We start from the raw sequence: 57671 nt of genomic DNA on the forward strand, positions 1-57671 counted from the left end.
GCAGGGACGTTCTACCCCGGCTACAATTGTAATGATAAGACCATATGAAATAAGGTCAACCAGTAATTTCTGGTTAACCTTATAATACGAACGGGCAGGTTAGTTTAACAATCAAATAGGGATATTGGTAACAAATAAGCAAAGGGGGCACAAACATGAAAAATATTTTTAATCAATCACACGCAGAGGAAATTTTAATCCATTGACAATTTAAGTCCAAATTCAAAACCGCTATGGGGTAAAATGGATGTTGCCAAAATGCTGGCACATTGTTCATCCTTTCAAGACATTGCAATGGGAAACACTTTTCCTTCGAGAGGTTGGTTAGGAATACTAATTGGGAAGTTTGTGAAACCAATTTTTTATAATGACAAGCCTTTAGCCCACAATATGTCAACAATCCCTTCCATTTTGATAGTAGATGAAAAAGAATTTGTAACTGAAAAGGAAAAACTAAAACGAAAAATTATCACATTTCAAAATGATGGCCCTCAAAAGTGTACAAATCATCCGCATCCTTTTTTCGGTAAACTTACTTCCGAGCAATGGGGAAAAGGAATTTATAAGCACCTTGACCATCACTTAAAACAGTTTGGTGTTTAGTAAATACAGGTGAAGTCTTTTCATTAACGGGTGCGTTAGTTAAACATGATCAACTGCTTCTTGTACTAACGGGGCAGGTTTATTCAATAAGGAGCAATTGGATGGAGGTGTATTTTGGATAGATTCTTATTTGTTTTTGGGCTTTTAATTTTTGTTATTTGCCTTATTTTCTTCGTAAAGAATTTTATTGGTGATTATGATGAAATGGTGCTAATGTGGACATTGCTTGGTATGCTCAATGCCAGTATTGCGATGGGTGTTTCCGAGATAATAGGCGTAATGAAAGGTAAGAAATAAAAATGTCTATCGATGGTGTACTTCTTAGAATAGAAAAAGTAGATTATAAGTTTAACAACAATGTCATTATTGAATGTTTCAAATACCGTTCGGCTAAAAGGGGTAGTTGGGGTAGAGTTTAGAGTCCATTATAAAGATAATAAATGGAAAGCCAAAAAAGTAAAAGAGACCTGGATGGGTTAATTGTTGTTGCTCTCTTACATTTGTCGGGAACTGCCGGGCACCTAAATCATTATTTGAAACTTTATACTGCGTTCAATCGTATGAAACACAACTGAATTTTTTATGTGAAGAGAAAATAAAACAATCAAAAAGTTGTTTGGTTTGGTTTATACAGTTAGTTGCATGGAAGGGGGCAGAGTCAGTGGGTAATCCATTTAAAGTAATGTTATGGAGTTATTTGATGGTACTATTCACGGCAGTGGTCGCAGTTTTTGCTCCAACATATGATTCTTTGTACACCATGTGGACTATTGCTATCTTCGTCATATTGCTGATTATGCCGATTGTTATGGTCATACGGTTTTCGAGTAATAAGAAGAAAGCGTATGGGTTGACAATGATTTATCAATGGTACGCCTCCTTCCTTTTATTTACTTTCCCATTGCTGAAAGTGTTTAAAGAAGAGGTCTTTTATCAACTGCTATTAGTATGTTTATTTTTAAGTATGTACTTTTTAGCGAGATTGGATCAGCGAACAGAAGTGCCAATTGTCTTCCCAGATAAAGATAGAGATATTGCTAAAGTAAAAACATGGATTGCATATATGTACTATGTAATTCCAGTTTTAATTACATTTCTCGGGGTCGGTGGAGACCACATAAGAATACGGATACTTTTTGAGATATATGGAGATGAAGTTATGATGCCATATTTTTCAATCCTTATCTATCTATTATCATGCTGGCTTTTATTCTTTTTTAGTTCCATGGCTTATAAATCCCATGTCTTAGAGAGATATTTAGAGAAGTAGATTACAAGTGTTGGATTTTAAAGCACTAGATATGATTCATGGGAAAGCTACATTGTACTACTCCACCTTAATTTTTCACAGAATTTGAAGATGGAGATTCCTACTAACACCAGCGTAACCGCCAGTTATTGAAAAGGCTCTACCCGTAGTACCTACGGTGAGAGCAAAATATCTTGCACGTTGGACTCACCACACACCCTACTCTGCTTGATTTTCAATACTTCGGTACGTGTGAGGCGATTCTTGCTTGGATATTTTAGGTGACAAAACATTTCTTGCCACAACCTCATATATCCAGTTTTCAAAGAGCTATATAAACAGGAATATCATACCACACAAACATATGTTTCACTATACAAAAAGGCGATTCATATCCATCCTACTCTTTTGGCTATGATCTTCCTATTCGTTGAGGATGGTGTCTTCTCGTCTAATAATGATAAAGTCAAAAAGCTTGAGTTCCCTCAAGCTTTTTTATGTGTTATTTGTCATATTAATTGTTTGGTAATTCATATATTTATTCACCTGTGATTATTGGATATTCTCCGTTATTTGAATTACTTACCTTAATTAACGGGGATTCTATTATTTGAGACTAAGACTGCTTCAACAATTGGTACAATTGCAAGCAATTAATAGTTTTAAGAGTCTAACCCTATTCTTCCACAGACACCGGAACAAACTCAAAATTAGTCACATCCACCAACCCTAAGTCCGTTATTTTCAATGTAGGAATCACGGCTAAAGACATAAAACCTAATGTCATAATTGGATCGACATCTTCGGCTACCCCAAGTACTTCACGAGCTACTTTGTTTACTTTACTTTGCTCGACAACGACTTCCTCTCCCGAAAGATTACTCATCAGTCCGGCAACTGGAAGTGCCATACTACCGATAACCTTACCACCTTCAACCAAGACCACACCACCATCTTGTTTTTTCAAAGTCTCAATCGCCACTGCCATATCGTCATCATTTGTTCCAGTCACAATTAAGTTATGCGAATCATGTGCAATGGAAATACCAATCGCACCTTTTTGAATGCCATAGTCTTTCAACAACCCAACAAATACATTTCCAGTATTGTGATGTCTTTCTACAACAGCAATTTTAGCAACCGGTTTTTCAGGATTATACACAAACTCTCCTGCTTCATCCAGTTCCACTTCAACAATCGCTTCATTGGTCAATGCTTCTGTTTGAATAACCCCAATTGCCCTTGCTCTATTCGAATTCAATTTCAAACGAAGCTTTTCTTTAGAAAAGTTGCCAATATGCACACTGGATTGGACAACTGAGATATCCGCCTTGGTATATGGTGCCACATACTTTCCTTGGTCGGCCACAAGTTTTCCATCAATATACGTCTGTTCCACTACCAAGTTTTCAAGATCACTGAAAACAACTAAATCTGCTTTTAATCCTGGTGCCACTGCTCCACGGTCATGCAACTGACAGCACTCTGCCGTATTAATAGTGGCCATCTGGATTGCTAGAATCGGGTCTATGTTTTCCTCTACACAAATACGAATCGAATTATCTAGATGTCCCTTCTCCAAAATCGTTTTAGCCTGTACATCATCCCCACATAAGACACAACGACGTGCATTTTGAGGAGTCACACCTTCCAACAACGTCCGCAGGTTTTGTGTAACCGATCCTTCCCGTAAGAAAACATACATTCCTCGAGAAATACGTGCCTGTAATTCTTCCATCGTGGAACATTCATGGTCATTCTCAATACCCGCAGCAATGTAGGCATTGAGCTCCTTACCACCTACCATTGGGCTATGTCCATCAATTCGTTTATTTAACTTTCTAGCAACTAGTATTTTATCTAGTACACTATCTTTCGCTTGTATCACACTAGGAAAGTCCATGAATTCAGCCAGTCCCGCTACTTTCCCTTCTTCCAAAGGTGCAACCATATCGGATGCTGTTATTACCGCCCCAGCATTTTCCATATTAGTAGCTGGAACACAAGAAGGCATCATATATTGGATATCTAACGCGATATTTTTAGCCGCTTCAATCATATAATCCAATCCTTTCAGCCCTGCTACATTAACGATTTCATGAGGATCTGCCATGACTGTCGTTGTCCCGTGTGGTACGAGTAAACGCCCAAACTCTTCTGGCGTCACATAGGAAGATTCCACATGGATATGTGGATCAATAAAGCCAGGTGCAATATACTTTCCGTTTAAATCAACGATTTCTTTCCCCTCATACGTTTCACCAATACCCGCAATTTTGCCATCGATAATTGCCACATCACCATGAAGGATACTCCCTTGATAGACATCCACAATCTTCCCATTCTTTAAAACTAGATCCGCGGGTTTACGACCTGCCGCTACGTTAATTAGTTGTGTTAATTTATTTTTTTCCATTTTGTCTAACCCCCATCTCAGAATTCATTCACTCGGTTGTCCATTTCGCAAAAAAACAAAAAAGCCCGAAGAACTGCTACACTCTTCTATCTACGAGTGAGCAAAATCCTTCGAGCTACATGCCGAATAAGATTGTAATAGAATAATAGAATTCTATTACAATGTATTGCTACCCATAGTCAGTTCATTTACGGTGAACCGGTAGAAACTCGCAAGCCATATTCTTGCTATTATATGAGTGAATGGTATTTTATTAATTTTCCTAATTATAGCACTCCATCATGGTAATTCAATAGGAAAAGGTTATATCGAAAATGTACCACTGAACCTGTCCCCATAGCTTACTTCCGTTTCCAAAGTATGAGCATCATCATGGTAATAAGGGTAAAGGCAATAAGTGCTAAGAAAGGAATAGTAACAAAACCGAACCAGTTAATATATTGCCCTGAGCATGGGACACCATTTGTACACATGCTGAATTCTTGTAAAGTAGGCGTCTTTTGCAATGCATAATGATAACCAGAAATTATCATACCGATTATCGACATTGGCAGTACATACTTATAGATTTCTCTATCATTCTTGTAAACAGCAATGCCTAGAAAAATAGTGAGAGGATACATTACTATCCGTTGATACCAACAGAGTGTACAAGGGATAAGCCCCATCTGCTCACTAAAAAACAAACTACCTCCCATGGCGATTATGGATGTAATCCATGCTAGTGCAAGTGGCTTATTCATCACTCACACTAGCCTCTTCCACCATGTTCAGTAAATCTTCTGTGCTCTTACCATCAAATAATTTTCCATCAATAAAGATTGATGGTGTTGATTGGACACCGAGGCTATTTGCCGTGGACATATCTTTCTTTAAAGCTGCATCTCCTTTACCTTCCGAATAAGCACGCATAACTTGTTCCGTTTGTTCAGGACTTGCAATCTCAGCTAAAACAGCTTCTAATACTTCATCAGTGAAAATATTCGTATTTCCTGATTCTGATGTTTGATTTGCAAATAATAAATGATGGAAATCCCAGAACACATCATTACCGAGTTCTTGATAAACCGTTTCAGCAAATTGTGCGGCTGTTGTGGAATCTGGGCTAATAAATGAATAATTCATAAAGTAGAATTTTGCTTTCCCAGTCTCCACTAATTCCTCATTAATAATAGGTAAAATACTGTCATTGAATGCTTGACAGTGTGGACACTTATAGTCTCCAAACTCAATAATTTCAACTGGTGCTGACTCTTCCCCTAAATACGGTTGCCCTTCATAATCAATAACAACGGACTCTTGTTGAGCATCTTTTAGTACAATAATCCCTATGATAATTACAGCCAATATACCAATAAACAAAACTAGTTTCTTTGACAAAATAAACGCTCCTCATTCAAAACTACATAGTGTAGTGTGATAATGTAAAAAAATTACGCAAGCGCGTAAATAAATAGTCCACAGATTAGACTAAAAATGGATAACGATAGGATTACAATTCTTATTGGAATTTGCAAACGAACACCCTTTATTGGATTTAGGATATATTCAATCCGATAATTTACGGATGTATCTGCAAAAGACACGTAGGTAAAAGGCATTTTTTCCTGCTTACCTATTTTCAACATTTTCAAAAGTGCGCTGCCTAAATTCACAGATGTTTCCTGTTGTTTAATTGCAAATTCATCTGCCAATACTTCTTGAATAACGCTATATTTATGATGAAACCACTTCTGAATCGGAATATACCATATAATGGATGAGCTAAGGGATAACAAAAACACTTTAAATGGATCCCGATTAGCTTTATGATACTTTTCATGAGAAAGTACTGCTATTAATTCGTCATCCGTTAAGAGATTTATTAAACCTGTTGTGAAGATAATTTTAGGACATACAAACCCCATAGTAATCGCAAATGGGGTAGGATGTGAAATTACGATAATTTCTTCCTTCTCGCTTCCGAATACCTGATTCATTTCTATTGTAAGTTGTTTTTCTTTGTAAAAATAAAATCGCCTTTTCATTTTGATCGTTTGCATCCAATGCGATCCAATTTTCCATACCATACATAACAGCGTATAGATGACAAGTCCATCAAGAACGTATTCAAGAGATGATAATCCCAATTCTTTTAACCAACTATGACATACGGTAACAAGGTTAAATTTCACATTCCATCCTGCAAAAATGGAAATAACGTATAATCCCATTTGAAACAAAATGGTACCTGAAATGGCAAGTGACAAGATAAATAGTAGAGATGATTGACGTTTGGACATAGGTTACATACCCTTTTTCAATTCTTTAATTTTTTGTTCGAGTTTAGCAACAAGTTCATCATCCGCTTCTTCCAATGCATTCAGCATATGGCTTACGACAACATTACCGAATTCATCCATGAGTTCGGTTGTCATTTCTTTGGATTGTGTATTCAAGAACTCAGCCCTTGATTGAACTGGCTTATACAAGAACGATCTTCCTTCTGAACTCTTTTGAAGAATCCCCTTCTCTACTAATCGATTCATGACAGTCATAACCGTATTAAAGCTTGTCAATTTCTCCCGTTCAAGAATCTGTTGGACATCCTTAATGGTCTTTTCATTCTCATCATTCCATAAGATATCCATAATCTTTGCCTCAAGCGGCCCAAAAAAGCGATTCAATCCACTTTCATTGATTTTAAACTTTCGAATCTTCACAAGCTATTCACCTCACACTACCCATTGTAGTGTGAAGTTATTATGGCGTCAAGAATTATTGACAATTTTAATAGGATTCCGGGACAGGAAAACTGTCCCTCTGTCCCCTTTTTGTCTTCTTGGGTTTCTTTATAGCTAAAATTTGATATGATAATAGAAGAATTTCATTCGGAGGAGAGCATAGATGGCACGGTTAAATGAAGAACAATTAAAAGATATACGTGAAGAACGTAAAATACAAATCATGACGGGCGCACTGAAAGTTTTTGCTAATAATGGTATTAAACAAACCAAGATTAGTATGATTGCAAAAGAAGCTGGAGTTAGCCACGGTTTAGTTTACCACTACTTTGACTCCAAAGAAGCTGTTCTTTATGATACGTTGTTATGGGCCATGGAAGTAGCAACCATTGAACAAACCTTACAAGAGTTAAACCAAACAGAATTATCTCCATTAGAACAAATTAAATTCTTTTTGACCTTCGCACTCAAGGAAGGCAATAGTGATATATTCAGAGTCGTTCAGCATATCATGAAAGCAGATGATATCCCCCAAGATATCATAGACTTAGTTGAACAATCAGGAAATGTTTATATCCAATTTATGTTTCCTCTATTTGTGAAGGGACAAGAATTAGGAGAAATCATTCCAGGAGACACACAGGAATTGGTAGAAATTTTCCTTAATGTGCTATCGGGAATAATAGCTGATGACAACTCATGGTGGCAAGAAAACATAGAACGGAAAATAGATATCTTGATGAGAATGGTTGCGGTCCGATAAATTCTTTATTAAATTTTTCATTGACAATATCAAAATTAACCTATATTCTAATATTGACTGAACGAGTCAATCAATTAATGGTGGGAGGAACAAAACATGGAACAACCCATTATTTCCGTACAAAACATGAATAAAACGTATGGAAAAAAGAATGTCCTAAATGGGCTTTCCTTTGACATCAATCGTGGTACTATATTTGCCCTATTAGGTGAAAATGGTGCCGGAAAAACAACAACAGTTCGAATTTTATCTACGTTAATTAAAGCGGACAGAGGGACTGCTACAATCGCTGGACATGATCTATATAGGGATGCAAATAAAGTCAGAAGTGTCATCAGTTTGACTGGTCAACATGCTTCCGTTGATGAACTGTTAACGGGAAAAGAAAATTTAATCTTGATGGGAAAACTCCAACACCTCAATCGAAAAGCGGTTATCGCAAGAGCTAATAGCCTACTGGAACAATTTGATTTGCTAGAAGCCGCAAATAAGCCCGTGAAAACATATTCAGGCGGGATGCGACGGAGACTAGATATTGCTATCAGCCTTTTAGGTACTCCGGAAATAATCTTCCTGGATGAACCAACAACAGGCCTTGACCCTAGGAGTCGAATGAACATGTGGAAATTAATATCCGAACTGGCAAAAAGCGGTGTAACCATCTTTTTAACAACGCAATATTTAGATGAAGCAGACCAACTTGCGGATAAGCTGGCTATTATTCACCAGGGGAGAATAATTGAAGAAGGAACTGCAGAAGAATTAAAAAGCTTGGTTGGAGAGGAAAAAATAGAGCTAACCTTTCATGATCAGATTTCATTAGATAAGGCTCAAGATTTGTTGAATGGTCAAATAAACAAACAAAATCTAAGTATTTCCTTATCAACAGATGGTACAGCAAGTAGTTTACGTAACGTACTAAACAAATTACACAGTAATCATATGGAACCACTCTCTATAAATTTCCGTAAACCAACCTTAGATGATGTATTTTTACAACTTACAAAGAGAGATAGGGAAGGAGTTCTACAACATGACTAATACAAAGTGGTATTGGGCTATTTCCGACGGATGGAACATGTCGGGTCGTAGCTTAAGGCATCTATTTAGAAATCCTGAGACAATATTCTTAAGTGTTGGTTTACCCATCACCTTAATGCTGTTATTTGTCTATGTATTTGGCGGTGCTATTCAAACAGGCACAGCATACATTAATTACGTTGTACCTGGTGTAATCATTACATGTGTAGGATACGGAAGTTCCATAACGGCTATCAGTGTTACTCAAGATATGGTTGGAGGATTATTTGATCGATTACGTAGTATGCCTGTTCACCCTGCCTCCCTCCTAGTAGGTCATGTCAGCGGAAGTTTCATTCGGAATATAATGGCAACTTCTTTGGTTATACTTGTAGCAATCTTAATTGGTTTCAGACCAAACGCTAGTCTCATGGAATGGCTTCAAGTGATAGGTGTACTAAGTCTATTTCTCTTTGCCATCAGTTGGTTAGCAGTTATTTTTGGGTTACTTGCAAATTCAGTCGAGATAGCCAGTTCGTTCACATTCCTAATCATGTTCTCGCCCTACATCAGTAGTGCTTTTGTTCCCACAGACACAATGCCAACATGGCTGCAATGGTTTGCGGAATATCAACCAATGACACCATTAATTGAGACAATGCGCGGGCTATTAATCGGGACACCTATCAATCAATATGGTTGGTTAACGGTTGTATGGTTTGGTGGATTATTAGTCATATCGCTTTTCATAGCAATTCATCTTTTTAATCGTAAGAGAAGTCAGTAGTAGGATACCTGGTTACCTGTACAGACGAGAGTGACAATAGGGATTAATGAATAAAAGGAACGTATTAACCAATTAGGGGTTAACACGTTCCTTTAATAATGAGACCTTGATTAGACATTTTCCTAGAAAAGTTTATCCTTCCTTGTCATCTAACATCCTTTCACTAATCCTCCGCTTCCGATACAGCATTCTCCCAGCTTCCGCAATATCCTTCACAGCAGAACGATTAATAATCGCACCAAATACTAGTCCAGCAATTGGAATCATTTGAAATAACTTCTTCCAGCCAAATTGATCGCGGAAGGTAAAGAAAACTTCTCTCCAACCCTGAAGCTCAGACATGACCAATCGTTTCGTGTCCTCTTCTGGGTTATCCAATTTGGCTAACGTACCCAATATTGCCTGTTTGCCAACATAATCCGAGGAGACGAATTGCAAGACCTTTACAATATATAAACGTTCTTTTTGATCGCAGGGGTCATAACCATAGCAAATGGCGATATCCTGTAAGGTTTTAAGTAGTAATCCTAACAGGAAGGGAATATCAATCGCCAGGGTAAAGATCCCACCAATTCCCGTACTAGCTCCCTGTGCAGAGGCTATGTTCTTTCTATTTTTCGTTAGATTTTCCGCTGTGTTATCCATTTCTACGATAGGTAATTGACTCACATCTTCCAATGTTTCAATGTTTTTACCCGGATAGTATTCGGTTACTTTGGAGGCAGAGCTTAAATATCTTCCTCCTGTTTGGATGTAGTTACCTGTTTCATCCAGCATCTCACCAATCTTATCTTGAATAAATGCCGGGGTGAATTTATCGAGTATTTTAAAAGGTAGTCGACCAAGCCTTTCCCAAAACCATAGATCACTTTGGTCCTTTTCCCATTTTTGGATAGTCGCTATTTCTTGCTCTAGCCATTCTTTGGACTCTGTCATGAAAATTGCACCTTTAATATACTCTTACACGGCGTCATAATTTTAAATTAACTAAAATGATACTAGAAGTTGGTGATTGATGTTAAGTATTTACTCTATTAACTTATTATAGAAGTTCATGCTTTCCGACATACTTATAACATCTTGTAGTAGTTTTATTAAAAGCGAGAAGTTACAGGCACTCATAATTCGATATGTAGAAGGTTAAGAACATGTTTGTTTAGCAAAAAGAACCCCTTCTGAAGAAACATTTAAAAATGAATTCTTTATTGGCGTATCCTCTACTCTACAGTTTGAAATCATTAATTTAATCATTACTGACTAACGACCAATCTTTAACAACTCTAATCTAAAATTCTCCTCTATCTCTGCTAGCTTTCTTAATTCCTTCGATAAACCTAACCAATCATTATTTACTGACATAGAATGACAAACACCAAGTACCTTTGCCTGATTAGTCTTCAACGTTGATAAATTAGTATGTCTATCTTTAAAAAATATTGCATAATCGTTGGCTCTTCTTGCACCTAATTGGAAAAGGAAAAATGTTGTATGTCCTATTATTTCAGCTGTAATAGGGCCATTTTGTAATTGATTTGCATAATAACAAATTGCCTCCCTTCCGGTTAAACCTATATCTGCTTCTTCGATTTCTAAATAAGTTCTTTGAAAATAATTGATAGCTCTCTCGTATACTTCATTTTTGTCTAGTGGGACAACCTTTTTTGGTGAAGACCAATATTTATAGTACCCTTTCCTATATGGAATATTTTCTGCCATCCAAGCTTTTCTGAACTGGTCCAATGCTAATGGAACATAAGGAATGCCAGCTGGATCATGCACATAAATATTTTCATTATCCATTTGGTAACCTAACACGTAATGGTCAGCACCATTTAAATTTTTATGATTTGGGTGATATGTTAGCTCACCCATGTCCAAAGGGCCTAGAATGACAGGATTTTGTTTCATTTGCTTTTTTAAAAACGTACATGGGTCATCTAAGTAACTAGCTTGCTGATGTTCTTCTGCAGCAAATCCCAGGATGTTTAAAGCATAATTGATACCGTCATCGGGATCTCTCATACTAAAAAATAGGGTTTTTTCATTTTCTAACATGGCACCTAACCCAACTCCCGTTAATACTTCTACAAGTTGAGGAGACACATTTTCTCCTATAGATGAAAGAAACATTGTAGTTGAATTTGAATAACAGTAATGTCCATTACCTATATACATTAACATCACCCCCATAAAGATGAATCAACTATATATTTTTGAAAATTGAAAATCAACCTTAAACATGCACCCATAACCGCATTAATGGCTCTATTCCTCAGGAACACTTCAATTGATATACCAACATAACCAAATAAAAAGCCACAAACCCATAGCACGGTTCGTGGCCTTTCTCTATAATCCTGAAATTCTACTTTCCTTTCTTCTTACTATAAACAACCTTCACTTGCTCCCATGTCTCATTCCCAAATGTATCCTTCGACCAGATTATAATTACATTCTCGCCATCTTCCAGACTAACATTGGTACTAAATGAACCATTTTTCACTTTCGTATCTTTTCCATTTACACGTACAAAATCTAAATTAGCATCGGAAACTTGTCCTTCTAATTTCACCGATTTCTTGTGACTTGTTTCGCCATCTACTGGAGAATTAATTGTGATGGCTGGTGCAATGGAATCAACATCGACCGTGATGGTTTGGACAGTTTCATTTCCAGCTTTATCTGTTGCCGTAACAGAGATACGATTTGCTCCTTGTTCAAGAGTTACAGTAGCTTCATAGTTTCCATCTACTAGAGTCGCTTCTGTACCATTTATGCTAACAGTATCCAGATTCTCATCGTCCACTTGCGCCTGAACACTTACGGATGTGGTATTAAATCGCTCTCCATCTTCCGGTGAAAGAATCGATACAACTGGAGAAGTGCTATCTAGTATTACCTTCACTTTATTAGATGTTCTAGTGAACCCTTCTCCTTGGGTAGCACGAGAAGAAATCACATTCTCACCTTCTGTTAAGGAGACTTCCGCATGAAACGTTCCATCACCTGCTGAAGTAACGATAGCTGCTTCTGAACCGTTATTAAACAAATGAACTTCTGTATTTGGTTGTGCTTGTCCACTAACCGTAACCGTGTCATCATTTGTATAGGTATTGGTTGTTGGTGAAGTAATCTTTGGCACTGCTTCATCATATGCTACGACAGCTCGAATCATATAGTTTCCATCGTTTGGTGAAGTCTGCTTCCATACACCATCAATATAGGAATAGTTTCTTCCCGAAGTTCCATTGCTCGTATCCCGATTAATTGCCGGTATATACGGGAATCCATCACTTTGAATATAGGCAAGGTAAAAATCACCTTCCACAACAATTTCCTCACCACTTAAATCAATGAATGTCCAATCCGTATGAGAACGAATGGCTTCTGCTTCAAAAGGTCCGGCAATTTTCTCTCCAGGTAAACCATTTGGCCCTGTTGCATCATACACTTCCACTAAAAATTCCGTTCCACCTGGGTCCGGACGATTACCGCCATCAAACTTGTAATAACCACCGGTTAAGACTGCTCTTGTTTCGCCTTCTTTAAGAGACATTTTCACAGCCCAACCATTACCAGGAGTGTGGAAATAATTAAGTGCTTCTGCTGTTCCATCATCATAAGAGATTGTTTCAGATGTACCGACAATTGGTGCTAGTGTAATGTTTTGGACAACTTCTGCATCACCTTCTACAGTTATTTCTGCCGTATTCGGATAATGCATTGGATCAGACACCTTAAGCGTGTACGTTCCTTCAAAAGCTGTTAACTCGAATGAGCCATCGGCATTAGTCACTGCCGGCTCAATATTAGCATCCTCTACTAGGTAGACTCTTGCGCCTTCAACTGGTTCCCCTGTTAGTTCATCGGTGATAACACCAGTGATAGTTCCCCTTAACTTCTCTTGAAGGGTAAAGTTCACTGCTTCTTCTTCGTCATCTACAATGGCAACTGTTTCCGTTTGGGCATGATAACCATAGGATTCAGCAACTACAGAATATTCCCCTGCAGGATGACGTAAAGCAAAACCACCATTTTGTGGGTTGGTTACCGTTGAACGCCCTGTCTCCAATACGCTTACTTGTGCCTCAATTGGCAGTAAGGATAATGTATTGTCCGCTTCGATATCAGCATTCAAATCTACTAAATCTGTTGTTTGGATAGTAGCTGGTTTTGAATCTGTATTACTACTCGCTCCATCTACTCCTGCTTGTAAAGAAACATCATCAATATACCAACCAGGTCTATTGGTACTGGAATCTGAATAGGTATAAAATGCGATGAAAATTCCTTGCCCAGCATATGCGGATAGATCAACCGATGCATCGACCCAACTCTCTGAATCTCCTTTTACCATTAACAACCCTGTCCAATCTTGACCGTTCGGTGACACCATGACATATCCATAATCATATGCTGTTCCAGTATAGATAGACTGTTCAAAGCTATGCCATTGTTTAAAATGTAAGCTAGCTGGTTCTTCTGGTAGAGAGATTGCTGGCATAACAAGCATTTCTCTCATCGAATCCCTATAGTTCCCTGCTAGATTCGTAGCATAAACATGTTCACCAGATGCCGCGGCATTAGGACCTGACGTTGGAACTCCCCATTCCCAAGTCGGATTCTCTCCTACCACAGTCCATCCCTCTGGTTCTGTTTCAAAATCTTCAAAGTAACCAATTGATAAGCTTTCTAGTATCGTGACGAGATACTCTTCACTATTCACACTATTTCCAGCAAAGTCTGTAATGGTCCATTGATAGGTTAGTGTCCCTGCCTCAGCAACACCTGCTGGAATCGTAGCGAGATATTCACCAGATAAATAGTCTCCAGAAATTCGCTCCGCAGTAACACTAATCCACTCACCATCATTTACTTTGTACGACAGTTCTACTGATTCCACACTGATATTATCACTTGCTTCTACCATCAGATCGATTTGTTGCCCCTCCGAAACCTCTTGTATTGGATTGTGGGAATAGACAGGAGCTTCCTCGTCTTCCCCTTCAATCGTTACATTACCAGTAATGATTCCCATACCTTGTGTTTCCGATAATACAGCATCATAGACATTCAACAATCCATAACCATAGCCGTGGTTCGGTGACTCGGTGAAGTCTCGGTCGATTAAAGGTGTAGCCGTCTCGAGTAACACTTGTTCAATCTCATCTACTGTGATACTGGCGTTAGCCTGGCGTAGTAATGCAACCGCTGCAGCAACATGTGGAGCTGCCATCGAAGTACCACTCTTATCTCCATAGGTCCCATCTGGTAAAGTCGAGCGAATTTTCACCCCAGGTGCGGTTAAATCAGGCTTAATTTCCCCATATGGAGATGGCCCCTGGAATGAAAAGTCCGCTAATACATTCTCATCATTTACCGCCCCAACCGCAAACGACTCCGGGTAGTTTGCAGGGCTAGCAATCGTACCAGGTCCATTCGGAATTAGAATTGATGCATTACCAGCTGCAAATACTGGGAAAATACCATAGGCTCTCCATGTCTGAACAACCTCTAAAAACCACTCATTAATACCTGGTCCACCACTCCATGAATTATTCACCACATCCGGAGCCAAATCCACTCGACCTCCAGGTGCCATAATCCACTCCGCAGCTTCTAAAATATTCGAATCCGATCCATTTCCTGCTGCATCAAATGCTTTCGCAGCAATCCACTTCGCCCCAGGAGCAACACCGATTTGATTCGAACCATCCGGCTCACTTCCAACCATTGTCCCAGTAACATGAGTCCCGTGTCCATTATCATCATAGCTCTCTGCTTGTCCATTGACTGCATCAAAGAAACTATATTGATGTTCTACGGAACCATCTGCAGCATTGTAGCCACGATATTTTTCCTTAAGGGCTGGGTGATCCCATAGAACTCCGGAATCAATGCTTGCAACAACAGCTCCAGTACCATCAACACCTAACTCCCATGCTTCAGGTGCTAAGACTTGATCGACGTTCCATTGTGCATTTTCTCCTGTGGAATTTGTCGTTGAATCTGTTTCTTCTACTAGATGTCTTTCTTCATCTAAATAGATTTTATTAACTTCATTCATTGAAGCAATTTTTTCCACTACTTCTTTAGAACCAGTAAACGTAATCGCATTAATTACATGATAGGATTTGTATTTCTTAACTTTTCCTTTTTGTTTTTCTTGGTTTAATAGTTTTACTAAAGGTTCTTGTGATTGATGGGCGTTCGCCTTTAACTCTGTTAAAATCTCAGAACGCACCATATGCTTCTTGTTTAACCCTAGTGCCTTTTTGTTGGCTTGTTTCATTACTTTAGAAGCATCGACTTGATCATTTAGTGTAATGATGACGGATACTTCCTCACTAGAGTCCATTTTCTGTTTAACTTTGTTGTCTATTTTGTATATAGCTGCTTGTTGTAGGTTGCTAGTATTGTTTTGAGTTTGTGCAGTGACTATTGGTGATAAAAATGTACTCAAAACTAGCATTACTGTCGAAAGAAGAAATAAAATGCGCATTAGACCTCGTTTTCTCAATGAACAACCCTCCTGAAATCTTTTTTAATAAGATAGATAATTGTTGAAAACTATCATATTAGGAATAGACTACAGGAATGGTGGTGAGAAAGTTGTCGGTATTTGGAAGAGTTTTGTGGGGAATTGGGGCTATTTTTTCGACTTTTGTTATTGGAACCGTAGAGATACTTTAAGAACCGCGGAGACAGGCACCGTGGTCCATTGCTGAGCTAGGCAATTGGACCATGGTACCTGTCCCTCTGGTCCTTCCTGGACGATATTCAATGTACCCATGTTTTATCAATTCCTTTCTAGCCCGTCTAAACGTAATACCTGACGAACCACACTTTACCTTTAAAATTGCTCCTAGTATTGAAAACTCCTCAGCCCAACCTGCCTCTTTATTAGCATGTAACAATGCAAGCCATAAACTCCTTGCTGCCCCCGATAATGGTTCCTCTCCCAAATGCTCAAAAAATATAAATAACTCCTCTTCCATAAAATCCATCTTTGAATCTCCTTTTCTATGTATTATTTGGGATAAAATATGACCATGGTATAGTAAAGTTATATAAACCCTTTCACATCTATAGTCGGACTAGATATAGAAAAGGTGGCATTTTTTTAGGATTGTCCTCAATATGTTAACTAGATTATTTGTGTCATCCTTAAATAACTCCATTGGTCATATATTCTCTCAAAAGCTTCCCATATGATTTCTACAATTTTGTTAACCATGTTTGATTTTCATAAGTTAACAGTAGTAATTGACCATAAAAAGATCTAAATCCAGTCACGCGTTTTTATATTATAATGAAAGCAATTATATATTAAGGAGAGATTTGAAATGGGAATCACAATGGAAATGAGTAAGGGTGCATATGAAATTGCCAAGATAGTCTACTCAGGAAAACTTACTAGAAGCGAAGGGAAAATAGAAATAAATAAGGTAACAGGCATGAATGAAGGTTCTGCACAAGCTTTTATAACAATATTTTTGGCAATGATGGATGGTGAAGTATATAAGAGGGCTTTTAATAATGCTACTAATAGATTTCTTTTAGAGAGCATTAAGGAAGATTATGGTGATAAGGCTTTTAATAGAGCATTAGCCGCTGTCCAACAGCATATTGATTACTGGTCCACTTTAGGTAAGGGAAATCTATCTGGTTTACAAAGAATAGTAGATCAAATGCAATGATACTTTTTCAATTAAGGTAGACTCCCCTTGGGTGTTTTGAGGGAAGCTCGACTCTTAAATTCATTTTAAACTGTGATACGGTTCAGCTGTCCAATAATAATGTTATTGCCTTTACCAAAAAAGCCGAAACCGCCACAGAGCACTTAATAGAATTTAAGCTTTCGACAATAAAGAGACAACTTACTGGTGATATAGGCATTCATGTCTCGCCAACGTTCTTGAACCATATGGTCAATGAGCTCTAGGAATATGTTCTCATCATAGAAGGAAAGGGGTCAGACCCCTTCCATTATTATAATTTTTCTCTATATTGCATATTTCTACAAAACTAGCTAAAATCCTTCCTTATTTCATTAGTCCTTTGATTTCAATTTGTTGCGTAGGAATGCTACTTTTTATTTCTATAATAATAGGCAGTAGAACTATTAAGTTCTACTGCCCATTTACCTGTAATTACTAAATGAAATTCTAAGGCCGTTCTGATACTTCACAATGTAGCGCCTGAACTATCCCTATTAATCATCTGTCATAGCTGTAATCAACAGTTCTAAAAAAGCAACAATGTTTACGAAAAACACACTTATTTATAAAACACTTTGTCCACGTTGTATCTCGACTTGAGCTCATTAATTATATATGTTTCATAAATTTCTCTTTCCATTGGATCTTCTACTAAACAAATATCGATTTTATATACTTCATCTCTGTGCATTTTAATAGGTGAAACAGTATCCTCAAAATGTTTTTTAATTCTTTGGCGTAGTTTCCGTGCTTTTCCAACAAAAAGAAGCTCATCATTTATATTATAAAACAAGAAAATACCACCTTTATCTCTTGGTATTAGATGAAAATCAATAAATCCATAAATAGGTTTGATTTCTGGTTCATTTTCCTTCAGAATTTGCTTCCGTTCTGTAATCGTAATATCTGGAGTTGGTATGCTAATATTTATCATGGTTAAACACGTCCTTTTCTGTATAGAAAGAAATGCGATATAACAGTTAATTTACGTCCTTACTTCCTTCTTCTATTCTCTCCACTAGTTTAAATAAAAATCGATAAATTAACAGATAAGCTTCCTCTAATGACATCTCCTCATGAAACCCTTGCACATTATTCAAGGCAAAATTCAAGTCCCACACGCCATCCTTTTGATTGAATATCAATTCAAATCTTGCTTCATCTCCATATAATTCTTTACTTATGTTTTCTTTAAGAGATATCTCAAACTTTTTCTGCAACTGCAATCCTACCATAACGTCGTATGTACCAAATACATCACTTAATTCCAACGAAATCGCATCGACGCCGATTAGTTCCAACCAATTCGATTCTAAGTATAGAAATTCATTCTTGTGTTTTTGAAGGTAGTCAATCGGTTGTTCTAAGAAAACAAATGATTCTTTAGCTAGCGTTTCTTCTGTTTCTTTATCACATCTTTCTATGTAGGCATCTATGAAACGTGTCGTAGGATCTTTTTCTATTAATGTAATGTCATTTGAGATTAATTCATATTTCTTAATAAACTCTTTTTCCTCTTGATATATTTCAACCGAGGTTGCAGCTTGTTGCTCTTCACTCATCAATTCAGATGAAATGTATTGTTTCATTCGTTTATGTAACATTGGTATGTCCTCCTGAATTTCGTGCCTGTCCCCGGTGCGGTACTGCTTTCGTGTATTTTGGGATAAGCACGCCATTTCGTGTTATTCACTCTTTAACGAGTACGTTTTCTACCTCTTGTTGTAGTATCTGAATTGCCTTTTAGTCGATTATTATTAGGTTTCCTACTTGAAGAAGGATTTGCTGAATTCCCACCTGTTTTTTTACGACCTTCAGAGAACTTTCCTTCTTTTGATTGTTTACGGCTTACTCTATCATAATCCTCCCGATCAGGGATGCTTACCCCTTCAATCACTTGTATGTCGAATTTTTGTTGAATCCCTTTTTCAATCATTCGTAGGAACTCCATATCCTTAGGAGCTACTAAAGTAATAGCAACCCCGTCTCCACCTGCACGCCCAGTCCTTCCAATCCGGTGAACATAGCTTTCAACATCTTGTGGAATATCATAATTATAGACATGTGTCACCCCTTCTACATCAAGGCCCCGTGCAGCAACGTCAGTAGCAACTAAAAATTGCGTTTTCGCCTCACGAAATCGCTTCATCGCTTTTTCACGTTTGGACTGTGTTAAATCGCCATGCAATTCGTCTGATTCATACCCGCTCGCACTCAGTGCATCATGTAGTTTTTTAGCACGAACTTTTGTACGACAGAATATAATCGCTAAAAAAGGACGATGTTCTTTAATTAAATGTAGTAAAGTTGCTTGCTTTCTTCTATCCGTTGTTTCAACAACTACTTGTTTAATCTCATCAACCGTAACACGTTTTGCTTTCACTTCAATGAAATCTGGCTCTACCATATATTTCTTTGCTAAAGTGTGTATTTCGTTAGGCATGGTTGCAGAGAATAGCATGGTTTGTCTAGAAGAAAGTGTTTCATGAATGATGTCATCCACCTCTGGAAGAAAGCCCATATGTAACATTTGGTCAGCTTCATCTAACACAAGCATCTGAACCGTTGAAAGATCGATTGATCCACGACGAATGTGATCTAATAACCGACCTGGTGTTGCAACGACTATATGTGTGGCACCTTTTAACTTTTTTAATTGATGCGCCACATCCTGACCACCATACACAGCTAACGTATTGATGCCTTCTACGTTTTCAACCATTCTCTTTATTTCTTTTGAAATTTGTTGAGCTAATTCTCTTGTTGGGGTTAATATAAGTGCTTGAACATCTGACTTATGCACATCAATCTTTTCCAGAATAGGAAGAACAAAAGCCAGCGTCTTTCCTGTTCCCGTTTGTGCTTTTGCAATAACATCCTTCCCCTCTAGTACAGATGGAATCGTCCGTTCTTGGATGGAAGTAGGAGCTACTATTCCTAATGACTTTAATGTATGGTTAATCTCTTTTCGTATTCCAAGTTGTAAAAAATCAGGCAAGGCTAATCACGTCTCTTTTCGTATATTAATGCCAGTTTTCAAAGGCTTGTTTACTATAGCATATTGGTTAGTATTTACAGAGTGAATTGGATTATTAATGTAGCATTTCCGTTGATGTGCTACCGAGTGAAATTGGGGTCAGTCTTTTAACCCACGAACAAACATTCTAATTTCAATATAAATTTATTCCATCATATGATATTATATAGACAACAACTACATAGTATAGTGGGCGGTTGGCCATCTTCCTTATGAAGGGAGGTGGTAAGGATGACGACTTACGAGGCAATAAGTTTACTTGTTCAATTTAGCTATTCTTTTATAGCTGGAGTATCATTAATTGTTACAATCGTCGTCATTCTAAATAAAAAGAAGTAACCGCCCCTGTGACAAGGTTGTGCGATTACTTCTTTTTGCTCTAACAACTTAACCGGTCAACCGCTCTTTATGCGGTGAGTAGTTGTGGTACTTAGTAGTTACCGCTACTAAGTACCTTTTTCTTATTATTAGTATAATTTGATATGTTTATACTGTCAATCTCTCTCATTAGTAATCCTGGGACGGATGGGATACAGCGGTAAAATTTACTGGCAGACGATAATCAAGGAGCTTGTATCAAAAGTAACATCCTATAAGTATTCAAGCCAAAAATAAAAAAGCCTTCCATTCAGCAATCACCCAAGCCAAATGGAAGACCCTTATTTTACACATTTACAGCACCTACCTATTATCCACCTTCTCCGGATAAAGATCATGCTGCATCAACCTTGTACTAGCCATCTCCTGAAAACTAGTTCCCGGCTTTCCATAATTACAATATGGATCAATCGATATACCTCCGCGTGGTGTGAATTTTGCCCACACTTCGATATACCTTGGATCCATTAGTTTGATTAGATCTTTCATCATGATGTTGACGCAGTCTTCATGGTAAGCCCCATGATTTCTAAAGCTAAACATGTATAGCTTAAGTGACTTACTTTCTACCATTCTCTTATCAGGAATGTAAGAAATATAGATTGTTGCAAAGTCTGGTTGCCCGGTCATTGGGCAGAGACTCGTAAACTCCGGAAAGTTGAATTTCACGAAGTAATTATTTTCCTGGTGCTGATTTTCGAATGTCTCTAGTACATTCGGATTGTAATCATACTCATAGGTTGTATTCTGATTTCCCAATAAGGTAAGGTCTTTTGTATCGCTTGCTTTCACTTTTACTCTCCTCCAATTATTCTTATTTCACCGTACTACCTATACGATTTGTGTCTTTGTAGGTTTAAAATCCGAAATATTCGGTTCATAGATTCCCAATTTCATAACGAAATGTCTTATTCCTCCAGCAACAATCAATTGCATAAGCACTTTTGCCACCCACTGCCCAGCTATTGCATATGGAACCAAATCCCATGGAACGTATCCAAGACCTAAAGGCCCTATTCCAATAATGACAAATACAGCCGAATCAAGGAATCCAGAGACAATGCCGGAAACCATAACACGCCTAACAAAAGGAAGCTTGAAACGTGTATATATTTCCGTATCAGTCGTTTCCGATATGATGAAGCTAAGGGTCGAGGCGAATACCACCCATAATGCATCTCCCAGCAGATGACTCGTAACCGCCGACAACGCGAGTGCTGCTGCAATCCACATATATGTTTTGGCACGGCCGTATTTATTCTGCACCATATCGCGCATGACGAGTGTCAATCCAATAAATAACGTCCCATACGGGATAATAAATAACCCAAGATTAAGTGGGGCGAATTTAGCTGTTATCACATTTGCAAGAACAATAGATAATAAGTATATGAGAATCCTATACATGTGCGCGACCTCCTGCCAAGTAAGCGTCAAGCCCTTGCTTTCTTAATTTGCAGGAAGGACATTCCCCACAACCGTCTCCTATGATTCCGTTATAACAGGTCGTTGTATGCTTTCTGATATATTCTAGTTTTCCCATTTCATCTGCCATTTCCCATGTCTGGGATTTATTTTTCCACATTAATGGCGTATGTATTTCGAAAGGATGATCCATGGCAAGGTTCAACGTCAGATTTAATGACTTAATGAAATTATTCCGGCAATCCAGATAGCCACTAAAATCCGTTTCACTTACTCCGGTAATGATATGCCTTGCACCGATACCTTTTGCAAAAATAGCTGCAAAAGAAAGGAAAATATGATTTCTTCCCGGTACAAATGTATTGGGCACTTCACCTGACTCATCGATTTCCATATCCTTTCTGGTCATCGCATTATCGGTCAGCTGGTTAAGTAAATTCATATCCAGAACGGTATGTTTTACTCCCAAATCCTCGGTAATCTTCTTGGCTGAATCAAGTTCTGACCTATTCCTTTGACCATACAAAAAAGTGACGGTTTCAACGTTATCAAATCTCTCCAATGCCCATAGGAGACATGTCGTTGAATCTTGCCCGCCACTAAATACAACTACTGCTTTTTCCATATAAAATTCCTCCCTAGTTTTGTTTAAAGAGGGGATGGTTTCGAACCCTCTGGGTAACAGTATATAGTATTTTTTGATATTGGGATAGGGTAGGAAGTTCAAGTAGAAAGACGCTAAACTAGATCGTGCTAAAAAAATAAGTACAAGGGAGGTGTCCTATTCCCTTGTACTTATTAATGCTCCATTATAAAGGACACACTAATCAGCGCGTCTTTTTTGTTTTATGGATTTTTGCCCAACCCTCTAACCTTGGTGTATCCGATCTAAGACCCGATGATCAAAACGCACCAGAACCGCCACCACCTCCACCAATGCCGCCACCCACCCCAGGTGTCCCACTGCTTCCGGTTGAGATGTTGGGTGCAGCCGAAGCTTCAGCCTGGTCAAAATACGTATGTGCTGATGACGCAATCATTAGAAACAAAAACATATTCATGCCCGAATCATGATTCAACTGATCATACTGTGACGCATGTTCCAAAAGGATTTTGTTCTTCTTTTGTATGGCTTGATTGTTTAGGCCCAGTCCATATATAAATGCGCGTTTCTGATCATCGTCAAGCCATTCATTCCATTCCGTTGGTGTTAAATCAGCAAACTTAATCCCAAATCTATCCCATTGTTCTTTGATATAAGCACCCTCGGCAGTTTTTCGTTTGCCACCGATTGCTAATACAATCACGCAGACTACTAGTACAATGGCGGCAATCATCCAGCCATATAATTCATACACGCCAAACAGAATGGTGAGAGGAAGCATAATAAGACTGGAAAGCCCAACTGCCATTCGTTTATTATTCCGTTTTTCATAGAGCCCTTTCGCATCTACTTCCTGTTTGACACTTTGTTGCCACTGCATGAAATTATTCCAATAACTTTCATGATTGTTTTTATTTTTCGTGTACGTTGCAAGGTCCGACAGACGGAATGTTCCATTTTTGCCAACCATGTCGAATAACCAGGCAATCAGCATCTGTTCGTGCATATGGTCTGTCTGCCTGTTGACGACGACAAATGTCTCATCGTCTTTTTCTTTTACATAGTCTTTGCGCACCAAGTCAAGCAGGGCCGCCGTCAAAGCATGTGTGTCAAGCACCCCATTATTCATGTACTGAATCGTGGCTGGCATGCTCAAGCCTGTTTTTGGAACGAAAAAGGCATCGACAAACCGACGCTCAATCTCCGAATTAATTTTGCGTTTATATTGACTACGTCGCATCATGAGGATAAGTAAATAAAGCGCAAATCCAAAGACAACATAAGGCGCAATACGATTAAACATATCTTTGTCCTTTTTAAACGCTGCAATTTCAGCTTCTTTCTCTTCTTTATCCAGTAAAATATCATCTCGAATAGACGTATCCCCTGCAGATGAAGCTACGGAAAATAGCGATGAATCATAAGCTACCCGAACATCGCCTTTTTGACCGGAGGATACATGCCCCATCGCAAAATGGACAACACCGTCTTTGTCAGCTTTTCCCGTATCCCAGGCACTATCATAGCCAATGAATTCAACATCCCCGGTCGGTTTGGGTGGATGAATGTAGATATCGAGGTTATTATAATCTGATTCATTATTTTGATCGAAAAATGGCCAGTAAAATTGTCCCATATCCGAATATACCTCTACCCCGTCTTTAATGGTATACGTCAAATGAATGGTGACCGTTTCATCGGCACCATCGCGATAAACTTTGTATAAATTGTCTTCCTGTTCCACATCCAATGCAGTACCATTTTCCGATGCTTTCACATCCTGAATCTGTGTACCTTTTTTGGCAATCAATGTGCGGGTGATTCCATTGAAGTCACCGTCAAATGCATACGTGTGTATCTCCTCTACCTGAACATTACCGTCCATCTGTAAGTATGCATGAATATCCGTTTTTTCAATATCATACTCAGCAGCCAGGGCACTGATTGGAAATATCATAATTGCCAGCACGGCAACAATAGCTATAAATAACTTTCTCATTTTATGGCCCCCTTGTCTTGTAATAACTTATACGATTTATATAGGGAATAGGTTTCAAGTGGTACAGGTGTTCCAGCAGCTAGCTAAGGCTTTACCATTCATGCTATAATATTTTAAATATTTAATATAGTAGGAGGTGTATTGATGAACCAATATAATTTGCGTTCAGATGAAGTAGTGATTTTAAAACAAAATAGAATTGCTCGCGGTGGTATTATGGCTAATCATACGGATGAACTTATCTTAACTAACTTAAACTTAATTTTGATTAATAAAAGTCTATTTGGAAAGGTAAAGAATATATCAAGATTTCCAGTAGATCAAATTAAAGTATTTAATGGCAAAGCACAAACAATTTTAGGAAAACGAGCTAACGGATCGCCGCAGCTTGAAGTATACTTCACTAATGGACAAGAATACTTTGGGTTTGAATCAAAGAAAGTAGTAAGGGATTGGATAAGAGCAATTAATCAACTTGTGTTGGGACAAGATTCCGCAATAGATATATTTGACAATAGAACAATACCAGGGACAGAATTTATTGCAAGTTCTATAAAGGATACCTTAAACACTGTTAAAGGTGTATTTGGAAAACAACCAGTTAAGGTCACCCAGGAGTGCAAGTCATGTGGAGCTTCTATTTCAGGTTTTGAGGGTCAAGTTATTAGTTGCCAATATTGCGATACGAATCAACAAATGAAATAAAATAAAGTATAGTCTAAGGGTTTGCTAGAGCAATCAATTGAATACTTACGAATTAATAGGAAGCAGGCGCATGGTTCGTAAAGTATGCTCCATGCAAAATGCAAGAGCACCAGATCTACTGCTCTTGCATTTTGGCGAATCATCATAATTTATAATGAAGCGTATATTATTTTCCAGCTGCTACTTTGTTGTACAAAAGATGACAATGGGTCAGACCCTAGGAGATAGTCTAAAAACCAACCTTCTCCAAATACAACCCTTCAGCATCCGCCATACGACCTGTTTGAATTCTTTCTTTCGATTCAAGAATACTCGGTATTGCAGTAGCATCTTTTTCGCCTAACCCAACTTCAATTAATGTTCCAACAATTTTTCTTACCATGTTGTAAAGGAAGCCATCACCTTGTAATTTAATCTCGATAAAGCCATCATTTTCCTTTATATCAATGGAGCATATTTCACGCACCATGGACTTTTTCTTCGACTTTGCGTTGGAATAGGAAGTAAAGTCATGCTTACCTAGAAAATAGTTAGTTGCTTTTCTCATCTTTTCAATATCAAGCTTTTCCTCCACATGCATACTGTACTTTCGCATGAAGGGATGTGTATATGGCATATTCCAAATCTTATACAGATAGGTTTTATCTTTCGCATTATAGCGTGCATGAAAACGATCATCCACTAACGCAACATCTACAATGCTAATATCATGAGGAAGATATCTATTTAGGTACTGCATCACTTCATCTTCCTTTGCATTTTTACGCATTTTAAAATTAGCGATTTGAGCAAGAGCATGTACACCTGCATCCGTTCTTCCGGATCCAATGATTTCAATCTTTTCTCCTGCCAACTCTGTTAATACATTTTCAATTTTCCCTTGAATGGTATTGTCACTATTTCCAAGTCGTTGCCAACCCTTGTAACGGCCACCATCATATTGAATGGTTAATTTATAGTTGTTCATTGATTTGTTGTCTCCTTGTTTCTTTACTTTATAGCTATGATAACTACCTTATAGATTACCTAGATTTTAATTTACAGGATTCATTATTTCGTAGGCCCCATAGGAAATCCTCCTTTATGGGGTTTACGAATTCCTGCAGATGCTCCTAATACTTCTAGCAAAACTGTTACTGATTCTCCATTATTAAACTTTGAGACAAGATTGTTTCCTTGAACACTAAGAGAAATTCTGTTCTAGGTTTAGTAAGAGATGGATTTATCTTACATTCTATTGCGAAATCTTGGTAAGAAGCGCCCATTTGTTTCATAAAGTTTAATACATTTAACTTAAATTGAACAGAATAAACCTTTTTAGAACGCTTTTTATGAATATACCTATTCTGGAATGGGTGAATTACTTGGAATTCCATATTTCTCGGCCAATAATATGTACCAAAGAGGACCTTCAAGATATTCCTTCACAATCATTACCTTAAATTTATCACTATACTTAGCCATATAAAATACCCCAAAAGTTAGATCTTTCACTCTAACTTTTGGGGTGCAGTACCCATCCCTAGCTGCCTTTGATATTTTTGCACAAAAAATTCAAAGAGGTGAACTAAGTGAAAGAATTTCTTAGAGTGTATACATATGAAAAGGAGTCTTTGCTTATCATAAGTGGTGGCTGCTATTGTATCTTACCGTGGAAAATCTTAATAAGAAAATGGAAGGTGGACCCTATTCTATCAAAATTAAAAGGTCCATCTCCCATCTTTTTTGGCAAATTCGGTTACTTGAGCTCAGATTCTAAATTATTAAAAGTTATAGATTTGATCAATTTACATTATTTGGAATATCATTTCCCAAATCGAAATAAACAATTGCTTGTAATCTCATAATTTTAGAGTTCAGATGTTATCAATGAAAAGGAAATTAATTAACGTTCCTTTTTCTCAGCTTTCTCAAATAAATAATAAATAAACAAGACACTTCCAACCAAAATTGGTGTAGCTATTAACAAATAGTATATGTTTTTAGGAATATTTAATAGATTAACAGCATATACAAACAAGACCATCCACAAAATAATAGTTCCATATTTTATTATTTTTATTTTCATAGTATATCTATGTATCCACTCCTTGGTCTTTTATCACGTTTATCAATTTCCACTGCGATTTTATAGCCAATATTCAAATAATCCATCGCAATAAGAACTGCAGCAGATACTACCAACGCTAACTTTGGAGCACCCCATGCAGTTATTTTGTTTTTTGCTGTTTTTGTAAAAATTTACACTTTACGGAAAAAGTATATCCAGTAAGTTGATTTTTGGCAATATTTAAATTGAAAACAGTGCTTTTATACTACAATTTTTCTGAATGGTCAATTAATAATTGTTCATTGTTTTTGTTGTCTCCTTGTTTATTACTTTCTCGCTATGATTTTTACTTCCTTTATGCTCTTATCAACTTTTCCTATTATACGAATACTTTCATCTTACCCCATTTTCGTATGCCTTGTCTTAGGAACATAAAGTGAAGCTCCATTATGTCGTGGTCCTTTCCTCCATTGTCATATCACTTCCGGAAATTAACACTTGAAAAAATCTGTGATAGCTAGTACAATGTTCAAAGTACTATAAATAAATATACCTGTATAACCTCAAGAATATGGCTTGAGGGTCTCTACCAGGAACCGTAAAATCCTGATTACAGAAAATGAAGATGATTCATTTTTTGTAATCAGGATTTTTTTGTGTATTCAAAAAACATCTTATTACTAACATCACGAGAAAGGACGAGACAGAATATGAATTTAAAAGTTTTTATACTTGCATTATCAACTGTTGCAGTTGGACTTGTTGAATTAATCGTTGGTGGAATACTTCCAACTATCGCAACTGATTTAAACATTTCATTAAGCTCTGCTGGACAACTAATCACCGTTTTCGCACTTATTTATGCCGTTTCCGGTCCAGTGTTACTAGTATTAACTAGCAAAATAGAACGTAAGAAATTATATCTCATCTCCTTGTTTATCTTTTTCATCAGCAATATCATGACATATTTCAGTCCCAATTTTACCTTTATGATGATTGCAAGGGTTTTGAGTGCGATGAGTACAGCACTTATCGTAGTATTATCATTAACCATTGCTGCAAAAATTGTGTCACCAACACATCAAGCAAAGGCTGTGGGGCTCATTTATATGGGAATTAGCTCGTCACTAGTCATGGGTGTACCACTTGGAATTATGATTTCCGATACATTTGGCTGGCGCGTTATTTTTCTTGGAATTGCTATTTTATCGATAGGTTCTTTTGTACTAATTTCCATCTTTTTTGAGCGAATTCAGGGAGAAAACACGACCCCACTTTCAGAGCAATTAAAGGCTGTGGCTAGCTTCAAAATAGGCAGTGCACATCTTGCAACTATGTTCTTACTAGCAGGTCATTATACGATTTATGCATACTTTACTCCTTTTTTAGAAACAGAACTTCATCTGAATTCCAGTTGGATTAGTCTTTGTTATCTATTATTTGGGATTGCAGCAGTAAGTGGTGGAGCATTCGGGGGAATTCTATCCGATTCGATTGGAGCTAAAAAAAGCATCATTGTTGTCATCAGTTTGTTTGCCGTTGTGCTATTCTTATTACCATTTACTACTTTTTCCCTTATTGTATTCCTACCAGTTATGATGGTTTGGGGAGCGCTAAGTTGGAGCCTAGCACCACCACAACAAAGCTACCTGATTCAAACAGATCCTGCTACATCTGATATTCAGCAAAGCTTTAATAATTCAGCGTTACAAATAGGTATTTCTCTTGGTTCTGCATTCGGTGGCATTGTGTTAAATGAAACCGGATCAGTATCTCACATGTCATGGTTTGGAGGCGCGATTGTAATTATCTCCTTGCTTTGTGCGATCTTTTCTTTGACGAGAAAGCCGAAAGAGAGAACAAATAGTATTTTAGCTTCGGATGTAAAGTAAAAGAACCAGCATAGTTGCTGGTTCTTTATTTGTCTAATGAATACTTTCTTCAAAATACACCTATTATGGAAGTTCCTGCTTTTTGTCTTTTGAGGCTTAGTTGTCAAACCATAGTCCAGCGATAGTTAATCTCCCCTATTTCCCCAACTTAAAAACCACAAAATCCGCACAATTTAAGTCTTCCTTAAGCTCAGGATATTTTCTTAATATTTCCTTAGAAGGCTTAGGTTCCACCAAATCTTCTACTATAAACCCGGCCCGTAGTATAGCTTTAAAGTAACTAGTTAAGGTGCGATGATACCAGACGATTGGATCCCCTGTACCAAAAGGAAATCGTTGATCATATACTCCTTCATGAAAATAACGATCCACCTTCCAGGAGCTTTTTTCTCCTTGATCATTTCGTATCCAACCACTATTTGGTGTTATAAAACATGGGTGCAAAATAGAAAATATAAAAGTGCCACCTGGTTTCAAAAGACGGTACATCTCCCGTAACGCGGACTGATAATCCTCTAAATCTAGTATTACCATGTTAGAAACTATCATATCGAACTGTTCACCTTCTAGGAAATCTAAATTCTCACAGTTTCCGTAATAATAGTGTATTCTTGCCTCACTTGGTGTTCGTTCATCTGCAATTTCTAGCATTTTATCAGAGTAATCAACTGCCGTAACCTCGGCACCTTTATCCGCCAGTAGGCGACTTAAATACCCTTCCCCACAGCCAGCATCTAATACTTGTTTCCCATTCACTTCACCCATTAACGAAAAAATAGTTGGGTTTAATGCTACGATTCTACTTTTGTCCCCGTATTTTGTATATCTCGCTGTAAATGATTCGGCATGTAGATTCCAACGCTTAATCGCTTCATCTGTTGAGAATGTTCGTTTCAACTATCTCCCTCTTTTCAACTTCGTAATTGGTAACGTTACCTTTCTTGTGCACACTGTTATTTTCCTATATTAAGAAAAATAATAATAGACTTATATTTTAATTTTTTGTATCATGTAGATAGAGGCATAGCTATTTTAGGAACACGATAAAAGCCAGAAATCATTTTTGATTTCTGGCTTTTATACATTCGTTTATTATTCCCCTATAACGATCCCAACAGTATCATCACTAACCTCAATATATTTCATATTTGGCTCTTTCCCGAAATCCATTTCCCTAACCAAGAGGTTACTTTCTAAAAGTTCTTGATGCTCGCCTATTACCGTCTTCATAAAATCACTGACATCAAACGTTAAGTTCACACGTTTTTCAACTGGTAGATTCAATTCCTTACGATACAGCTGTACTGCACGAATAAGCTCTCTGGCAAGACCTTCTTTTCGTAAGTTTTCATCTACTACTGTGGTTAGGAATACGGAATAGGTTTCATTATCTGCCAGTTCCATCCCAGTCCTTGGTTTGGTGCTTACTAGAAGATCTTCTTTTTCCACTTGTAGAGTTTCACCTGAAGGAGTAATGTATGCAAAATAGCCTTTCTCTACAACACTTTTTCGTTCTTCGTGTGAAAGAGCTTGTAATGCGCGTTGTACTTCTCCGATATTTTTCCCTAGTTTTGGTCCTGCTGTAGGGAAATTTAATTTTATCTCGTATTCCAATGAATCCCCCGCTTGTTCTTCGATAATAATCCGCTTCACATTGATTTCATCTAGAATTATATTGCTATACTCTAGTAGGAATTCAGTGTTTTCTTTTTCCCCAACAATCATTAATTCTGAAAGTGGCTGCTTAGTTTTGATATTGGCTGCGTTTCGAGTACTTCTAGCAAGTTCCACGACTTGCAGCACCCCATCCATTTCTTTTTCTAATTTTTCATTAATAAGCACATCATTCACCACTGGAAAGTCTACTAAATGAACACTTTTTCCTGTTAAGTTACGATGGATGTCATCGGTAATGAATGGTATAAATGGTGCAAGCAATCTACTGAGTTTTTCTAGAACTTCATACAAGGTATGGTAGGCAGCTAGCTTATCCTCATTCATCCCCTCACTCCAAAAGCGCCCCCGCGAGCGGCGGATATACCAATTGCTAACCTCATCTACAAATAGAGCAAGCTCTCTAGCGGCAGGATTGAAATCATAATCATCTACATAGTTGATTACTCTTTTTGTTACGGTGTGAAGTCTTGATAATACCCAGTTATCTAATCGTGTTTTTTTGCCTGACCCGTGTATTTCTGGATTGAATTGGTCTATTTCTGCATACATGGTTAAGAAGGAATGGATATTTGCTAGTGTATCCACCAATTTCGACTTTGCTTGACTGACAATGTTTGCTGAGAATCGTTTATTGTTCCATGGCGCACTGTCCACAAGTAATGACCACCGTAAAGCATCGGCACCATATTTCTCTACAAGTTCCATCGGATTGATGACATTCCCCTTACTCTTAGACATTTTCTGTCCCTCTTCATCTAAAATATGCCCAAGCGATAGCACTCGTTTATAGGAAGGTTTTCCTGTAAACAAGGAAGATACGGTTAAAAGACTATAAAACCATCCTCGCGTTTGATCAACGCCTTCAACGACAACATCAGCAGGAAACTGTTTTTCGAAAAGCTCTTTATTTTCAAATGGGTAATGATATTGGGCAAATGGCATGGATCCACTATCAAACCAAACATCAATAACCTCTTTAGTTCGTTTCATTTCCCCTTGACACGATGGGCAGACCAATGTCACTTCATCAACATATGGTTTATGCAATTCCAGGTCATGAGGGACTGTCCCTTTAGCCTGAGCTTTTAAATCTTGAATACTCTTTGGCGCGTATTGATGTTCACAGCTATCACAGATCCAAACATTAAGTGGTGTTCCCCAATAACGATTACGACCGATATTCCAGTCCACCATATTTTCCAGGAAATTACCAAACCGACCATGCTTCATATGCTTCGGATGCCAATGGATTGTTTCATTATTTTGGATGATCGTATCCTTTATTTCAGTTGTTTTGATAAACCAGCCTTCCATCGCATAGTAGATAAGCGGTGAATCACATCGCCAGCAGTGTGGGTAGCTATGCTCATACTTTTCCTTAGAAAATAACAATCCCTTGTCAGCGAGCATTTTAAGGATTTTCACATCACTATCTTTTGCAAACTCCCCAGTAAGAGGTGTTATCTCAGCAGTATAACAACCAGATTCGTCAATAACATTTACGAAATCAAGTCCATTTTCTAAAACTGCCTTATAATCATCTTCCCCATATGCTGGTGCAAGGTGGACAATACCTGTTCCACTAGTATCTGTTACAAAATCAGCTGCAATAACTTGGTGGCCGTATTTTAATGTTAAGAAGTTAAATGGCGGTTCATAATAAAGACCAACGAATTCGCTACCTTTATGGTTACTAAGCACCTCGTAATCACCGTCAAATATTTTTTCTACAAGATTTTCGGCAACGATGTATATGGCTTCCCCTTGATTAACTTTTACATAATCTAGATTCTCATGGACTGCAAGTGCTACATTTCCAGGCAGTGTCCAAGGTGTCGTTGTCCATCCAAGAAAGTATTCATTCTCGGTATCTTTTACCTTGAACTTTGCTGTCACTGATAAATCCTTTACATCTTTATAGCCTTGAGCAACTTCATGAGAGCTTAAAGACGTTTGACAGTTTGGGCAGTACGGTGTTACTCGATGTCCTTTTGTTAGTAAACCTTTTTCATGGATCGTTGATAATATATACCAAACACTTTCGATGTAATTATTCTCCAACGTAATATACGGATCATCCATATCTACCCAGTATCCAATTGCCTCTGTAAAATTGCGCCATTCTCTTTCATAGTCAAACACGCTCTTTTTACATTCCTCAATAAACTTCTCTACACCGAATGCCTCAATATCTTTCTTTCCAGAGATTCCTATCTTCTTCTCCACACCAAGCTCAACTGGGAGTCCATGCGTATCCCATCCCGCTTTTCGAATTACTTGATAGCCTTGCATCGTTTTGTACCGCCCAATGAAATCCTTGATGACTCTTCCTAGAACATGCCCAGCATGAGGTAAACCATTTGCAGTTGGTGGTCCTTCATAGAAGACAAAGGTTTCATTTCCTTCGCGATTTTCAATAGACTTTCGTAATGTACTTTCCTCTTTCCAAATAGCTTTCACTCGGTTTTCACGTTGTACTGCGGATTCAATACTGCCCACTCGTTTCATTTCCATTCACTCCTTTAAAATTAGAAGTCCGGTTGGAATAAATCCTTTCGTCGCAAGAAAATTAGTTGGCTGTGGTGGCATCTTCACTAACAAACAAAAAAACTCGTCCCTATAATAGGGACGAGTTTTACCCGTGTTACCACCCTGATTCTGGAAGTTGCCAATCCGTGGCAAAAGTCCAGCACTCATTCAGCGTACTATCATACGCGATCCTTTTAACGGCGGATACCCGGGAAAGCTTAAACAATAAGATTTTCAGCTTTCCTTCTCGGAGAGGATTTTCGACCATGAACTGAACATTGGCTTTCACCATCCGCCAACTCTCTGGAGTTCAGAATTCATGCCTACTCGTTCTCGTCAACGAATTTAACCGGCTTATATTAAGTTAAAGATTAAAGGAGAAACATATGATTGTCAATGGGTATTATGATAAATATCTAAAGAATTATGCTTCTATACGGTAGACCCCTTGGTCCCACCTCTACGAAAAATACCGAATCCCTATTTTACCAATTGCGGTTTTTAGCTATATTGGACGTAACATATTTAAACTTAACAAATGAGGAGGAAACCCAGGTGGAAAAGGTGAAAGAAATAATAAGTAACTTTTCTAAGTAATGGCTATTGGCTTGCTTATTGGGAATTACCACCTTTTTAAAATTATGAATCCCTAATGTCGTAACTAGAAGGGATATGATGGAATGACTGATTTCCAAAAGCTCATGAATGAATATAACCAACTCCATCCAGACGGGAAATATGTCATACGAGATGGTCCACCTCCAAGAATCCATTTTCGAGATATGAGTAAATACAGCAAAGAACGAGGTATTGATCCGCAAGATTTAACAAAAGAAGAAATGGAACAATTCCGATACTAATGAACCCTAAAGGAGAATCCCTTTAGGGTTCATTCCTTTTTAAAAGCCCTCTCATGCTCAAGCAACCATTCTTTCCTCCATAACCCACCAGCATACCCAGTCAACTTCCCATCGGAACCAATAATCCGATGACAAGGAATAACAATACTTAACTTATTTTTGCCATTCGCACTTCCAACAGCTCGGATGGCTTTTTCATTCCCAATAGCAACTGCAATATCCTTATAAGATCCCGTTTCCGCGTAGGGTATCTGTTTTAAAGCATTCCATACCGTTTGTTGAAAATCTGTCCCCTGAGCAAGGTAAGGAAATGAAAATGTACTCCGCTTACCTTTAAAATACTCATCTAATTGTAGACAGCAAAGCTCCAAAACATTTGGAGTATCACCTTGCATTACATGTTCTTGTTTCTCCTTCTTCGTAAATAGAATAGAAACAATAGCATCCTCCGTCCCAACTATTTCCACAATCCCAATGGGTGATTGATAATCCACCATATGTAATTTACTCATACAAAGACCTCCATAGATAAAAGGTTGCGTACGCTTCCCAACCTTTCCAGTTTACTGCCAGCTTTTCAATTTCTTTTATTGTTGGTTTACGTTCAAGTCCGAGTTGTTGCTTTAGTGCATTATGAAGACCGACATCAGCAATTGGAAATGCATTAGTATTATGTAGACACTTCATGATTACATAATCTGCGGTCCATGCGCCTATACCTCTAATGGATACTAATGATTGATGTACTTGATGATATTCTTTTAGTTGAAGCAATTTCTCTTTCGTCAACTGTCCGCTAGTCATGCCCTCTGCGACACCAATAATATATTCTGCCTTCCTTGTACTGAACTGAAGCTTTCTCAAATCCTCTATTTCTAATTCAGCTATTTTTTCGTGTGTTGGGAATAGCCAAAAGGTCTGACCCTCATAGGTAAGAGACTCTCCGTAATGTTCAACGAGACGTTTTTTTAACGTGTAAGCAAATGTTAAATTAATTTGCTGCCCTAAAATCGCCCATGTTAATGCTTCAAATAAATCAGGAATACAAATAATTCGCAAACCATAATAGGTATGGACTATTTGGTCAAGAATCGCATCTTTTCGGGTCATTTCATAAAAATCTCCCAGATTTTGATCGAGATCAAACCATTCCCAAATATAATCAGCAACTTTTTCTCGGGTAGTTTCAGAAGGGATACCGATTGGAAATACTACTTGTATGGAATTCTCTTCACTCCCTATTTTAAGTAAAATCAATTCTTCCTTTATTTTAATCAGTTTATATAAATATCCATCCTTTATTTGATGTAATATCTCTCCTTCTGATCTTCCTAAAAAGATGAGACACTCCTTAAAATCGAATTCCTTTGGTGGGAAAATCTCAAGTCTATTTCCGTGGTCCATCCAATTCATGACATTAACTCCTCACTTACTTGCGTTCGATATTCACTAGGGGAACAATGTTTACTCCGACGAAATACTTTATAAAAATTAGAAGGACTTTGAAATCCAACCTCATAGCATATTTCTAGATTTGTCTGGTTTGTCGTTTTAAGAAGATGAGCAGCTTTATCAACACGTATTTTTTCTAGATAGGCACGTGGTGTTTCTCCAGTTTCCTGTTTAAAAATCCGTTCCAGATGAAAGGGACTTAACCCAACATGATCAGAGATATCCTTTAATAGTAGTTTTTGTTTTGATTGATTAACTAGAAAAGTGATGATATCTCTTACAAGTGCTATATGCGGGGAATGCTCCACTTCCGGCTGACATCTTTTACATGCACGGTATCCAGCATTCTCCACTTCCTTCCTATCAAAATAAAAATCCACATTTATTTTCTTCGGTTTCCTGGATTTACAGGATGGACGACAGTAAATTTTGGTAGTTTTTACAGCCGTAAAGAATAGACCATCGTATTTATCATCACAAGTCATAATCTTATCCCACATCTCATCAAATGAAAGATTCACAACTGTCATTGGCTGTACCCACTTTCTTTAGGCTTTTCTTAAAGCTTATTACAAATTATTAGTCAGGGTAAAGAAATCCTAATGTTGATTATATCCATTGTAACAAGAGGAAATAATAGAATCGTCCTTATTCTTGCTGTTATGGTCTATCAACTTAAGGGGGGACAGTCCCTCCGTGAGATAATTCACAAAGGGACTGTCCCCCTTAACTAGAGTATGTATTTATGTGAGTGGAGGGGTATCCCCCCACTCTTTCTTGTCTATATATTACTGTCAAAATGTAGTAGTAATAATGAACTACTCTACTATAATTAATCCTTTGAACACTAAGTTAGCTAAATAGATTAATTTGCCCACTGGATTAATATGAGATTCTCTCCGGTTATCTACTTATTAAAGAAACAAGTTTCCTCCACATGATTAAAACAGACCACTAGAAATGATAAAAACAGCTATTCCATGAGCACCTGTTTCCGTATTTCTATTCAATTTTGTCTTTTGAAGCAAATAATAAATAAATAAAAAACATCCCACAAATGAAGGCAATGAAACCGAATCCACCGAAAACATCAAAATAGGTTGAAAAAAATCCAAATCCCAGCCCTGTCAAGATAAGCACAGCATTCTGCCCTAATGATTGAAACGAATCAATGGTTGCTCTCATGGATGAATCCATTCTATGATGCATATACCCGCTAACAATGGGTTCAATTATTCCCGAAACCAGTAATATAATGGAAATTGCTACCAAACCCGTGATATTTTTAATAACCGATACATATAAGAACCCTGTAGTCAAAATAGCACTAACAGACAAAAGCAGTGTCCTGTATTTGAAGCGGTTTATCAACGAATGTGCTAGTAAATTTCCAGGGAGGCTCAAGAACATAAACATGGCCGAAACTAATCCGAAATAGACAACCGGAATCTCCAGCCTATTCAAATAAAGCTGCCAAAATTCCCAAACAAAACTTAAGGCTGCACCGGTCACCATACCGGACAACACAACGAGACAAATGCTCGGATTTGTTCTGAAAAAACGCACGGAAGTTTTAAAATAGTCCTTGAATGCAATGGATTCCCCGGCTTCACTTTTAATAGCTGGCTCAACCAATAGCAACACTAAACATACAGACACAATCATGCTAGCAAGTGATAACCAATAGTTTAACTCAAAATTAAACTGACTAGCCAACAGACTCCCACACAATGCTGCTAGTATTGCTGATATCACACTAAAAACATTCAATCGACCAAGAAATTTTTCAAAAGACTGTTCCTTTCCTTCTAGCAACAACGAATCATAAAGCAATGCATTTCCTGCCCCACTACTTGCAGAACCAGCGATTCCTGATAGAAAGATAGCAACTGCAAAGTGCCAGAATTCCGTTGCGAAGATCAGTATTAAAAACATGCCACTTTCTAACAAGGCGCCTATCAGGATCATCTTCTTCCGACCCCATTTGTCGGCGATAATACCCGACGGAACCTCCAGTAATACAACGGTAACGGCATAGATAATTTCTGTATAGACGACCATTTGTATGGTCATGCCTCTCTGTTCCCAGAATAACCTTTCAATAACATAAGCAAGTATGAGACTCTGTAAAAAACGAATAGCATACAATTTCCAAATGTTTGACCTATAGTTCACGATGAAACTCCTCCCATTCTGTTTGCACGTTGTTAATCAGAATATGGGGGTGCTCGTGAACGATAATGTTCAAATTCTTAACAAGGAGGTCTTGCGTATAGTGCCATGCCAACATCTCCTTTTAATTTTCTACATTACTTTTTTGTTATTTGATTTGAATCAATTATAATCTAAGGAAAACGACTGTTCAATGAGAAATTAATAGTAATACGAAGGGAATATGAATGAAATCATCTATCAAACTATATAGATGAAAAGATATAAGTGGCTATTACGAATTGAGTATCTTTGTAGAAAATGGTTATCTAATTACTGATGAGAGTATAAATAATAAAATCAAAATCTAATGTGGATCAGATGATAAAATAATGGACGATATTCAATAGTTATGAGCCAGTCAGGCATTCTACTAAAAAAACAACTAACCACGTGAAGCTCTGTTTTACCAACTAGATTTCCACGTGGTTCGCCATACCAATTAAATCATTTTCTTATTTTTCACCACTTAATTCTACCAATATCTTCACTTCAGACTTATCCTTCGTAAGCGCTACAAAACCATCCTCAACAATAGTATCCAATGGAATTCGCTTTGTGATCGCCCGCTTTACATCAATCTTCCCTGAAGCAATTAAATCAATAGTCTTCTGATACACATCAGGTTCATATGCCGCACTAGATGTAATTTTTACCCCAGAATTAGTTAAGTCGATTGGGTTAATTGCGATTGGCTTTGCAATAATAGAAATGATGACAACTGTTCCTCTAGCCGTTGTAGAACGAATTGCTTGATTGACAGTTGCTTCCACACCTGCCGCTTCAAATGTAACATCAAATCCTGCCCGAATAAGTTCTTTTGTAGCCTCAACCGGATCTTTTTCTCCAGAGTTCACCACATGTGTGGCACCTAGCTCTTTTGCCTTTTGTAGTCTAGCTTCAGAAAGGTCAAACACAACAATTTCTTTAGCTCCTTGTGCTTTTGCGGCTAAAACTGTTAATAGACCAATTGGCCCAGCTCCAAAAATACCTACTGTTTGCCCTTCTTGAAGATTCCCTTCTTTTAACGCTTGAAGGGCAACTGCTGTTGGTTCTACCAATGCACCTTCCTCTAGTGTGACATTGTCAGGAATGGTATATAAATGTTTTTCATTCAATACAACATAATCAGCAAATCCACCATCTTGTCCTAATCCAACAAAGTTAAAACCATCGTAAATATCATATTCAGGTTCTTTATTTCCATAAGTAATTAATGGATTGATCACAACACGGTCTCCTGCTGAATACTTCGATACATTCGCGCCAACTTCTTCCACCACTCCAGAAAATTCATGCCCTAATGTTATCGGAGCTGTTTTTCCTGTTAGGGGGTCTGGTTTTTCAGCTGGGATTGTAATCGGACCATGTAAATATTCATGTAAATCACTTCCGCAAATCCCTGTCCATGCTACTCGGACTTTGACATCATTATCCTCAAGTGCAGGAATGTCTCTCTCCTCAACCCGAACATCTTTAGCTTTGTACCAAACAGCTGCTTTCATCTCTATCTCCCCTTGTTGTTATGATTTGTTTCTATAATTAATGATAGCATTGTATGTACTGGTTTCGTCAAATGAGGAGTTTTTTATTGGTGCCTGCCTCAAATTTTGTCGAAGGTCGACAAGTTTCGGGGCAGGCACCTTTAATTTACTCCGCATATTCCTTTGCTTTATTAGTAAATTCCCTCATATGACTTGCTAGTTCTTGTCTTATATCGGAAAGTCCCGTTTGGGTCAATTGTTTATTGCGAACAATTGCTTTTCCATCAACAAATACGTCTCTTACATTACTAGCGTTAGCAGAATAAACTAGAACTGCATATGGGTCAAAGATTGGAAACATGTTTACTGAATCGGTTTCCACCAACACAATATCTGCTTTTTTGTTAAGTTCTAATGATCCAATTTTATCTGACAAGCCAAGAACACCAGCTCCTCCAATTGTTGCTAGTTTTACAATTTCTTTTGCAGGGAATGCTGTGCGGTCTTTTAGTTCTGTTTTATGAAAATTAGCAAATAGCTTCATTTGTGTAAATAAATCCAATGTATTTCCACTACTTGGTCCGTCCGTTCCAAGTCCAATTGTTAATCCCTTTTCTAGCATTTCTCTTACTCTTGCAACACCTTTTGCCGATTTTGTATTCGCTCCAATACAATGCGCTATTTTCACCTGGTATTTACGTAATATCTCGATGTCTGAATCGGATAGGTGAATACCATGTGCTAACACAAATCGGTCATTTAACAGTCCGATACTTTCTAAAAAGCTAACTGGTGACATACGATAAGTCTCTTGGAAATAATCCATTTCGTAATCCATTTCACTGACATGCATCGTCATCGGTACATTACATTCGGCAGCAATCCGATTCGCTTCTATTAATGCTTCCTTTGAATTTGTATTGGGTGCATGTGGTGCGATAGCAGGGGTAATCCGGTCATGCCCTAACCAATTCGGAATATAGCTCTTTGCATAGTGTAATCCGCCATGTGCCTCTGTCGTGTCACAGGTTGGAAAATCGATTACCGTTTCACCTAAAATGGCACGTGCTCCCATTTCATCGGTTGCTTTAGCAATCGAATCCTCAAAATAGTACATATCCATAAATGTTGTAATCCCGGCTAATTGCATCTCAGCAATGGCATACTTCGCACTATGGTATGCTAACTCCTTTGTCATACATTCCTTTTCTAGTGGAAAAAGAAACCGGCGCAATCTATCATGGTAATCATCTCCTAAAGAACGAAAAGGAATCATTCCTACATGAGTATGGCAATTCACCATACCAGGAATCGCAATTGCTCCCTTCCCTTCAATAACCGTATCATAAGAATGACGTAATTCAGACATCGGTCCAACATCTATAATCTGTCCATCTTCAAATCCTATAAATCCATGTTCATAAACATCCATTTTCTCATTCATTGTAAGAACATAAACATTTTTAATGACGGTTCTCATCGTATTACCCTCTCAATGAATGGAATGATTTCGTGTGTTCGTACATCTAACATGCCTCGATCTGTTATTTTTATTGTAGGGGATACAGGTAAGGACAAGGTGGAAAACGACATAATTTCATTTGTATTCACATAACCTAAGTCTACCATTCCTTGACGAACTACCTGTAAATCACTTCCAAGCTGCTGAATAGGAGCACCACTTAATATACCACCAATTGGCAATGGACAATTTCCAATAATTCTTTGATTCTGTACAACAACATATCCGCCATTTTCCCGAAGAAGTTCCTGTTGTGCGACGACCATATCTAGAGCAGAAGTCCCCATCACCATTAAATTATGGTGATCATGTGCCCATGTTGTACCGATGGCCCCTTTTTCCTTCAGTCCATTTTCAACAAGCGCAAAGGATAGATTTCCATTTTTTCCATAGCGCTCCATCACAACTAATAAGCTCAGACCACTAGCTTCCCAATCAAGGTAGCCATCTTTTACTGCTACTTCCCGCTGCACTCGTTTCGTAAATGTTCCTACATCACTTTTTTGAATGACATTACAAATTACTCTTTCTCCTGAAACGGCAAACTGTAAATCTTCTCGTGTCCATCCTTTTCCTTGTACAGATTGATAGAAATGTGGGGGATAGCTCGGTTTCTGCTCTGGATAACCAATGGATTTCCCTTTTTCGTGGACTTGTTTACCATCTTTATAGACGGAATGTATCGTAAATGTTTCTAATTCATCCAGTAAAATAAAATCTGCCTGAAAACCAGCTACAATCGCTCCTCTATCTTGGAAACCCATCCTTCTTGCTGGTGTATAGGTTGACATGTAAATGGCTTGTTCTGCTGGTAGTCCACATTCAATTGCTAGTTTTACGTTAGTATTCAAATGTCCGTCTAACAAATCATCTGCCATCACATCATCGGTTATGATTGCTGTGTACTCATAAAATTGATTGTCGTTGATTACAGCGATATTTTCTTTTGTGATTGATTTTTTCTGTAATTCAATAAAAATACCATTCGTAATTTTTTCATAGATGGATGATGGCGTTTGCTGAGTATGGTCAGCCGTAATTCCGGCAAATAAAAATCGAGCTAAGTCTTCTCCAGTCACGTCTGGCACATGGCCTTCAATTGGCATGAATGGTTGCTTTACCTGTGTTTCCCGTAAGATTTTTCGAATCAAAGAATCCGGTTCATGGACAATCCCCTTAAAATTCATTGCCTCACCAAGTGCGATAACCCTAGGATGTTCTAATAATTCCCGAACCTCCTCAAGACCGATTACACCACCAGTGGTTTCTAATGCTGTCGTTGTGGATGGAACAGAGGAAGGAATCGCATAGAAAATATCCATCTCCGTTTCTTCCTTTAAAAATGCCTTCATTCCTTCTAATCCAAATACATTCGCAATTTCATGTGGGTCCGCCACAACAGTAGTTACCCCATAGGTAAGTGCTGCCTTTGAAAAAATGGATGGTGGAACCATGGAACTTTCGATATGCATATGAATATCTATCAGTCCTGGAATCATGTACCTACCACTTCCGTCAATGGTTTCTTTAACATTTACTGTAGACCAATCAATTGTGTTTGCAAAAAAGAATTTTCCATCGACAACTCCAATATCTTTTACTTCAAATTGTTTTAAGAACGTATTAAAAACGTTTGCCTGGCGAATAAGAAGATCTACCTTCATCCAAACATTCCTCTCTTTCATGAAAAAAGAGGAAGTCCATGACAACCTCTCTCTTCATCTATTAATTTGTTATTGGTTAATAATTTGATTCCAATCTTTGATCCATTGTTCCATTTGATTATTAACGAATGTGAAATTAATGGCTTTGGCATTTTGGGCAATTTCACCATATGTTTTATTTTTCGCTACTTCATCCGTTAATGTTACTTCTTCATTTGTTGGTGCTTCATTTAGAGAAACAGCAGTTGTTTCCTGTAGCTCTTGATTAATTCTCCAGTTCAGGAATTTATATGCTAGATCTTTGTTCTCGGAATTTTTATTGATATTCATGGTATTGAAGTTTGCATAAGTTCCAGAGTCTGGCACTACATATTGTACTTCCGGATTTGCTTCTGAGATAACTGGAATGGCGAAGTCTCCAATAACGGCAACTGCAATTTCACCCGTTTGGAACGTATTTGCTAAGTCAGAAGATTTACTATACGTCTTAACAATGTTTGGAGATAACTCCTTTAATGCTTCAAATGCTGCTTTCCCGTTATCATCCTCAATGTTTACTTCTTTGTAATCACTTGCCATATAGATCATAGCTGGTCCAAATGTTGTTGCAATATCAGGAATCGATATTTTTCCTTTCAATGAAGGATCCCATAGGTCGCTCCATTCATCAATTTTCATACCAGCTGCTTCTTCGTTGTAAATAATACCAATACTGTTAACCGTGTACGCAGGTCCAGCACCATTTGCTGATAGCTCCTTTGCAGCAGGAATTAATAAATCCATATTCGGTACTTTTTCCGTATCTACTTCCTCGAATAACCCTAGTTCATTTCCTTCTGATGCACTGGATTGAGACAACTCAATAATATCTACAGAGGAGTTCGGATTGTTTTTGAATTTCGTAAACCGCTCCGAACCACCTCCTGTTTCAACAATAATATCCACATTATGTTCCTCTTCGAAAGGTGCAAACACATCTTCTTGGACAATATCTTCACTTAGACCAAAAGTTGAGATAACCAATTGTTTCTTGTCATCTGTTGCATCCCCTGTTCCACATGCTGCTAACGCCAATGTAGTTGCTAGTGTCAAACTGATTAATTTTAGTGATTTTTTCATGTTGTATTCTCCTTTTATTCATATAATGTGCATCATACGATGTTAATTTCTATCTATCTATCTATTATCAAAGCCAAAGAGTGCCTTTACTCTCAGCAGGCAAATAGGAAAAATCTTATTACTTGAAATGCTTAAACTAAAATTAACTTCTCTTCTGGGAACTGTAGCAATAACTCTTCTCCCGAAGAGTACGCCGTTTCTTTAGGGCCATTCACTAATATTTTCCCTACGTTTGTTTCTACTTCATATTGATAACTTTTCCCGAGGAACGTACGGACGACAACTTTTCCCGGTATCATATTTGTATCCTGCTCTGTGCCCTTTGGCAAAATATTGATATCATCTGGTCGGATAGTTGCTACGAGTTTTGTATCATCCCAACTTTGGGATGTTTTCAGCATGTGACCTTCTGAAGTTGTGTATGTTTTTTCCCCTTGTTTGGTTAAGTTAAAAAAGTTTTCAAAACCAATAAATCTTGCAACAAACTCTGTCTTCGGTCGGTTGTAGATTTCTTCTGGCGTGTCAAATTGTTCAATAATCCCGTTATTCATGACAGCTACTCTATCAGAAATGGAGAAACATTCCTCTTGGTCATGGGTGACAAAAACAGAAGTGATCCCTAATTTTCGCTGGATTCGTTTAATTTCAATCCGCATTTGTACCCGAAGTTTTGCATCTAAATTACTAAGTGGTTCATCAAGTAGCAATAGTTTTGGTTCAATAACTAGTGCACGGGCCAGTGCTACACGCTGTCTTTGACCACCAGATAATTGCTTTGGATAGCGATCCCCTAATTCTGCTAGCCCAGTTACTTCTAAAATATCTTGGATTTTCGGATTCATCGTTGTTTTATCTTCTTTACGCAACTTTAAACCGAAGCCAACATTCTCTTTTACGGTTAAGTGTGGAAACAGGGCATAACTTTGAAACACCATTCCGAAGTTACGTTTATGGACAGGAACACGCGTTAAATTCTTGTTGTCCACGACAAAATCACCATCATTTGGTTCGATTAGTCCTGCTATTACTCGCAATGTCGTTGTTTTTCCACAGCCGGATGGTCCAAGTAATGATACAAGTTCCCCTTTTTCTATGGATAGATTCAAATCTTTTAATATATTATTTTTTCCGTCATAACTGACTCGAATATCTTTCAAATCAACGTATGTCATCGTTGTCCTCTCCTCATTTAAGAAATACTAGCTAAGCCAAGTGTTTTTTCAATAATATACATAAGTATCACTGTTCCAACCATTAATAAAACAGACAGTGCCGACACAGTCGGATCATAGTTATATTCGATATAATTCATTAGTGATGTCGGCAATGCTGTTACACCTGGTCCAGATAAAAACTGGGAGACTGGAATATTGTTGAATGAGTTAATGAAAGCCAGCATAAATGAAGCAAAAATACCCGCTTGAATATTCGGTAAAACTATTTTCACAAACGCCCTAACTCTTGTACATCCCAAAGTCCAGGCTACTTCTTCTATAGAAAAGTCCAACTGTTCCAAGCTCGAACCAACCACTCGTATGATATAAGGAAGACTAATTAAGAAATGTCCTAGTAATAATCCTTGGAAGATTGGCATTTGAAATTGAATAACAATAAATTGAAATAAAGCATATCCAATAACAACTCCTGGAATCATCGCTGGTGATAAAAAGAAGCTTTTCAGTATGTCTCGCCCTTTAACTGAGTAGCGTGCCAACGCATAGGCAGCAGGAATACCAACAAGTAATGCTAGTATCGTTGCAATCATCGAAATTTGTATACTCAGGAAGAAACTCTGTATTAAGGAGTTTGTTTCAAATACATTAAGATACCAATCAAATGTAAATCCTTGGATTGGAAATTGAATGCTTGGATTTTCACCAAAGGATGTCACCACAATGATGATCATTGGAATAATTAAGAATGCGAACACGAGCATGGATATAATGGAAAGACCACGTTGTTTACGCATGTTCTCCACCTCGCTTATCAAATTTTGCTGCTATCATATTAAACAGTTTCATTACAATAATTGTCGTCACAATCATAATCAAAGCAATCACTCCGGCGCTTTGCCAGTTTCCCAGTGTCATAGCATTTTGATAAAGGAATGTAGACAGCATCATGTTTTGATTTCCACCAAGTAATTGTGGTGTAGTATAGGCAGACAAGGTTCCTGAGAATACGAGAATACTTCCTACGATAATACCAGGTAAACTCAATGGCAACACCACCTTCATAAAGGCAGTAAGTCGGTTTGCTCCTAACGTTTCTGCTGCTTCCACCATTTCCAAATCAATGTTTTCGATGACTCCAACTAGTGTAATGATCATAAGTGGTAGAAATAAGTATACAGATCCAACAACAATGGCAGAGTCCGTATAGAGCATTTTAATAGGTTCTGTAATAATACCTAATTTCATCAGAAAATCATTTATTACACCATTCGTACCAAGGATATTAATCCAAGCAAAACTACGAATCACCGAATTCGTTAGCAATGGAAATAGCGACATTGCCATCATTAATCCACGCCATTTTTTGGATGTTCGGGCAATATAATAGGCAGTGGGAACTCCTAATAAAATACAGATCAGCGTTACAATAAGTGATACTCGTAATGTCCGCCAAAAAACACTTAAATTATAGTTATCTTGAAAAAATGATAGGTATGAACCAAACGTTAATTTCCCATCATAAAAAGTTGGCCAAATAATGGTAACTAAAGGTAGAAACATAAAGACGATTAATAGAATCAGTCCTGGTGTTAGCAAGATAAACGGGGCCTTATTTTTCATGTGATGTCCTCCTTACAATGTAGTACCCGAGTAGAAAAACTCGCATTTGCTCGTCCTTTTGTGAATGAGTAAGTTTTTCTTATGCAGGCGGGAAAGATTTTTATACTTTCCTATCTGCAAAAAAAGGTCTAGAAATGGTAGAAGCAAATCTACCTTTTCTAGACCTTTAGAGTCAAAGTAAAAACATGGTGCCTAATTCCATTCCACACCAAATAATTAGGTGTGCAACGAAATATCCGGGCGCCTATATACTTTAACTCGTAGTCTAGTTCTTACAATGGGAACCAGGTAGAAACGCTCAGACCATATTACTAAGCATATACGAGTAACTTATTAAATTTACCTTGCTACTATATCAGAAATTCATTCGTCTAGCAATAGAAAAATGAACATTTTCTCAAAAAGACTCGTTAATGTTCGGATTTTACTATTGTGAAAAATAGGACTGGAGTCACTGTTTCAGTATGATGAAGCAAGAGGTCCGTCCCTTTGTTACTTTTATTAGACGGTTGAAAGAAAATATATATGCTAGAATTATTTAATAAGAAACTATCAGCTTGTTATCCATTACCCTCTAATGAAATACATGGTATATCAGAATGATGAATCACTGAACAGTATGATAATATTAAACTAATAATAAATAGAAACGTTTAGAAAGGTGGTAGTAGAATGATTGACCTAAGAAGTGACACCGTAACGAAACCAACCGAGGTCATGCGTAAGGCAGCGTACGAAGCCGAAGTAGGAGACGATGTCTACGAGGAGGATCCTACCGTTAATAGATTAGAAGACAAGGCAGCAGAACTACTCGGAAAAGAGAAAGCGCTTTTTGTGACTAGTGGAACACAAGGAAACCAAATTGCTGCCTTAACCCATTGTAGACCTGGTGAAGAAGTTATTTTGGAAGCAAGTTCACATATTTACATCTATGAGGTTGGTGGGTTTTCCACTTTAGCCAATGTCCAAGTACGTCCGATTCCAGGTATGAATGGAGCAATGGATCCAGTCGAAGTAAAGAATTCGATTCGTTCAGAGAATATTCATTATCCAACTACCTCTTTAATTTGCATAGAAAACACCCATAACTTAGCAGGGGGAGCCGTACTACCTTTGAGCAATATGCAGGCCATAAACCAGATAGCTAAAGAGAATAATCTTCAAGTCCATCTTGACGGGGCAAGACTATTTAATGCACAGGTGGCTTCCGGAATATCGGTGAAAGAATATGCGAAAAACGCTGATTCCGTACAATTCTGCCTATCGAAGGGCCTTGGTGCACCAGTGGGATCTATCATTGCTGGAACGGAAGAGTTTATTAATCGTGCTAGGAAATGGCGTAAGATGTTAGGTGGGGGCTTAAGACAAGTTGGAATTATTGCTGCCCCTGGTTTAATTGCATTAGAGGAGAACATTGATCGCTTAGCAGAGGATCATGTTCATGCCAAGTTATTAGCTGATGGTTTAGCCAACATTGATGGAATTAAAGTAGAAAACAAAGTAGAAACCAATATAATTATCATCAACGTAAAAGAAACCAAACATACTCCTGAATCGTTTGTTGATGCCTTAAAATATAAAGGTGTTTTAGCAGGTGTATTTGGATTAGATACGATTCGTTTTGTTACGCATTATGATGTAACAAGTGAGGATATTGATAAAGCTTTAGTTGCGGTGCAGGAAATCGTATAAATGGTGCTGTCACTTCTTAATTTATGTACTTATTGATATATTTTAGGGAGTGAAAGCACCTTTATTTATCCCTATGTTTTTCTTTTTCTTCTAATTTCTTAATTGTCTCCGCCTATCTAAAAAAGTTATTAATTGCTTCAATGCGTATCTTATGATTGCAATCATCGCAACAAAATACCTTGATCTTGTTTTCCTTAGCTTGTTTATATTTCGGGCTTCCTTCGTATACTTTGAATATTTTTTTACAACTATAACAAAGTACCTCATAGTAAAACATTGTTATCCCCCTAAGTGATACATTACTTTTTAATTGCTTTACCGAAGATTGTAACCACTGCCAATAATTTAACCGCTTCTGCTATAATAGCATCTTTCAAATTGAAACCCTTTTCTTTTGGTAAAGCACCTGTTACTTTAATAAATGCACTTTGTTATTTACTCAATACAAAACGATTGAATTCTTCTACTGTTTCAAAGTAATATTTCGATTCTGATTTCATCTGCTGCTTAATTTCAGGAATAAAGTGTGACCAGCCAGCAGCAGCAAAATCTACATTACAACTTCTCGCCATCTCCAATCCAGGCTTTAGGTCATCCAACATTAGTGCATCAGTTTCTTGAAGATTAAAGCGTTTTAAAATTTCCTTAATTGGATATGGATGTGGTTTCCTTTGCTGTTCAGGAAGTTCCCATCCAAAGATTTCGTCTGGCACAAATCCACAATGAATAGAATAATCTCTTTCAATTCGGTTTCTCTCAGAATGAGAAACAACCGTCACAATTCCACCTTGTTTTTTAAATTCTTGAATTGTCTCTGCAAACAGTTCATAGAAGTCTGGTACAGTTGATTCGGTATATTTTTTCCAAACTACTTGCTGATGTTTTTGCTCCTCCTATGTGAATTTAATGATGTCTTTACATAAAGGAGAAAAACCTGGATTGAAACAGTATCTAACAAAATCTTCAAACGCAATAGGTTTATCATTTGGTCGCAAGTCTTTAAGAGCCTCTACAAATGATGGATAATGTATATTTGGTGTGCTTTTTACTGCTGTATCATCGTGGTCTAAGATTAAACATTTATATTTTAAAGCCATAAATACTCCCCCTATAAAATAGTAATATCCTATTCATTTATACATTACATAAGAAAATTTAGATAGCTACTTTCATTAAACTGCCCCGTTAGCAGAAGAACCTAATGTTCAAAATCGTCAACAAAATTTTAACATAAAATAATGATTTCAATCCTTGATTTTTTTATATAACTCAAAATTGTAATACCAAATAACAACTCAAATAGCCCCCCTATTTGTGCACGGCGACAATAACTATTGTCTTAGATGCGATTAAGGGAGCTAATTACTCTTCTATTTCTATTAAGTTTACAATAAAAAGGTCCCGCCAAATCCTCTGACGAAACCTTTATTACTTATTAATCTATTTCCATTTCAATTATTTCCCCAGACTCCGCATCAATCGTAATTTCTGCTTCCCCGCGATCTGTTCTTAGTTCTAATTCATACTCATATCGACCATCATCTTCATCTAGATCCACTTCAATAACCTTTCCGCCAACTTCTGCAACAGCAATTTCCTTCGCCTCTTCTATTGACATGATACTCTCTAAGTTTTGCTTATTGTTATACTCATCACGATCATCGTCATCCCATTCTACTCGTAACACTTCTCCAGTAGATGCATCGATATACACATCATGATCAGGGTTTTCGAAATCCACTTCGTAATAAACATAGCCATGTTCTCTCTCTAATTCAACACTTTCGACATATCCATCTTGTTCAGATTGGGCAATCTCTATTGCTTCTTCTGGAGAGATTAGTCCCTCCTTCTCCTTTACTACCTCCGTTTTTACATTTCCAGGATCTTTCTTCGTTGTATTCACATTATCATTCAAGCTAGCTGCTGCAATTGTAGTACCACCTAATAATAAACCGACTGTTATAATACATGTAATGAATTTCTTGTTCACTTTTATTTCCTCCCTCAAATTCGTTATCCTTACTATATCCCCTACTCATTAGAGAACAACGAGAGAAAGATTAGAATTTGATGAGAATTTTAATTTTATGTTTTAATGTGTTAGTTGGGACGAGGGGACTGACCCTCTGTCCCTAAAGTTTCCGTCCCTAGACTGAATGATTGGACAACAAATCATTATATAATTTAATTAATATAGATAAGGGGCTGATTATTTGATGAAACTACTACTTAAAAATCCATTAAGAAGTTTTATTGTTTTATCTTATGTAATATTTTTTGTGTTTTTTATCGTTATTGGTTTGAGTTTATTGTTAGGAGCACCAAAAAGCGTAACCTATATTTTACAAATTATTGCTGCATGGTCTTCAACCTTTTCATTTATTATCTTGTTTAAAAAAATCTATCCGGGTTTAAGGTTAACAGATTTTATTAAACAGCAATTTGCTCCAAGACTTAGGTTTTCTGTTCTTAGCTCCGCAGTGGTAATACAAGTAATAATTATCGCTGTGACTGTATTACTGTTATCAATTAGAACTGATACTCAGGATTTGGCATTATTATCATTTACGAGCATTGGGATATTGATGTTGGCATTTTTAGATAATTTGGTACGGGGACCTTTGGGGGAAGAATTGGGTTGGAGAGGATATGCATTGAATGAACTTCAAAAGAAATACTCTCCATTGAAGTCAGCAATATTAGTAGGTGTTCTATGGGGATTTTGGCACACTCCACTATGGTTTGCTTCAGGTTATACTGGTGTGGATTTAATCAAGTATATTTTGTTATTTATGATTGGAATTATATCGTTTTCGATTATTGTGACCCTCTTCTACAACTTAAATAAGAATCTAGTGATACCTATTACTATTCACCAATTATTTAATTTTTCTCTTGTCATGGTTAAAGGCGATTTATTAGACGTATTACAATATGTTATGCTTTCTTATTTTGTTGTCGCGATAGTACTAATTTTTATAAATCCAAAGGATATTCTTTACAAAAGAACTGTTAAATGATGATTAGAGCTGCTACATTTCGGCTAACCTACCATATTTATTTAAGGTTATTCATTTGGTCTATTATTCTGTAAGAAAGTGATCAATTCATCTTCACTATAGGTTTTAAACACAACGCCATTCATATCAAATACCACAAAGGCAGGAGCTTTTTCTAATTCTAGAAACTTATAAGAATTATTCATACCTTCAAGTGAAGTGTGATATTGTACGGTATTAAAACTTCTAATATGATGTTTCTCCCTCAATTCATCGGTAATATCATACTCTCCTGTCTCATCAACAATTAAAAGAGAGTATTTGTATTTATCATTCGAAAACAAATCATGAACAGGCTCTTCTTTTATAATACTTGAACAGCCGACCAAAATAAGCAAACAACACAAGATAACTAGCATTCTTCTCAAAATCTAGCCCCCTTTTCTAATTACCCTATTCAGCCATCTGACTTGTTATAGGAAAACATTATATTTAAATGATATCATAACTTTCTGAATTTTGATTCATTTTTTTTACCAACTTTAGATTCTGAAATGCAAGTATCTTTTCCAGTTTTAATCTTGAATTAAAATCAAATATGTGCAAAAATATAAGTTAATTGCATAACTAAATGTTTTCTAGGGTTCCGTAACATAATGTTGGTCTGGTCCGAGAGAAAACTCACAGTATTGCTGTGTCACGGAAGGATAAAAGCCTGGGAGAAACTGTATGACAGTTTTTTCTCGGGCTTTTTTGACTTTTAGGGAAAATTAAAATCGGAGGTGTTATTTAGATGAATACAGATTGGATAAAAGTATTTGTGGCAGCTTTCTTTGAGGTAATTTGGGTTATTGGTTTAAAACATGCGAGTGACTTCTGGACTTGGGCTGGAACGATTATTGCCATCATTGTCAGCTTCTATTTAATGATTATGGCTGGACGAAAACTTCCCGTAGGAACTGTGTATGCCGTTTTTGTTGGGCTTGGTACAGCGGGAACTGTCCTATCAGAAATCTTGTTCTTTGAAGAACCTTTTAAATTGGAAAAAATACTCTTCATTCTCGTTTTATTGACAGGAGTCATTGGCCTTAAATTGGTAACAAAAGAAAAGGTTCAGGAAGGAGATGAAATCTAATGGCATGGATTTCTTTAATCTTAGCAGGTCTGTGTGAAATGATTGGTGTTACGATGATCAATAAGTTGCACAAAGACCGTAATTGGCAATCCATCGTTCTGGTAATTTTAGCATTTGGAGCGAGTTTTATATTTCTTGCTTATTCCATGGAAACACTTCCTATGGGCACAGCTTATGCAATTTGGACCGGAATTGGTGCATCTGGTGGAGCAATTTTAGGTATGATACTTTATGGAGAATCAAAGGATTGGAGAAGGCTTATTTTCATAGGAATGGTATTAGGTGCTGCTGTAGGTCTTAAACTCGTTTCTTAAGGGAAGTTTCCATTTTACTTGAAGAAGATAATTTGTTTAACATAAGCAAATTATCTTCTTTTAATAAACTATAACATCAGTCATCAAAACTACCCATTTCAATAAGGATCCCTTCCGAATAATACTAACATAATATTCCAAAAGTAAAATCAGAATTTTAATCATCAGAAAAAAGATAAATTTTCTGATGATATTCCCTCTAAAATGTATTCGTCTCGATTTGCTTTCTCAATATTGCATCTAACATAACAATCGTATATTGTTGAATTCGGTAATATGGTTTATCAACTTAAACCATTAAACTGATTACTGGAGGTATTTCACTAAATGAATAAACAGGACCAACTAAATATGATCAAAGAGGATTTTATTAAATGTCAAAAAGTACTATTGGCAATTGGTGATGAAACACGTCAATCAATTTTGTTAGTTCTTATGGGGACTGATTGTCAAACAGGGCTACGTGTGGGTGAAATCACAGAACAAACACATCTTTCTCGACCTGCTGTGTCCCATCATCTTAAGGTTTTACGTGATGCCGGTGTTATTTTAATGCGTAAAGAAGGGACAAAAAACTTTTATTATATTAATGTACGTACAGAATTAGGTTTATTAAGAACGCTTGTGTCGGATATTGATAAGTTCATGCAGGACTTTTATTTAAATGATGAAATGTAAAGACACATTTTTTGGAGGGATAGGTTATGAGAGCAATGGTTATCGATAGGTATGGGAAAGCACCTATGCGTTTGGTAGAAATGCCCACACCTGAAATTGGTGAATATGAGGTGCTCGCAGAAATTCATGCAGCTAGTATTAATCCTATTGATTTTAAGATACGGGATGGAAAAGTGAAATTGTTAGTAAAATATAAAATGCCTCTTATCTTAGGGAATGACTTTTCTGGTGTCGTTGCAAAAGTTGGCGCAAAAGTGACTCGTTTTAAAGTTGGTGACGAAATTTATGCACGTCCACGTAAGAGTAAAATCGGTACTTTTGCTGAATATATCGCTATTCATGAAGATGACATCGCCTTAAAACCTAACAATTTGAGCTTTGAAGAAGCAGCGTCGATCCCACTGGTTGGGTTAACCTCATACCAAGCACTAACAGACATTTTGCAATTACAAAAGGGACAAAAAATTCTAATTCAAGCAGGGGCAGGTGGTGTCGGTACCTTTGCTATTCAACTGGCCAAATTAATGGGTGCCACTGTTGCAACGACTGCAAGTGTTGCAGGTGCGAATTTAGTAAAATCTCTTGGTGCGGATGAAATAATAAATTACAAGACAGAAAAATTTGAAGAGGTTCTGAAAAACTATGATGCCGTATTTGATACACTTGGGGGCGAGATACTCGAAAAATCATTCGAAGTGATAAAAGACGGGGGAAAAATCGTTTCCGTTTCGGGATTACCAAATGCACGTTTTGGCAAAGAATATGGTTCTGGATTTTTCAAAACGTTGTTGTTTTCAGCAGCTAGTCATAAACTTACTTCGCTTGAAAAAAAGCATAAGGTTCCATATACGTTTTTGTTTATGAAACCAAGTGGAGAGCAATTACGTATAATCGCAAACTATATCGAGACTGGTAAAATCAAACCTATAATTGATAGAGTTGTTCCTTTTGAGAATGCTCAAAAAGCGATGGAATATGCAGAGTCTGGTAGGGCGAAAGGGAAAATAATATTAAAAATCAGATAGTTGTCACAACCTAACATAATATTCCAAACATAAATATTAACCATATGAAAGGCGATTTCACTTGGATCACCTTGTTTAAATAATGTACCCTATTGGTTAAATACACTTTTTGCACTTTATTTCGTCTATAAAGGAAATAAACTCTGAAGCACAGATCATGCATAATATGAAATATCATTCAAAAATGCTTAAAATTTAATTAAAAATAAACACTAAAGGCAATCCTTATATACTGAGGATTGCCTTTAAACTGTCTTTAAACCGGGCTTCTATTAGCCGGTTTAGTTGAAGAAGTATGATAGACATTACTTTTCCGCTGAAATTATTAAGAACATAGGTCTACGGAGTTCGTCTTTCATTTCAGGAATATTTTCTAGCATTTCCTCAGAGGGAATTGGTTCTTCAACTTTAGTTATATTAAAACCAGCAGTAATTAAGTCATTTATATAAGTTGAAAATGTACGATGGTATTTTATAACGTTTTCAGTTAAGAATGTTGTTTCACGTAATCCTTCTAATTGGTAATTGTCAACTGCCCAATGCAGCCGGTTCCCTTTATCATCCACATACCATTCTTGTTCATTCCTAGAAGTGAAAATTGGATGTTCAATTGAAAACACAAAAGAACCCCCAGGCTTTAGACAATCATAGACTTTTTTACAGATTGTTTCAAAGGACTCTACATAGTGAAAAGCCAACGAACTGACGACAACATCAAATAGAGAGTCAGAAAAATTTATGTCTTCAATTGGCATCTTAATGTATGAAATTAATGAATCATTAGTCATTTCGCGGGCTTGTTGAAGCATTTTTTCAGATATATCTACTCCAATAACAGACCTTGCTTGCATTTCACGAGCATAACGACAATGCCAACCGAAACCGCATCCCAAATCAAGTACACTTTTATGTTGGAGATCGGGTAGAAGTTCTTTTAATATGTGCCATTCTCCCGCACCTTCAAGTCCTTTGACTGAGCGTTCCATTTTTTTATACGCATTAAAAAAATTCACGTCATCATACTTGTTTTGCTTCATAACTTTTACAACTCCTAAGTATTTCGTTTGCCTACTAAAATTAGTACAACATCTAATTTAGAAGGCTATCTATCTCCTTCTAACCATTTCTTTTGCTCCACAGTCAATATGATATATGTACTCTCATTTTTATGCTAATGCACCCTTTCGCATTATAGCTTTAACAAAAATACGCATTAATCCTTATTGAATTAATGCATCATTTGTTTAGTAAAAGACTTAAAGATTTTCTTCTATTATCCCTTGTAGAATGTGCTCTTTTACATTTTCCCCATTAACCCAATCTTGAAAGTTTATATCTAAGACCTGATTACTCCGAGCAATGGCAGTTAGAATTCTTGAGTCCTGATAAGCGTATGAAAATGTATGAAGAGTTCCAAAGAGATTACCGTAGTCTGTAAAGAATACCGGTGAGTTTGTCACCCTAAAGTTGTCGAACATTTCACTATGTGTTAGATTTTGACTGATGAAATTAAGAAGAATATTATTACGCTGGACTGATCCTTCAATTGATGTTCTATTTTTATCTTTTAGCATATCTAATTGAAAATGATTTACACAAGTTAAGGATTCTTGTCCTCGCCTTACAATAACTTTTCTAGGGGTAACTTCAACTTCTGCATTATTCCCTTTTTTATCTCCGATTGAAAAGTTATAACAAGCTGAATGTGGTATCTCTTTAAGCATATTTATTGCATCATCAGTAGTGGAACAGCTATCCAATACCATCCTTACAGAAGTCCATGGAGATACGCCTTTGGTGTAATCATTATTACTTACAAAATGCAATCCTGCTACAAGCCCTTCTTGATTTACACCATCGTGTCTTCCCAATATTTGAAGATTATATCCAGCTGAGGCAAAAGCATTATCAGGTTGAACTAAACTAAAAACACCATCATACAGAGCAGGAGAAAAATCATAATTCCTAACATAATAATCTTTTGTAACTATCGCGGAACAACCCATTGCTTCAGTCTTTGGTACTTCATAGCCACTAAACAAAGCTGCTGCTTTGCCTAATGAAATCTCTAAACCATGAGACAACCCCTCTATCTCTTCAAGTAAATGAGGTGCAAAAGTTGAATAGATAGATTTCATATTATTATAATCAATTTCCGGTTTTGTTATTGATTCCAATGTTTCTAGAATTGGTTTATTTTGGATAAGTTTTGCCATCTGAAACCCAATATTAAACGAACTACCTCTAATTTGAAGTACGTCTACAGCAAGATTGGACATAACAATTCCCCCTTAAATTATAACTATTACTATGATTAATTTTACAGTATTTTAGTCTTCTTTCTTAAACTAACCTACTCCGATAGTTTAATAACTTCTCCCTAAATACTAACATAATATCTCGCTAGCTTAATAACTCTACCATAACACTAACATAATATTCTAAAAATAAAGTCGTTATTTTCATAAGAAAAAGGCAACCCCACTTGGATCACCTTGTTTCGCTATTGCACCCTTTACTTTAAGTACATAACTTCACAAACTATTCTATTTGTTCCTCAAAATAACAGATTGAAAATGAAATTTTCCCCCAACTACTTCTTTTGGTACCACTTCAAAGTATTCTATAAAAAATAACTCTGATAATAATTCTATTAGGGTCTCATCTTCATAAAAGGAAAAAAATCGTTTGGGTGTATAATGATCCTCTTCCCAAACCCCCTCTGAATTTTCACCACCATAAAGTCCTAAGTAAAATAATCCAGACGGTTTTAATACCCTTTTTATTTCATTTAAAACACCTTTAATGTCCTCTTTGGGAACGTGTAGTAGACAATTAAGAGCATAAATGGACTCAAAGTGATTGTTAGGAAAATCAAGATTGTAAAAGTTCATCACATCAGCATTTAAACCCTTTTCCTTGCACAGCTTAATCATTTCAGGTGAAACATCGGTACTGAAGGTATTTAATCCTTGTTCTTTAAAATAAAGACTATCTTTCCCTGTTCCTGCTCCAATTTCCAATAAACTGCTTTGATTTTCATTATGTATGTAATTTAAAAAGGTTTCTCTTTCTTTAATCTTCCAGTCCTGTACATTATTTAGATTTCTTTCAATTGCTTTTTTGTTATATGAATTTGT

The 57671-nt window shown here is 37.1% G+C and carries 55 protein-coding genes, 2 pseudogenes, 4 riboswitches and 1 other annotated feature (1 of these 62 running past the window's edge); of the genes and pseudogenes, 18 read left to right on the forward strand and 39 right to left on the reverse strand.

Going from position 1 to position 57671, the window contains the following annotated elements; genetic code table 11:
- The first annotated feature begins 155 nt into the window (after positions 1-155).
- From TY11_RS13590 to TY11_RS13600, 3 genes and pseudogenes are all read left to right on the forward strand, one after another.
- Positions 156-603, forward strand: a pseudogene (locus tag TY11_RS13590) (DUF1569 domain-containing protein).
- A 114-nt stretch (positions 604-717) separates the two neighbouring features.
- On the forward strand, positions 718-900 hold the full coding sequence (locus tag TY11_RS13595; protein WP_042147166.1) for a hypothetical protein: 183 nt from the start codon (positions 718-720) through the stop codon (positions 898-900).
- A gap of 364 nt (positions 901-1264) precedes the next feature.
- Positions 1265-1873 (forward strand): hypothetical protein, encoded by a 609-nt coding sequence (locus TY11_RS13600; RefSeq protein ID WP_042147169.1) that lies wholly within the window; start codon positions 1265-1267, stop codon positions 1871-1873.
- Positions 1874-2528: 655 nt separating this feature from the next.
- Here TY11_RS13600 and ade read toward each other — a convergent pair.
- The 5 genes from ade to TY11_RS13625 all read right to left on the reverse strand — a co-directional run bounded on the left by ade (position 2529) and on the right by TY11_RS13625 (position 6970).
- On the reverse strand, positions 2529-4268 hold the full coding sequence (gene ade, locus TY11_RS13605) for an adenine deaminase (protein ID WP_042147172.1): 1740 nt from the start codon (positions 4266-4268) through the stop codon (positions 2529-2531).
- Positions 4269-4424: 156 nt separating this feature from the next.
- Positions 4425-4526, reverse strand: a riboswitch (purine riboswitch).
- A gap of 83 nt (positions 4527-4609) precedes the next feature.
- Entirely contained in the window at positions 4610-5011 is a 402-nt protein-coding gene (locus tag TY11_RS13610; protein ID WP_042147175.1) for a disulfide oxidoreductase, read from the reverse strand.
- Complete coding sequence (locus TY11_RS13615; protein WP_052345841.1) at positions 5004-5648, reverse strand: DsbA family protein; 645 nt, start codon at positions 5646-5648, stop codon at positions 5004-5006. Before TY11_RS13615 ends, TY11_RS13610 begins: the two co-directional genes overlap by 8 nt.
- A gap of 53 nt (positions 5649-5701) precedes the next feature.
- Complete coding sequence (locus tag TY11_RS13620) at positions 5702-6550, reverse strand: M56 family metallopeptidase (protein WP_042147181.1); 849 nt, start codon at positions 6548-6550, stop codon at positions 5702-5704.
- A gap of 3 nt (positions 6551-6553) precedes the next feature.
- Positions 6554-6970, reverse strand: coding sequence for a BlaI/MecI/CopY family transcriptional regulator (locus TY11_RS13625; protein WP_042147184.1), 417 nt, complete (start codon positions 6968-6970; stop codon positions 6554-6556).
- Between the two features lie 184 nt (positions 6971-7154).
- Here TY11_RS13625 and TY11_RS13630 point away from each other — a divergent pair, with 184 nt between their 5' ends.
- From TY11_RS13630 to TY11_RS13640, 3 genes are all read left to right on the forward strand, one after another.
- The gene (locus TY11_RS13630) at positions 7155-7754 is read left to right on the forward strand and encodes a TetR/AcrR family transcriptional regulator (RefSeq protein ID WP_042147187.1); all 600 of its coding nucleotides are present in this window, start codon (positions 7155-7157) and stop codon (positions 7752-7754) included.
- Positions 7755-7850: 96 nt separating this feature from the next.
- Positions 7851-8795, forward strand: coding sequence for a daunorubicin resistance protein DrrA family ABC transporter ATP-binding protein (locus TY11_RS13635; protein ID WP_042147190.1), 945 nt, complete (start codon positions 7851-7853; stop codon positions 8793-8795).
- Complete coding sequence (locus TY11_RS13640) at positions 8788-9561, forward strand: ABC transporter permease (RefSeq protein ID WP_042147193.1); 774 nt, start codon at positions 8788-8790, stop codon at positions 9559-9561. The genes TY11_RS13635 and TY11_RS13640 overlap by 8 nt, the downstream gene beginning before the upstream one ends.
- A 132-nt stretch (positions 9562-9693) precedes the next feature.
- On the opposite strand, the gene TY11_RS13645 is transcribed toward TY11_RS13640, so the two are convergent.
- The 4 genes from TY11_RS13645 to TY11_RS13660 all read right to left on the reverse strand — a co-directional run bounded on the left by TY11_RS13645 (position 9694) and on the right by TY11_RS13660 (position 16568).
- Positions 9694-10497, reverse strand: a complete 804-nt coding sequence (locus tag TY11_RS13645) for an EcsC family protein (RefSeq protein ID WP_042147196.1) — start codon at positions 10495-10497, stop codon at positions 9694-9696.
- Between the two features lie 321 nt (positions 10498-10818).
- Positions 10819-11742, reverse strand: a complete 924-nt coding sequence (locus TY11_RS13650; protein ID WP_042147201.1) for a YobF C-terminal domain-containing protein — start codon at positions 11740-11742, stop codon at positions 10819-10821.
- A gap of 184 nt (positions 11743-11926) precedes the next feature.
- Complete coding sequence (locus TY11_RS13655) at positions 11927-16081, reverse strand: S8 family serine peptidase (RefSeq protein ID WP_052345843.1); 4155 nt, start codon at positions 16079-16081, stop codon at positions 11927-11929.
- A 169-nt stretch (positions 16082-16250) separates the two neighbouring features.
- A complete protein-coding gene (locus tag TY11_RS13660) occupies positions 16251-16568 on the reverse strand; it encodes a hypothetical protein (RefSeq protein ID WP_042147205.1) in 318 nt (105 codons plus the stop codon).
- 339 nt (positions 16569-16907) lie between these two features.
- Between TY11_RS13660 and TY11_RS13665 the strand changes: the two genes are divergently transcribed.
- On the forward strand, positions 16908-17261 hold the full coding sequence (locus tag TY11_RS13665) for a hypothetical protein (RefSeq protein WP_042147208.1): 354 nt from the start codon (positions 16908-16910) through the stop codon (positions 17259-17261).
- Between the two features lie 86 nt (positions 17262-17347).
- The gene (locus TY11_RS21015; protein ID WP_255342704.1) at positions 17348-17506 is read left to right on the forward strand and encodes a DUF2935 domain-containing protein; all 159 of its coding nucleotides are present in this window, start codon (positions 17348-17350) and stop codon (positions 17504-17506) included.
- 335 nt (positions 17507-17841) lie between these two features.
- On the opposite strand, the gene TY11_RS13670 is transcribed toward TY11_RS21015, so the two are convergent.
- The 3 genes from TY11_RS13670 to TY11_RS13680 form a co-directional block, all read right to left on the reverse strand.
- On the reverse strand, positions 17842-18216 hold the full coding sequence (locus tag TY11_RS13670; RefSeq protein WP_042147211.1) for a nucleotide excision repair endonuclease: 375 nt from the start codon (positions 18214-18216) through the stop codon (positions 17842-17844).
- Between the two features lie 46 nt (positions 18217-18262).
- Entirely contained in the window at positions 18263-18886 is a 624-nt protein-coding gene (locus TY11_RS13675) for a hypothetical protein (RefSeq protein WP_042147213.1), read from the reverse strand.
- 92 nt (positions 18887-18978) lie between these two features.
- Positions 18979-20280 (reverse strand): DEAD/DEAH box helicase, encoded by a 1302-nt coding sequence (locus TY11_RS13680; RefSeq protein WP_042147215.1) that lies wholly within the window; start codon positions 20278-20280, stop codon positions 18979-18981.
- A 270-nt stretch (positions 20281-20550) separates the two neighbouring features.
- On the opposite strand from TY11_RS13680, the gene TY11_RS20865 reads away from it, so the two are divergent.
- Complete coding sequence (locus TY11_RS20865) at positions 20551-20658, forward strand: putative holin-like toxin (RefSeq protein ID WP_231495824.1); 108 nt, start codon at positions 20551-20553, stop codon at positions 20656-20658.
- 342 nt (positions 20659-21000) lie between these two features.
- On the opposite strand, the gene queF is transcribed toward TY11_RS20865, so the two are convergent.
- The 4 genes from queF to TY11_RS13700 form a co-directional block, all read right to left on the reverse strand.
- Positions 21001-21489, reverse strand: a complete 489-nt coding sequence (gene queF, locus TY11_RS13685; RefSeq protein ID WP_042147217.1) for a preQ(1) synthase — start codon at positions 21487-21489, stop codon at positions 21001-21003.
- 39 nt (positions 21490-21528) lie between these two features.
- Entirely contained in the window at positions 21529-22104 is a 576-nt protein-coding gene (locus TY11_RS13690; protein ID WP_042147219.1) for a VUT family protein, read from the reverse strand.
- Positions 22097-22783 (reverse strand): 7-cyano-7-deazaguanine synthase QueC, encoded by a 687-nt coding sequence (gene queC / locus TY11_RS13695; protein ID WP_255342705.1) that lies wholly within the window; start codon positions 22781-22783, stop codon positions 22097-22099. Before queC ends, TY11_RS13690 begins: the two co-directional genes overlap by 8 nt.
- 241 nt (positions 22784-23024) lie before the next feature.
- Positions 23025-24725: a DUF2207 domain-containing protein gene (locus TY11_RS13700; protein ID WP_042147224.1), complete on the reverse strand. Its 1701-nt coding sequence runs from the start codon at positions 24723-24725 to the stop codon at positions 23025-23027.
- Between the two features lie 144 nt (positions 24726-24869).
- Between TY11_RS13700 and TY11_RS13705 the strand changes: the two genes are divergently transcribed.
- Positions 24870-25430, forward strand: coding sequence for a hypothetical protein (locus TY11_RS13705; protein ID WP_052345844.1), 561 nt, complete (start codon positions 24870-24872; stop codon positions 25428-25430).
- 229 nt (positions 25431-25659) lie between these two features.
- Here the strand turns inward: TY11_RS13705 and truA are convergent, their stop codons facing one another.
- Positions 25660-26397, reverse strand: coding sequence for a tRNA pseudouridine(38-40) synthase TruA (gene truA / locus TY11_RS13710; RefSeq protein ID WP_042147225.1), 738 nt, complete (start codon positions 26395-26397; stop codon positions 25660-25662).
- Positions 26398-26771: 374 nt separating this feature from the next.
- Entirely contained in the window at positions 26772-26894 is a 123-nt protein-coding gene (locus TY11_RS20670; RefSeq protein WP_197025097.1) for a transposase, read from the reverse strand.
- Positions 26895-28013: 1119 nt separating this feature from the next.
- A riboswitch (purine riboswitch) is annotated at positions 28014-28113 on the forward strand.
- A gap of 77 nt (positions 28114-28190) precedes the next feature.
- On the opposite strand from TY11_RS20670, the gene TY11_RS13730 reads away from it, so the two are divergent.
- On the forward strand, positions 28191-29372 hold the full coding sequence (locus TY11_RS13730; protein WP_042147232.1) for an MFS transporter: 1182 nt from the start codon (positions 28191-28193) through the stop codon (positions 29370-29372).
- 135 nt (positions 29373-29507) lie between these two features.
- On the opposite strand, the gene TY11_RS13735 is transcribed toward TY11_RS13730, so the two are convergent.
- Both TY11_RS13735 and ileS read right to left on the reverse strand, forming a co-directional pair.
- Positions 29508-30269, reverse strand: a complete 762-nt coding sequence (locus tag TY11_RS13735) for a class I SAM-dependent methyltransferase (RefSeq protein WP_042147234.1) — start codon at positions 30267-30269, stop codon at positions 29508-29510.
- Positions 30270-30464: 195 nt separating this feature from the next.
- On the reverse strand, positions 30465-33557 hold the full coding sequence (ileS, locus tag TY11_RS13740; RefSeq protein WP_042147237.1) for an isoleucine--tRNA ligase: 3093 nt from the start codon (positions 33555-33557) through the stop codon (positions 30465-30467).
- Between the two features lie 113 nt (positions 33558-33670).
- Positions 33671-33927, reverse strand: a binding site (T-box leader).
- 331 nt (positions 33928-34258) lie between these two features.
- Here ileS and TY11_RS13745 point away from each other — a divergent pair.
- A complete protein-coding gene (locus TY11_RS13745; RefSeq protein WP_042147240.1) occupies positions 34259-34438 on the forward strand; it encodes a hypothetical protein in 180 nt (59 codons plus the stop codon).
- Positions 34439-34467: 29 nt separating this feature from the next.
- On the opposite strand, the gene TY11_RS13750 is transcribed toward TY11_RS13745, so the two are convergent.
- From TY11_RS13750 to TY11_RS13800, 11 genes are all read right to left on the reverse strand, one after another.
- Positions 34468-34950 (reverse strand): methylated-DNA--[protein]-cysteine S-methyltransferase, encoded by a 483-nt coding sequence (locus TY11_RS13750; RefSeq protein ID WP_042147242.1) that lies wholly within the window; start codon positions 34948-34950, stop codon positions 34468-34470.
- Positions 34943-35851, reverse strand: a complete 909-nt coding sequence (locus TY11_RS13755; protein ID WP_042147244.1) for a DNA-3-methyladenine glycosylase 2 — start codon at positions 35849-35851, stop codon at positions 34943-34945. The genes TY11_RS13750 and TY11_RS13755 overlap by 8 nt, the downstream gene beginning before the upstream one ends.
- Complete coding sequence (locus TY11_RS13760) at positions 35848-36420, reverse strand: bifunctional transcriptional activator/DNA repair enzyme AdaA (RefSeq protein WP_042147247.1); 573 nt, start codon at positions 36418-36420, stop codon at positions 35848-35850. Before TY11_RS13760 ends, TY11_RS13755 begins: the two co-directional genes overlap by 4 nt.
- A 472-nt stretch (positions 36421-36892) precedes the next feature.
- Positions 36893-38065: an MFS transporter gene (locus TY11_RS13765; RefSeq protein ID WP_042147249.1), complete on the reverse strand. Its 1173-nt coding sequence runs from the start codon at positions 38063-38065 to the stop codon at positions 36893-36895.
- 491 nt (positions 38066-38556) lie between these two features.
- The gene (locus tag TY11_RS13770) at positions 38557-39606 is read right to left on the reverse strand and encodes a 2,3-butanediol dehydrogenase (RefSeq protein ID WP_042147251.1); all 1050 of its coding nucleotides are present in this window, start codon (positions 39604-39606) and stop codon (positions 38557-38559) included.
- Between the two features lie 145 nt (positions 39607-39751).
- Positions 39752-41065 (reverse strand): amidohydrolase, encoded by a 1314-nt coding sequence (locus TY11_RS13775; RefSeq protein ID WP_042147254.1) that lies wholly within the window; start codon positions 41063-41065, stop codon positions 39752-39754.
- The gene (locus TY11_RS13780) at positions 41062-42771 is read right to left on the reverse strand and encodes an adenine deaminase C-terminal domain-containing protein (RefSeq protein ID WP_042147258.1); all 1710 of its coding nucleotides are present in this window, start codon (positions 42769-42771) and stop codon (positions 41062-41064) included. Before TY11_RS13780 ends, TY11_RS13775 begins: the two co-directional genes overlap by 4 nt.
- Positions 42772-42840: 69 nt before the next feature.
- Positions 42841-43890 (reverse strand): ABC transporter substrate-binding protein, encoded by a 1050-nt coding sequence (locus tag TY11_RS13785; RefSeq protein WP_042147261.1) that lies wholly within the window; start codon positions 43888-43890, stop codon positions 42841-42843.
- A gap of 131 nt (positions 43891-44021) precedes the next feature.
- Positions 44022-45062 (reverse strand): ABC transporter ATP-binding protein, encoded by a 1041-nt coding sequence (locus tag TY11_RS13790; protein WP_042147264.1) that lies wholly within the window; start codon positions 45060-45062, stop codon positions 44022-44024.
- A gap of 17 nt (positions 45063-45079) precedes the next feature.
- Positions 45080-45859 carry an ABC transporter permease gene (locus TY11_RS13795; protein WP_042147267.1) on the reverse strand — a complete coding sequence of 260 codons (780 nt, stop codon included), beginning with the start codon at positions 45857-45859 and terminating at the stop codon, positions 45080-45082.
- Positions 45852-46685 (reverse strand): ABC transporter permease, encoded by an 834-nt coding sequence (locus TY11_RS13800; protein WP_042147270.1) that lies wholly within the window; start codon positions 46683-46685, stop codon positions 45852-45854. Before TY11_RS13800 ends, TY11_RS13795 begins: the two co-directional genes overlap by 8 nt.
- 241 nt (positions 46686-46926) lie before the next feature.
- A riboswitch (purine riboswitch) is annotated at positions 46927-47030 on the reverse strand.
- Positions 47031-47357: 327 nt separating this feature from the next.
- Between TY11_RS13800 and ltaE the strand changes: the two genes are divergently transcribed.
- A complete protein-coding gene (ltaE, locus tag TY11_RS13805; protein WP_042147273.1) occupies positions 47358-48377 on the forward strand; it encodes a low-specificity L-threonine aldolase in 1020 nt (339 codons plus the stop codon).
- 112 nt (positions 48378-48489) lie between these two features.
- Here the strand turns inward: ltaE and TY11_RS20170 are convergent, their stop codons facing one another.
- From TY11_RS20170 to TY11_RS13815, 4 genes and pseudogenes are all read right to left on the reverse strand, one after another.
- On the reverse strand, positions 48490-48654 hold the full coding sequence (locus TY11_RS20170; RefSeq protein ID WP_081755927.1) for a DUF2197 domain-containing protein: 165 nt from the start codon (positions 48652-48654) through the stop codon (positions 48490-48492).
- 154 nt (positions 48655-48808) lie between these two features.
- Positions 48809-49207: pseudogene (locus TY11_RS20870) on the reverse strand (HAD family hydrolase); the annotation flags it as partial.
- A gap of 63 nt (positions 49208-49270) precedes the next feature.
- A complete protein-coding gene (locus tag TY11_RS20875) occupies positions 49271-49474 on the reverse strand; it encodes a hypothetical protein (RefSeq protein WP_231495825.1) in 204 nt (67 codons plus the stop codon).
- A gap of 338 nt (positions 49475-49812) precedes the next feature.
- The gene (locus TY11_RS13815) at positions 49813-50370 is read right to left on the reverse strand and encodes a PepSY domain-containing protein (protein ID WP_042147276.1); all 558 of its coding nucleotides are present in this window, start codon (positions 50368-50370) and stop codon (positions 49813-49815) included.
- A gap of 226 nt (positions 50371-50596) precedes the next feature.
- On the opposite strand from TY11_RS13815, the gene TY11_RS13820 reads away from it, so the two are divergent.
- Positions 50597-51400, forward strand: a complete 804-nt coding sequence (locus TY11_RS13820) for a CPBP family intramembrane glutamic endopeptidase (RefSeq protein ID WP_042147279.1) — start codon at positions 50597-50599, stop codon at positions 51398-51400.
- 47 nt (positions 51401-51447) lie between these two features.
- Here TY11_RS13820 and TY11_RS13825 read toward each other — a convergent pair whose 3' ends face one another.
- Entirely contained in the window at positions 51448-51807 is a 360-nt protein-coding gene (locus TY11_RS13825) for a hypothetical protein (RefSeq protein WP_042147282.1), read from the reverse strand.
- 199 nt (positions 51808-52006) lie between these two features.
- Positions 52007-52103, forward strand: a riboswitch (guanidine-I (ykkC/yxkD leader).
- Between the two features lie 69 nt (positions 52104-52172).
- Here TY11_RS13825 and TY11_RS13830 point away from each other — a divergent pair.
- From TY11_RS13830 to TY11_RS13845, 4 genes are all read left to right on the forward strand, one after another.
- Positions 52173-52514: a DMT family transporter gene (locus tag TY11_RS13830; RefSeq protein WP_042147285.1), complete on the forward strand. Its 342-nt coding sequence runs from the start codon at positions 52173-52175 to the stop codon at positions 52512-52514.
- Positions 52514-52828: a DMT family transporter gene (locus tag TY11_RS13835; RefSeq protein WP_042147288.1), complete on the forward strand. Its 315-nt coding sequence runs from the start codon at positions 52514-52516 to the stop codon at positions 52826-52828. The genes TY11_RS13830 and TY11_RS13835 overlap by 1 nt, the downstream gene beginning before the upstream one ends.
- Before the next feature lie 327 nt (positions 52829-53155).
- A complete protein-coding gene (locus tag TY11_RS13840; RefSeq protein WP_042147291.1) occupies positions 53156-53506 on the forward strand; it encodes an ArsR/SmtB family transcription factor in 351 nt (116 codons plus the stop codon).
- Between the two features lie 26 nt (positions 53507-53532).
- Positions 53533-54531, forward strand: coding sequence for an NADP-dependent oxidoreductase (locus TY11_RS13845; RefSeq protein WP_042147294.1), 999 nt, complete (start codon positions 53533-53535; stop codon positions 54529-54531).
- Positions 54532-54836: 305 nt separating this feature from the next.
- Here the strand turns inward: TY11_RS13845 and TY11_RS13850 are convergent, their stop codons facing one another.
- From TY11_RS13850 to TY11_RS13860, 3 genes are all read right to left on the reverse strand, one after another.
- Positions 54837-55568: a class I SAM-dependent methyltransferase gene (locus tag TY11_RS13850; protein WP_042147296.1), complete on the reverse strand. Its 732-nt coding sequence runs from the start codon at positions 55566-55568 to the stop codon at positions 54837-54839.
- A 219-nt stretch (positions 55569-55787) separates the two neighbouring features.
- The gene (locus tag TY11_RS13855; protein WP_042147299.1) at positions 55788-56810 is read right to left on the reverse strand and encodes a C45 family autoproteolytic acyltransferase/hydrolase; all 1023 of its coding nucleotides are present in this window, start codon (positions 56808-56810) and stop codon (positions 55788-55790) included.
- 267 nt (positions 56811-57077) lie between these two features.
- On the reverse strand, positions 57078-57671 hold the 3' portion of the coding sequence (locus TY11_RS13860) for a class I SAM-dependent methyltransferase (RefSeq protein WP_042147302.1). It continues 27 nt past the right edge of the window; 594 of the gene's 621 nt are visible here — the last part of the coding sequence; the start codon falls outside the window, past its right edge; its stop codon occupies positions 57078-57080.

Source organism: Paucisalibacillus algeriensis, assembly GCF_000577245.1.
GTDB lineage: Bacteria > Bacillota > Bacilli > Bacillales > Amphibacillaceae > Ornithinibacillus.

Coding starts and splice junctions, on each gene's coding strand:
- ade (WP_042147172.1), bottom strand. CDS start 4,268: ATGGAAAAAAATAAATTAACACAACTAATTAACGTAGCGGCAGGTCGT.
- TY11_RS13610 (WP_042147175.1), bottom strand. CDS start 5,011: ATGAATAAGCCACTTGCACTAGCATGGATTACATCCATAATCGCCATG.
- TY11_RS13620 (WP_042147181.1), bottom strand. CDS start 6,550: ATGTCCAAACGTCAATCATCTCTACTATTTATCTTGTCACTTGCCATT.
- TY11_RS13630 (WP_042147187.1), top strand. CDS start 7,155: ATGGCACGGTTAAATGAAGAACAATTAAAAGATATACGTGAAGAACGT.
- TY11_RS13635 (WP_042147190.1), top strand. CDS start 7,851: ATGGAACAACCCATTATTTCCGTACAAAACATGAATAAAACGTATGGA.
- TY11_RS13640 (WP_042147193.1), top strand. CDS start 8,788: ATGACTAATACAAAGTGGTATTGGGCTATTTCCGACGGATGGAACATG.
- TY11_RS13645 (WP_042147196.1), bottom strand. CDS start 10,497: ATGACAGAGTCCAAAGAATGGCTAGAGCAAGAAATAGCGACTATCCAA.
- TY11_RS13650 (WP_042147201.1), bottom strand. CDS start 11,742: ATGTTAATGTATATAGGTAATGGACATTACTGTTATTCAAATTCAACT.
- TY11_RS13660 (WP_042147205.1), bottom strand. CDS start 16,568: ATGGATTTTATGGAAGAGGAGTTATTTATATTTTTTGAGCATTTGGGA.
- TY11_RS13665 (WP_042147208.1), top strand. CDS start 16,908: ATGGGAATCACAATGGAAATGAGTAAGGGTGCATATGAAATTGCCAAG.
- TY11_RS13670 (WP_042147211.1), bottom strand. CDS start 18,216: ATGATAAATATTAGCATACCAACTCCAGATATTACGATTACAGAACGG.
- TY11_RS13675 (WP_042147213.1), bottom strand. CDS start 18,886: ATGTTACATAAACGAATGAAACAATACATTTCATCTGAATTGATGAGT.
- TY11_RS20865 (WP_231495824.1), top strand. CDS start 20,551: ATGACGACTTACGAGGCAATAAGTTTACTTGTTCAATTTAGCTATTCT.
- TY11_RS13690 (WP_042147219.1), bottom strand. CDS start 22,104: ATGTATAGGATTCTCATATACTTATTATCTATTGTTCTTGCAAATGTG.
- TY11_RS13700 (WP_042147224.1), bottom strand. CDS start 24,725: ATGAGAAAGTTATTTATAGCTATTGTTGCCGTGCTGGCAATTATGATA.
- TY11_RS13705 (WP_052345844.1), top strand. CDS start 24,870: ATGAACCAATATAATTTGCGTTCAGATGAAGTAGTGATTTTAAAACAA.
- truA (WP_042147225.1), bottom strand. CDS start 26,397: ATGAACAACTATAAATTAACCATTCAATATGATGGTGGCCGTTACAAG.
- TY11_RS20670 (WP_197025097.1), bottom strand. CDS start 26,894: ATGGCTAAGTATAGTGATAAATTTAAGGTAATGATTGTGAAGGAATAT.
- TY11_RS13730 (WP_042147232.1), top strand. CDS start 28,191: ATGAATTTAAAAGTTTTTATACTTGCATTATCAACTGTTGCAGTTGGA.
- ileS (WP_042147237.1), bottom strand. CDS start 33,557: ATGAAACGAGTGGGCAGTATTGAATCCGCAGTACAACGTGAAAACCGA.
- TY11_RS13745 (WP_042147240.1), top strand. CDS start 34,259: ATGACTGATTTCCAAAAGCTCATGAATGAATATAACCAACTCCATCCA.
- TY11_RS13750 (WP_042147242.1), bottom strand. CDS start 34,950: ATGAGTAAATTACATATGGTGGATTATCAATCACCCATTGGGATTGTG.
- TY11_RS13755 (WP_042147244.1), bottom strand. CDS start 35,851: ATGAATTGGATGGACCACGGAAATAGACTTGAGATTTTCCCACCAAAG.
- TY11_RS13760 (WP_042147247.1), bottom strand. CDS start 36,420: ATGACAGTTGTGAATCTTTCATTTGATGAGATGTGGGATAAGATTATG.
- TY11_RS13770 (WP_042147251.1), bottom strand. CDS start 39,606: ATGAAAGCAGCTGTTTGGTACAAAGCTAAAGATGTTCGGGTTGAGGAG.
- TY11_RS13775 (WP_042147254.1), bottom strand. CDS start 41,065: ATGAGAACCGTCATTAAAAATGTTTATGTTCTTACAATGAATGAGAAA.
- TY11_RS13780 (WP_042147258.1), bottom strand. CDS start 42,771: ATGAAGGTAGATCTTCTTATTCGCCAGGCAAACGTTTTTAATACGTTC.
- TY11_RS13785 (WP_042147261.1), bottom strand. CDS start 43,890: ATGAAAAAATCACTAAAATTAATCAGTTTGACACTAGCAACTACATTG.
- TY11_RS13790 (WP_042147264.1), bottom strand. CDS start 45,062: ATGACATACGTTGATTTGAAAGATATTCGAGTCAGTTATGACGGAAAA.
- TY11_RS13795 (WP_042147267.1), bottom strand. CDS start 45,859: ATGCGTAAACAACGTGGTCTTTCCATTATATCCATGCTCGTGTTCGCA.
- TY11_RS13800 (WP_042147270.1), bottom strand. CDS start 46,685: ATGAAAAATAAGGCCCCGTTTATCTTGCTAACACCAGGACTGATTCTA.
- ltaE (WP_042147273.1), top strand. CDS start 47,358: ATGATTGACCTAAGAAGTGACACCGTAACGAAACCAACCGAGGTCATG.
- TY11_RS20170 (WP_081755927.1), bottom strand. CDS start 48,654: ATGTTTTACTATGAGGTACTTTGTTATAGTTGTAAAAAAATATTCAAA.
- TY11_RS20875 (WP_231495825.1), bottom strand. CDS start 49,474: ATGGCTTTAAAATATAAATGTTTAATCTTAGACCACGATGATACAGCA.
- TY11_RS13820 (WP_042147279.1), top strand. CDS start 50,597: ATGAAACTACTACTTAAAAATCCATTAAGAAGTTTTATTGTTTTATCT.
- TY11_RS13830 (WP_042147285.1), top strand. CDS start 52,173: ATGAATACAGATTGGATAAAAGTATTTGTGGCAGCTTTCTTTGAGGTA.
- TY11_RS13835 (WP_042147288.1), top strand. CDS start 52,514: ATGGCATGGATTTCTTTAATCTTAGCAGGTCTGTGTGAAATGATTGGT.
- TY11_RS13840 (WP_042147291.1), top strand. CDS start 53,156: ATGAATAAACAGGACCAACTAAATATGATCAAAGAGGATTTTATTAAA.
- TY11_RS13845 (WP_042147294.1), top strand. CDS start 53,533: ATGAGAGCAATGGTTATCGATAGGTATGGGAAAGCACCTATGCGTTTG.
- TY11_RS13850 (WP_042147296.1), bottom strand. CDS start 55,568: ATGAAGCAAAACAAGTATGATGACGTGAATTTTTTTAATGCGTATAAA.
- TY11_RS13855 (WP_042147299.1), bottom strand. CDS start 56,810: ATGTCCAATCTTGCTGTAGACGTACTTCAAATTAGAGGTAGTTCGTTT.